55 protein-coding genes (1 of these 55 running past the window's edge) are annotated in these 55,004 nt (G+C 64.4%); 23 read left to right on the top strand and 32 right to left on the bottom strand.

Annotation, left to right across the window (positions count from 1 at the left end):
* The first annotated feature begins 196 nt into the window (after positions 1-196).
* Positions 197-844 (top strand): glutathione S-transferase family protein, encoded by a 648-nt coding sequence (locus I6F20_RS10075; RefSeq protein WP_225126028.1) that lies wholly within the window; start codon positions 197-199, stop codon positions 842-844.
* Positions 845-859: 15 nt separating this feature from the next.
* Here the strand turns inward: I6F20_RS10075 and I6F20_RS10080 are convergent, their stop codons facing one another.
* Positions 860-1,405: an HD domain-containing protein gene (locus I6F20_RS10080; RefSeq protein WP_225126029.1), complete on the bottom strand. Its 546-nt coding sequence runs from the start codon at positions 1,403-1,405 to the stop codon at positions 860-862.
* Positions 1,406-1,653: 248 nt separating this feature from the next.
* Between I6F20_RS10080 and I6F20_RS10085 the strand changes: the two genes are divergently transcribed.
* The gene (locus I6F20_RS10085; RefSeq protein WP_225126030.1) at positions 1,654-2,349 is read left to right on the top strand and encodes a glutathione S-transferase family protein; all 696 of its coding nucleotides are present in this window, start codon (positions 1,654-1,656) and stop codon (positions 2,347-2,349) included.
* Between the two features lie 144 nt (positions 2,350-2,493).
* Here I6F20_RS10085 and I6F20_RS10090 read toward each other — a convergent pair whose 3' ends face one another.
* A complete protein-coding gene (locus I6F20_RS10090) occupies positions 2,494-2,928 on the bottom strand; it encodes a hypothetical protein (protein WP_036013234.1) in 435 nt (144 codons plus the stop codon).
* A 519-nt stretch (positions 2,929-3,447) separates the two neighbouring features.
* On the opposite strand from I6F20_RS10090, the gene I6F20_RS10095 reads away from it, so the two are divergent.
* The 3 genes from I6F20_RS10095 (at position 3,448) to I6F20_RS10105 (ending at position 4,749) form a co-directional block, all read left to right on the top strand.
* Complete coding sequence (locus I6F20_RS10095; protein WP_225126031.1) at positions 3,448-3,828, top strand: RidA family protein; 381 nt, start codon at positions 3,448-3,450, stop codon at positions 3,826-3,828.
* A gap of 171 nt (positions 3,829-3,999) precedes the next feature.
* On the top strand, positions 4,000-4,260 hold the full coding sequence (locus I6F20_RS10100; protein ID WP_036013227.1) for a hypothetical protein: 261 nt from the start codon (positions 4,000-4,002) through the stop codon (positions 4,258-4,260).
* 237 nt (positions 4,261-4,497) lie between these two features.
* Entirely contained in the window at positions 4,498-4,749 is a 252-nt protein-coding gene (locus tag I6F20_RS10105) for a hypothetical protein (protein ID WP_225126032.1), read from the top strand.
* A 79-nt stretch (positions 4,750-4,828) separates the two neighbouring features.
* Here I6F20_RS10105 and I6F20_RS10110 read toward each other — a convergent pair whose 3' ends face one another.
* Positions 4,829-5,314 carry a J domain-containing protein gene (locus tag I6F20_RS10110; protein ID WP_225126034.1) on the bottom strand — a complete coding sequence of 162 codons (486 nt, stop codon included), beginning with the start codon at positions 5,312-5,314 and terminating at the stop codon, positions 4,829-4,831.
* Between the two features lie 111 nt (positions 5,315-5,425).
* Here I6F20_RS10110 and I6F20_RS10115 point away from each other — a divergent pair, with 111 nt between their 5' ends.
* The 3 genes from I6F20_RS10115 to I6F20_RS10125 all read left to right on the top strand — a co-directional run bounded on the left by I6F20_RS10115 (position 5,426) and on the right by I6F20_RS10125 (position 7,318).
* Positions 5,426-6,193, top strand: coding sequence for an SDR family NAD(P)-dependent oxidoreductase (locus I6F20_RS10115; RefSeq protein WP_225126035.1), 768 nt, complete (start codon positions 5,426-5,428; stop codon positions 6,191-6,193).
* A gap of 181 nt (positions 6,194-6,374) precedes the next feature.
* Positions 6,375-6,623, top strand: coding sequence for a helix-turn-helix domain-containing protein (locus tag I6F20_RS10120; protein WP_036013218.1), 249 nt, complete (start codon positions 6,375-6,377; stop codon positions 6,621-6,623).
* Between the two features lie 170 nt (positions 6,624-6,793).
* The gene (locus I6F20_RS10125) at positions 6,794-7,318 is read left to right on the top strand and encodes a collagen-like triple helix repeat-containing protein (protein ID WP_036013214.1); all 525 of its coding nucleotides are present in this window, start codon (positions 6,794-6,796) and stop codon (positions 7,316-7,318) included.
* Here the strand turns inward: I6F20_RS10125 and I6F20_RS10130 are convergent.
* On the bottom strand, positions 7,315-7,530 hold the full coding sequence (locus tag I6F20_RS10130; RefSeq protein WP_036013212.1) for a hypothetical protein: 216 nt from the start codon (positions 7,528-7,530) through the stop codon (positions 7,315-7,317). The genes I6F20_RS10125 and I6F20_RS10130 overlap by 4 nt on opposite strands.
* 93 nt (positions 7,531-7,623) lie before the next feature.
* Positions 7,624-7,893, bottom strand: a complete 270-nt coding sequence (locus I6F20_RS10135) for a DUF2277 domain-containing protein (RefSeq protein ID WP_036013210.1) — start codon at positions 7,891-7,893, stop codon at positions 7,624-7,626.
* A 258-nt stretch (positions 7,894-8,151) separates the two neighbouring features.
* On the opposite strand from I6F20_RS10135, the gene I6F20_RS10140 reads away from it, so the two are divergent.
* Positions 8,152-8,505 carry a hypothetical protein gene (locus I6F20_RS10140; RefSeq protein WP_036028558.1) on the top strand — a complete coding sequence of 118 codons (354 nt, stop codon included), beginning with the start codon at positions 8,152-8,154 and terminating at the stop codon, positions 8,503-8,505.
* 77 nt (positions 8,506-8,582) lie between these two features.
* Entirely contained in the window at positions 8,583-9,185 is a 603-nt protein-coding gene (locus tag I6F20_RS10145; protein ID WP_036013208.1) for an MSMEG_1061 family FMN-dependent PPOX-type flavoprotein, read from the top strand.
* Positions 9,186-9,279: 94 nt separating this feature from the next.
* On the opposite strand, the gene bfr is transcribed toward I6F20_RS10145, so the two are convergent.
* The 3 genes from bfr to I6F20_RS10160 all read right to left on the bottom strand — a co-directional run bounded on the left by bfr (position 9,280) and on the right by I6F20_RS10160 (position 10,649).
* Positions 9,280-9,768, bottom strand: a complete 489-nt coding sequence (bfr, locus tag I6F20_RS10150) for a bacterioferritin (protein ID WP_036013205.1) — start codon at positions 9,766-9,768, stop codon at positions 9,280-9,282.
* 133 nt (positions 9,769-9,901) lie between these two features.
* Positions 9,902-10,174 (bottom strand): (2Fe-2S)-binding protein, encoded by a 273-nt coding sequence (locus I6F20_RS10155; protein ID WP_036013202.1) that lies wholly within the window; start codon positions 10,172-10,174, stop codon positions 9,902-9,904.
* Positions 10,175-10,334: 160 nt separating this feature from the next.
* Positions 10,335-10,649: a hypothetical protein gene (locus I6F20_RS10160; protein WP_225126036.1), complete on the bottom strand. Its 315-nt coding sequence runs from the start codon at positions 10,647-10,649 to the stop codon at positions 10,335-10,337.
* A gap of 125 nt (positions 10,650-10,774) precedes the next feature.
* Between I6F20_RS10160 and I6F20_RS10165 the strand changes: the two genes are divergently transcribed.
* A complete protein-coding gene (locus tag I6F20_RS10165) occupies positions 10,775-11,095 on the top strand; it encodes a hypothetical protein (protein WP_057026972.1) in 321 nt (106 codons plus the stop codon).
* A gap of 211 nt (positions 11,096-11,306) precedes the next feature.
* On the top strand, positions 11,307-11,588 hold the full coding sequence (locus tag I6F20_RS10170; protein WP_036013199.1) for a hypothetical protein: 282 nt from the start codon (positions 11,307-11,309) through the stop codon (positions 11,586-11,588).
* Between the two features lie 178 nt (positions 11,589-11,766).
* On the opposite strand, the gene I6F20_RS10175 is transcribed toward I6F20_RS10170, so the two are convergent.
* Both I6F20_RS10175 and ettA read right to left on the bottom strand, forming a co-directional pair.
* Entirely contained in the window at positions 11,767-12,993 is a 1,227-nt protein-coding gene (locus tag I6F20_RS10175; protein WP_225126037.1) for a lytic murein transglycosylase, read from the bottom strand.
* Positions 12,994-13,000: 7 nt separating this feature from the next.
* The gene (gene ettA / locus I6F20_RS10180) at positions 13,001-14,650 is read right to left on the bottom strand and encodes an energy-dependent translational throttle protein EttA (RefSeq protein ID WP_225126038.1); all 1,650 of its coding nucleotides are present in this window, start codon (positions 14,648-14,650) and stop codon (positions 13,001-13,003) included.
* Between the two features lie 235 nt (positions 14,651-14,885).
* On the opposite strand from ettA, the gene I6F20_RS10185 reads away from it, so the two are divergent.
* The gene (locus I6F20_RS10185; protein ID WP_225126039.1) at positions 14,886-15,101 is read left to right on the top strand and encodes a hypothetical protein; all 216 of its coding nucleotides are present in this window, start codon (positions 14,886-14,888) and stop codon (positions 15,099-15,101) included.
* A gap of 130 nt (positions 15,102-15,231) precedes the next feature.
* Positions 15,232-16,194, top strand: a complete 963-nt coding sequence (locus I6F20_RS10190; RefSeq protein ID WP_225126040.1) for a D-2-hydroxyacid dehydrogenase family protein — start codon at positions 15,232-15,234, stop codon at positions 16,192-16,194.
* 55 nt (positions 16,195-16,249) lie between these two features.
* Here I6F20_RS10190 and I6F20_RS10195 read toward each other — a convergent pair whose 3' ends face one another.
* Positions 16,250-17,446 carry a L,D-transpeptidase family protein gene (locus I6F20_RS10195; RefSeq protein WP_225126648.1) on the bottom strand — a complete coding sequence of 399 codons (1,197 nt, stop codon included), beginning with the start codon at positions 17,444-17,446 and terminating at the stop codon, positions 16,250-16,252.
* A 368-nt stretch (positions 17,447-17,814) separates the two neighbouring features.
* Between I6F20_RS10195 and I6F20_RS10200 the strand changes: the two genes are divergently transcribed.
* The gene (locus I6F20_RS10200; protein WP_109144721.1) at positions 17,815-18,585 is read left to right on the top strand and encodes a hypothetical protein; all 771 of its coding nucleotides are present in this window, start codon (positions 17,815-17,817) and stop codon (positions 18,583-18,585) included.
* A gap of 179 nt (positions 18,586-18,764) precedes the next feature.
* Here the strand turns inward: I6F20_RS10200 and sseA are convergent, their stop codons facing one another.
* From sseA to I6F20_RS10215, 3 genes are all read right to left on the bottom strand, one after another.
* Complete coding sequence (sseA, locus tag I6F20_RS10205) at positions 18,765-19,622, bottom strand: 3-mercaptopyruvate sulfurtransferase (RefSeq protein WP_036028518.1); 858 nt, start codon at positions 19,620-19,622, stop codon at positions 18,765-18,767.
* A 138-nt stretch (positions 19,623-19,760) separates the two neighbouring features.
* Complete coding sequence (locus I6F20_RS10210; protein WP_028179894.1) at positions 19,761-20,174, bottom strand: rhodanese-like domain-containing protein; 414 nt, start codon at positions 20,172-20,174, stop codon at positions 19,761-19,763.
* Between the two features lie 130 nt (positions 20,175-20,304).
* A complete protein-coding gene (locus tag I6F20_RS10215; protein WP_036042143.1) occupies positions 20,305-21,480 on the bottom strand; it encodes a vWA domain-containing protein in 1,176 nt (391 codons plus the stop codon).
* A gap of 123 nt (positions 21,481-21,603) precedes the next feature.
* Here I6F20_RS10215 and I6F20_RS10220 point away from each other — a divergent pair, with 123 nt between their 5' ends.
* Both I6F20_RS10220 and I6F20_RS10225 read left to right on the top strand, forming a co-directional pair.
* Positions 21,604-21,849, top strand: coding sequence for a GlsB/YeaQ/YmgE family stress response membrane protein (locus tag I6F20_RS10220; protein ID WP_036028526.1), 246 nt, complete (start codon positions 21,604-21,606; stop codon positions 21,847-21,849).
* Between the two features lie 105 nt (positions 21,850-21,954).
* Positions 21,955-22,797: an AAA family ATPase gene (locus I6F20_RS10225; protein WP_036013181.1), complete on the top strand. Its 843-nt coding sequence runs from the start codon at positions 21,955-21,957 to the stop codon at positions 22,795-22,797.
* 1,351 nt (positions 22,798-24,148) lie between these two features.
* On the opposite strand, the gene I6F20_RS10230 is transcribed toward I6F20_RS10225, so the two are convergent.
* The 4 genes from I6F20_RS10230 to I6F20_RS10245 all read right to left on the bottom strand — a co-directional run bounded on the left by I6F20_RS10230 (position 24,149) and on the right by I6F20_RS10245 (position 28,421).
* On the bottom strand, positions 24,149-25,795 hold the full coding sequence (locus I6F20_RS10230) for a GMC family oxidoreductase (protein ID WP_225126041.1): 1,647 nt from the start codon (positions 25,793-25,795) through the stop codon (positions 24,149-24,151).
* Between the two features lie 16 nt (positions 25,796-25,811).
* On the bottom strand, positions 25,812-26,405 hold the full coding sequence (locus I6F20_RS10235) for a GNAT family N-acetyltransferase (protein ID WP_225126042.1): 594 nt from the start codon (positions 26,403-26,405) through the stop codon (positions 25,812-25,814).
* Positions 26,406-26,524: 119 nt separating this feature from the next.
* The gene (locus tag I6F20_RS10240; protein ID WP_225126043.1) at positions 26,525-27,451 is read right to left on the bottom strand and encodes an SMP-30/gluconolactonase/LRE family protein; all 927 of its coding nucleotides are present in this window, start codon (positions 27,449-27,451) and stop codon (positions 26,525-26,527) included.
* Between the two features lie 136 nt (positions 27,452-27,587).
* Positions 27,588-28,421: an AraC family transcriptional regulator gene (locus I6F20_RS10245; RefSeq protein WP_225126045.1), complete on the bottom strand. Its 834-nt coding sequence runs from the start codon at positions 28,419-28,421 to the stop codon at positions 27,588-27,590.
* A gap of 172 nt (positions 28,422-28,593) precedes the next feature.
* Between I6F20_RS10245 and I6F20_RS10250 the strand changes: the two genes are divergently transcribed.
* Positions 28,594-29,697 carry a mandelate racemase/muconate lactonizing enzyme family protein gene (locus I6F20_RS10250; protein ID WP_036028533.1) on the top strand — a complete coding sequence of 368 codons (1,104 nt, stop codon included), beginning with the start codon at positions 28,594-28,596 and terminating at the stop codon, positions 29,695-29,697.
* A 9-nt stretch (positions 29,698-29,706) separates the two neighbouring features.
* Here the strand turns inward: I6F20_RS10250 and I6F20_RS10255 are convergent, their stop codons facing one another.
* Complete coding sequence (locus tag I6F20_RS10255; protein ID WP_225126047.1) at positions 29,707-30,063, bottom strand: hypothetical protein; 357 nt, start codon at positions 30,061-30,063, stop codon at positions 29,707-29,709.
* Positions 30,064-30,246: 183 nt separating this feature from the next.
* On the opposite strand from I6F20_RS10255, the gene I6F20_RS10260 reads away from it, so the two are divergent.
* Positions 30,247-30,471: a hypothetical protein gene (locus tag I6F20_RS10260; protein ID WP_036028537.1), complete on the top strand. Its 225-nt coding sequence runs from the start codon at positions 30,247-30,249 to the stop codon at positions 30,469-30,471.
* A 279-nt stretch (positions 30,472-30,750) separates the two neighbouring features.
* Here I6F20_RS10260 and I6F20_RS10265 read toward each other — a convergent pair whose 3' ends face one another.
* A complete protein-coding gene (locus I6F20_RS10265) occupies positions 30,751-31,407 on the bottom strand; it encodes a glutathione S-transferase family protein (protein ID WP_036013147.1) in 657 nt (218 codons plus the stop codon).
* A gap of 164 nt (positions 31,408-31,571) precedes the next feature.
* On the opposite strand from I6F20_RS10265, the gene I6F20_RS10270 reads away from it, so the two are divergent.
* A complete protein-coding gene (locus I6F20_RS10270) occupies positions 31,572-32,795 on the top strand; it encodes a polyhydroxyalkanoate depolymerase (protein WP_085969180.1) in 1,224 nt (407 codons plus the stop codon).
* Positions 32,796-32,826: 31 nt separating this feature from the next.
* On the opposite strand, the gene I6F20_RS10275 is transcribed toward I6F20_RS10270, so the two are convergent.
* From I6F20_RS10275 to I6F20_RS10325, 11 genes are all read right to left on the bottom strand, one after another.
* Positions 32,827-34,731 carry a diguanylate cyclase domain-containing protein gene (locus I6F20_RS10275; RefSeq protein ID WP_225126050.1) on the bottom strand — a complete coding sequence of 635 codons (1,905 nt, stop codon included), beginning with the start codon at positions 34,729-34,731 and terminating at the stop codon, positions 32,827-32,829.
* A gap of 172 nt (positions 34,732-34,903) precedes the next feature.
* Complete coding sequence (locus I6F20_RS10280; protein WP_225126052.1) at positions 34,904-37,096, bottom strand: glycosyltransferase; 2,193 nt, start codon at positions 37,094-37,096, stop codon at positions 34,904-34,906.
* Positions 37,097-37,108: 12 nt separating this feature from the next.
* Entirely contained in the window at positions 37,109-38,389 is a 1,281-nt protein-coding gene (locus tag I6F20_RS10285; protein ID WP_225112145.1) for an HlyD family secretion protein, read from the bottom strand.
* Positions 38,390-38,705: 316 nt separating this feature from the next.
* On the bottom strand, positions 38,706-42,035 hold the full coding sequence (locus I6F20_RS10290) for an adenylate/guanylate cyclase domain-containing protein (protein ID WP_225126054.1): 3,330 nt from the start codon (positions 42,033-42,035) through the stop codon (positions 38,706-38,708).
* A gap of 302 nt (positions 42,036-42,337) precedes the next feature.
* The gene (locus I6F20_RS10295) at positions 42,338-42,856 is read right to left on the bottom strand and encodes a hypothetical protein (RefSeq protein ID WP_225126056.1); all 519 of its coding nucleotides are present in this window, start codon (positions 42,854-42,856) and stop codon (positions 42,338-42,340) included.
* A gap of 442 nt (positions 42,857-43,298) precedes the next feature.
* Positions 43,299-45,167 (bottom strand): ABC transporter ATP-binding protein, encoded by a 1,869-nt coding sequence (locus I6F20_RS10300; protein WP_225126058.1) that lies wholly within the window; start codon positions 45,165-45,167, stop codon positions 43,299-43,301.
* A gap of 9 nt (positions 45,168-45,176) precedes the next feature.
* On the bottom strand, positions 45,177-46,103 hold the full coding sequence (locus I6F20_RS10305) for a 2-hydroxyacid dehydrogenase (protein ID WP_225112141.1): 927 nt from the start codon (positions 46,101-46,103) through the stop codon (positions 45,177-45,179).
* A gap of 7 nt (positions 46,104-46,110) precedes the next feature.
* Entirely contained in the window at positions 46,111-47,439 is a 1,329-nt protein-coding gene (locus I6F20_RS10310) for an NAD(P)/FAD-dependent oxidoreductase (RefSeq protein ID WP_225126059.1), read from the bottom strand.
* 52 nt (positions 47,440-47,491) lie between these two features.
* The gene (locus I6F20_RS10315) at positions 47,492-48,367 is read right to left on the bottom strand and encodes an ABC transporter permease (RefSeq protein WP_225112139.1); all 876 of its coding nucleotides are present in this window, start codon (positions 48,365-48,367) and stop codon (positions 47,492-47,494) included.
* Between the two features lie 4 nt (positions 48,368-48,371).
* The gene (locus I6F20_RS10320; RefSeq protein WP_036013130.1) at positions 48,372-49,322 is read right to left on the bottom strand and encodes an ABC transporter permease; all 951 of its coding nucleotides are present in this window, start codon (positions 49,320-49,322) and stop codon (positions 48,372-48,374) included.
* 27 nt (positions 49,323-49,349) lie between these two features.
* Entirely contained in the window at positions 49,350-51,038 is a 1,689-nt protein-coding gene (locus tag I6F20_RS10325; protein WP_225126061.1) for a peptide ABC transporter substrate-binding protein, read from the bottom strand.
* A 219-nt stretch (positions 51,039-51,257) separates the two neighbouring features.
* On the opposite strand from I6F20_RS10325, the gene I6F20_RS10330 reads away from it, so the two are divergent.
* On the top strand, positions 51,258-51,890 hold the full coding sequence (locus I6F20_RS10330) for a cupin domain-containing protein (protein ID WP_225126063.1): 633 nt from the start codon (positions 51,258-51,260) through the stop codon (positions 51,888-51,890).
* Between the two features lie 29 nt (positions 51,891-51,919).
* Here the strand turns inward: I6F20_RS10330 and I6F20_RS10335 are convergent, their stop codons facing one another.
* Positions 51,920-52,945, bottom strand: a complete 1,026-nt coding sequence (locus I6F20_RS10335) for an AraC family transcriptional regulator (protein WP_050996011.1) — start codon at positions 52,943-52,945, stop codon at positions 51,920-51,922.
* Between the two features lie 188 nt (positions 52,946-53,133).
* Between I6F20_RS10335 and I6F20_RS10340 the strand changes: the two genes are divergently transcribed.
* Together I6F20_RS10340 and I6F20_RS10345 are read left to right on the top strand one after the other, a co-directional pair.
* Positions 53,134-53,583, top strand: a complete 450-nt coding sequence (locus I6F20_RS10340; RefSeq protein WP_036042217.1) for a cupin domain-containing protein — start codon at positions 53,134-53,136, stop codon at positions 53,581-53,583.
* 97 nt (positions 53,584-53,680) lie between these two features.
* Positions 53,681-55,004, top strand: partial view of a flavin-containing monooxygenase gene (locus I6F20_RS10345; RefSeq protein ID WP_225126065.1) — the 5' portion only. Its footprint extends 167 nt past the window's final position; 1,324 of the gene's 1,491 nt are visible here — the first part of the coding sequence; its start codon is at positions 53,681-53,683; its stop codon lies beyond the right edge, outside the window.

Consider the following 55,004-nt stretch of genomic DNA (forward strand, 5'->3'; position numbering starts at 1 on the left):
GCCGCAGGAAAAGCGCACAGCGTCGCCCTGATCGCTTGCGCCAGGAAGCTCCTTATCTACGCCAACACCGTTGTTGCCCGAGGTACGCCCTGGCGTGAAAATACCGCCGCAACTTAATGGTTGCTACAAGACGAGTGTCGGAATCCGTCTCCGCCAATCGTCCTCCGGACCAAGCGCGACGCACATGGAGCCCCCCATGCCCACCATCACCGCCTTCGAATCCTCCCCCGACCGCGGCAAGGGCCACGCGCGCGACATGCGGGTGCGCTGGGCGCTGGAAGAGGTCGGGCAGCCCTACGACGTCCGCCTCGTCTCGTTCGCCGCGATGAAACAGCCGGCGCATCGCGCGCTGCATCCGTTCGGACAGATCCCGACCTATGAGGATGGCGACCTCGCCCTGTTCGAATCCGGCGCGATCGTGCTCCATATCGCCGAACGCCATGATGGCTTGCTGCCAATGGATGCCAACGCGCGCAGCCGCGCCATCGCATGGATGTTCGCCGCGCTGAGCACAATGGAGCCGCCGATCGTCGAGCTCACCATGGCCATGCTGTTCGAGCGCGACAGGAGCTGGCACGCCGAGCGCCTGCCGAGCTTGCAGGAGCGCGTGCGCATCAGGCTCAGTGAACTGTCCCGCCGCCTTGGCAAAGCCGACTGGCTCGATGGCGCCTTCAGCGCCGGCGATCTCATGATGGTGACGGTGCTGCGGCGGCTGAATACGTCAGGCCTGCTCGATGAATTTCCTGAGATCGCCGCCTATGTCGCCCGCGGCGAGGCGCGGCCGGCATTCAGGCGGGCGTTCGAGGCGCAGCTGGCTGTGTTCACGGCCGCGCCGGGTTCGTAGGCGGGTCAGCCCGCTTCAGCTCAGCTGGGCCAGCTCGCGGGCGAGGTTCGCGCGGGCTTGGCGATCGAAAGTTGCGGCGAAGACCGGGTCGGGAAAGATGACCTCGCGTGCCGCGAAACGGCGCAGCACGCGGGCGCGGCCGGCGCGATAGTCCTCCTCGGCGACATGGCTGAACTCCCGGCGGATCGCGGCGGCATAGGCGTCGTAGCGGGCGGGATCGGCGCCGAGAATGCTGAGGTCGATCGAGATCAGGATCGCCCCGAGACGATCGCCGGGGAGAACGTCGTGCGTTCTAGTCAGACGGATCAGGCGGCCGACCTCCTGGCGAAGCTCGGCGCGAACGTGCTGCTCGGCAAGCTCCGCGCTGCGCTCCTCGTTGTCCGTCCGCGTCGGATCGTAGACCGCATCGTGCCACCAGATCGCTTCCGACAGCGTCTCGCGCTCGGCGGCCGAAAGACCCTCGACGCGCGCGAGCGCCGCCAGGCAATCCTCGATATGCGCGAGATTGTGATAGTGGCGGCCGGGCGCCGCATAGGCAGCGACCAATTCGTCGCGGGTCATGGGCGAAGTCTCACATCGTCGATCTTGTCCTTGTTGATGGCCATCGTGATCTCCCGGACCAGAGGATTGCGGTCATCCTATTGCGCAAAAGGCAATTCGCAAATGGCGCTCTGACGTAGCCCGGATGAGCGCAAGCGATATCCGGGGAGCCCATTCCCGCATGTCGCTGCGCTCATGCGGGCTACGAGGATTGCATCCGTTTCTACTCCCTAGCATGCTGGCCTCCGCCACCCCGGAGGCGCCCGCCCATGCTGACCCTCTACTCCTACCCAGAACTCTTCGGTGTCGCCGACAACAACGGCTACGGCCTCAAGGTCTATGCGTTTCTCAAGCTCGCGGGCGCGCCGTTCGTGCATGAGCACGTCTTCGATGCCTCGGCCGCGCCGCGCGGGCAGCTGCCTTACATCGTTGACGACGGCGAGATCATCGGCGACAGCGAGGCTATCATCGCGCACGCGACTAAGAAATTCCGCCTCACGATCGACGCCGACTTGTCAGCGGAGCAGCGCCGCACCGACCATCTCGTCACGCGCATGCTGGACGATCTCTACTGGGTGATGTCCTATTCGCGCTGGAAGGACGAGCGCTTCTATCCGGCGTTCCGCGACGCCTTCATCGCGCAGCATCCGCAGATCGACCCTACCGGCTTCGAGAAGGCCAAGGCCTACAACGCGCAGCGCTATCACTTCCAGGGCATCGGTCGCTACACGCCCGAGCAGGCCTACGCGCGGGGGCTCGCTGACTTGCAGGTGCTGGCGGACATCGCGCCGGCGCAAGGCTTCGTACACGGCGCGGCGCCGACGAGCGTTGATGCCGGCATCTACGGCTTCATCGCCAACATCTATTACTTTCCGATCCCGACGCCGCTGAAGGCCTTCGTCGATGCGCACGCTAACCTCGTCGCACATTGCGAGCGGGTGCATGCGAGGGTCGAGAAATCGTAGGGTGGGTTAGCTTCGGGCGGCGCGAAGCGCTGTCCGAAGCGTAACCCACCACTGTTCGTCTCCGGAGACGCCAAAGAGGTGGGTTACGCCCCGCGGATTCGCTGCGCGGATCCGCAGGGCTAACCCACCCTACGGCACCGCCTTCTACCGCATCGTGATCGCAAGCCCGCTGAGATCCGCATTCGCCATCAACCCCACCTGCGTGCCCGACAGCTCCAGCACTGCGCCCTTCTGGTTGGTCAGCACGATGGCGCGGGCGCCGGAGCCGACGGCGATGCCGGCACCGGCGGCGCCGTAGACGCCGGCAACGTCGGAGGGACGGTTGATGTTGGAGACGCGGCCGCGCAGCACGGTCTTGGATCCCCCGAACACCAGGCCGTAGTCGAGGCCGCCGGTGGAGAGCCCGTACGAGCGGCCGCGGAAGTTGAGCACGCCCGAGCCGCCGGAGCCGCCGATGATCCAGCCCGCCTTGTAGATCGTCAGCGTCACGAAGCCGCTGTCGGCCTGCGCGGTCGTCGAGAGGCCAGCCAGGGCGACGATGGCGACGCACGCGGCGCGGAGGGTGGATGCGAGCTTCATGGGGGTCTCCGGGGGCTGTTTTTTTAAAGGAGGGTTCGAATCAGACGGAGCGAATGTACCTGATCGATCGGGGCGGCAACATGATCGGCGGGCGTTTCCGCAAGCAAGGCGGCGGCGAGACTCGCGGAAGGTCCTCATGCTCCGTCATTGCGAGCCAACGGGTCCGCGCGAAGCGCGGCCCGATGACAGGCTCCGCGAAGCAATCCAGAATCGCTCCGCGGCGGCAGTCTGGATTGCTTCGTCGCAAGGGCTCCTCGCAATGACGGGTGAATGGCCTGCTCTCTCGCCACGCGCAGGCCGCACGCGGGGAGAGGCGAAGACCACCATCGCCATCGTGCCATAATGCCCCTGTTTTGCCCGACGGAGCAAGCGGATGCTTCGCGTTTGGCGAATTCTGGAAAACATCAATGGTTTCCGTGCGGCGCCTACTGTGCATGGGGTTGTTTTCGCACTTTTGTTTTGAGCATCCCCGCGCCAGCCGCTACGCTCCTGCGTCCGCCCCCGTCCTGAGGTGATCCCATGCCGATCCAGCATTTCGCGCCCCCGCCGCACGTCAAGGCGCCGCCGCTGTCCTTTGCGACGCGGGTTGGCGACCTCCTGTTCGTCTCCGGCATTCCCGGCTTCGATGCCAATGGTGCGCTGCCCGACGGCTTCGAGACGCAGTTCGCCAATGTCGTCGTCAACATCAAGCGCGTGCTGGGCGAGGCCGGCGCCGGCATGCATCTCGTCAAGGTCAACGTGCTCCTGACCCGCGCCTCGGACGTCGCCGCGATGAACGCGCTCTATGCCGGCGCCTTCGGCCCGCCGCCGTACCCGGCGCGCACCACCTGCGTGGTGCAGGCGCTGCCCGATCCGAAGATGCTGATCGAGATCGAGGCTGTCGCTTCGCTGGCCAAGTAGGAGCGGATTAAGCTGCGTGTGACCTATCGGGCACGCGTCCAAACCAAATGCTCATGGCACGGCTGACATGTCCGTGAATGGCGGCTCACCGGCTTGCAAAGGACCTGCTTTTACCGCACGAATTTTTTCGGTCCCATGTCCCACCACCCATGTCCCACCAGGAGATACTTCATGCGTCGCCTTCTCGCGCTCAGTGCCGTTGCCGGCATCGCTAGTTCCGTGTTCGCCGTGCCCGCCTCCGCGAAGGTCGGCTATTACGTGATCCGCTGGGACAACACCGGCATCTGCCAGGTCTGGAACGAGGACCTGCAGTACAAGCCGTTCCAGTTCGGGGTCTCTACCTACAAGGTCGTCAGCAAGCCGTTCCCGACCTTCCAGCAGGCCTCGGACTTGCAGATCAAGATGCGCACCGAGCGGAAGTGCACGCTCTGAGCCGGACGCGAGAGTAGCGCTTGAAGGGCGGGTCGCGCGGGCGATCCGCCCTTTTGCTTTGCGTGGCCTGAGGCGTTTCCCGGCCGCCATCAGACCTGTCCCGCGCACATTCTTTGAACCTCGGCGGCGGGTGGAACTACTCACATCTTGTCCGGGGCGCATGCCAAGCGCGTCCCGCACCACCCCTCCCCGTCATTGTCGGGAGGCGCATCACATCATTCATTTGAGGAGCTGATCATGCGTCGTATTTCCATGCTGTGCGCTGCCGCCGGTCTTGCCATCACCGCGTTCGTCGCCGCGAGCCCGGCCGAAGCCAGCTATCATCTGATCCGCTGGCAGGACACCGGCTTCTGCCAGATCTGGGACGAGAGCATCCCGACCACGCCGTGGCCGGCCGGCTATCACCGCGCCAGCGCCAGCGTGCCGACCTTCGTCGATGCACTCATGGTCAAGGACGCCGCGCTCAAGAGCGGCAGCTGCAAGTGGTAAGATAATCGATCGGCGGACGAAGAACCGGGCAAGGACGAGGGCGTCCTTGCCCGGTTTGCTTTTCGAAGGCCTGAGACGCTCACGCGTCCTTGTACGCGCCGGGATGGATCAGGATGTCGCGCGCGGCGGCGAGGTCGATGAAGGCTTCGGCGCTGCCGCCCTGGTCGGGATGCAGGCCCTTGGCGGCGCGGCGATAGGCCTGGTTGATGTCCTCGCAAGTGAGCTGCACCGCGAGCGGCAGGCCGAGCACCTTGCGCGCGCGGTCCTCGCTGGAGAGCTTCTTCGGCGCGGCGTTACGGCGGCCGAAGCGCGGCGCGGTCAGATCGTGCACGACCTCGAGCACCACACTGATACGGCGCTGGGCCGCCAGCGTCACGCTGTGATCGTCGTTGTCGACGGCCTGGCGCAGCACCGGCAGCGCCTGCTCGGCAGCCTGGCGCAGCGTGACGTCGCTGCTCATCCGCGCGATCTCGGCCACCAGCCGGCCGGCCTCGGCCCAATCCGGCGCTTGCGCGGACCGCAGGCGTTCCAGAGCGAGTTTCCAGGTTTCGAGCCGTTCCATCATGCGCGCAACGTTTAGCAATCAGGATCAGTATGCCAAGGCCGCCGTTTCCGACCCCTTAATTTCGCGTTAGCGTTTCGTGAAACTTCGAAACGAAAACGGGAGGAATATGCCATGGCGCTGCTCGCAAACCACATTGCCGTCGTCACCGGCGCCGGTTCCGGAATCGGCCGGGCGATCGCCGCCGGCTATGCGCGCGAGGGCGCGCAGGTCGTGCTGCTCGACGTCAACGCCGAGACGGCGGCGGAGGCCGCGCAGGAGATCCGGACAGCGGGCGGCAAGGCCGAGAGCTTTGCGCTCGACGTCGTCAGGCGCGAGGATTGCTTCGCGCTCGCCAGGCAGATCGCGGACAAAATCGGGCAGGTCTCGATCCTCGTCAACAATGCCGGCATCACCCGCCGCAACGCCTTCACCGCGGAGACCGAGACGGTGGCGAAGGACTGGAACGACATCATCTCGCTCAACCTCAACGGCGTGTTCAACGTGACGCAGGCGTTCCTCGCGCCCTTGCGCGCCAGCAAAGGCCGCATCGTCAACATCGGCTCGATCCAGTCCTTCGTGCATCTGCGCACGCCGAGCTCGGCGGCCTACACCACCTCGAAACACGGCGTGCTCGGCTTCACCAAGGCGCTCGCGGTCGAGCTCGGCAAGGAAGGCGTGCGCGTCAATGCGATCGGCCCCGGCTTCATCGAGACCAACCTCAACGCCAATGCGCGCGCGACCAATCCGGCGCTGGTGCAGGCTTTCATCGATCACACCCCGCTGGCGCGCACCGGCAAGCCCGAGGACATCGTCGGTCCCGCGGTGTTCCTCGCCTCCGACCTGTCGGCCTATGTCACCGGAACCATCGTGATGGTGGACGGCGGCTATCGCACGGTGTGAGGGATGCGAGGCTCGCACCAATCGCGGCGGCATCTGGGCATTCTCAAGATCAATTCGGTGCAGCCCCTCCAATTAACCTTTCATTAACCAAACCGGACCACCGTAGATTCACGGCTTGGGGGTCGTTGGTTCTCGATCCGCTTCCGACGGTGGAAGCGGGCGTTGATCGGGAGGTGTGTTGATGACCACTGTTCATGTCGCCGCGTCCGGGCCGGACGCACAATTCCTTGCCCCGAACCAGATCGTTCCGCTTCTGATCGGTGCCACCGTCGACGAGGTCGAGCGTGAGCTCGTGATCCAGACGCTGGCGCGCTGTGACGGCAACCGCACGCGCGCCTCGCGCGTGCTCGGCCTTTCCGTACGCACGCTGCGCAACAAGATCAGGCTCTATGCCGCCTCCGGCATCGACGTGCCCGCCTGTCAGGATTAGCGCACGACATCAATCGGCCAGCGACGACGCGCTGCGCAGCCGCGCGATCGATGAGGCGGCCGCTCGCGCCGCCGATTGATGTTGATCAAGCCTGGCACGATGCGCGGGCAGAATTGCTGCTGTCGTCAAACGCCGCTAAGTAGCTTGCTCCAGGTGAAGGGAGCGGTGGCGTGGCAGACGACCAGGGACGACGGCCGGGGCCTCAGGGGCCTCGCGGGCGGCAAGGCGAGCCGGGACGGCCGGGGCCACAGGGGCATCCGGGCCGGCGCGGCCCCGACGGCGCACGCGGCAAGCCCGGGCCGCAGGGCAAGCCGGGCCCGGTCGGAAAGGCCGGGCCGCCCGGCAAGCCCGGTCCGCAAGGCAAACAGGGCGAAGCCGGTCCGCGTGGGCCAGCCGGCGCACCGGGACCTGCCGGGCCGCAGGGACCGGCGGGGCCGCAAGGCCCGCGCGGCGAGCCGGGTCCGCCCGGCCAATTGCCGTCGATCGAGCAGGTGCTGCCCTGGCTCGACCAGCTCTTCGATGCCTGGGACGAACGCCGCCGCCAACGCGAGCGCGAAGCCGCCGAGCGCGAAGCGCTCGAAGCCGCCGTCCAGGAGACCGACGAGGCAATCGTCGATGACGAGGGCGATGACGTCGACGATCACAGGAAGAAAAAGAAAAAGAAGAAGCAGGGCAAGGATAGCCGACGGGTCTAGTCGGGCCGATCCTCGCGCCGCGGCAGCATGCCCATGCGCTCGAATTGCCAGCGCATGGCGCGATACCAGAAATAGCCGACCGCCGCGCCGCACAGGGCGAGGATGATCACGTTCGCGCTCGAGAACGAGCCGCTCCACCACATCATCCACGCGGTCCACAGCAGCGTGAAGACGATGGCACCTGCTTTCAAAGGAAGAAGGGGGTGGCTCATGTCGTGCTCCGGGCGATCAAAACCCCGGCCGCCACCATCGCAAGCCGAGGCAGCAGATACCGTGAGCCAGATCACGGAGCACGCTGCCTGACCTCACGTACCGAAGCGCAGCCGCGAACGCTCTTTCGCCTTCTCCGCCTCAACCTCGCGGTCGCGCGCCGGCGCGTTCGTATGCAGCGAGGTCAGGAGTTTTCGCGCCGCCTCGGAGACCTCGGCCACCGCACGATCGAACGCCGCCTCGTTGGCCTGCGACGGCTTGTTGAAACCCGACAGCTTTCGCACGAATTGCAGCGCGCTGGCGTGGATCTCATCCTCCGTCGCCGGCGGCTCGAAGTTGAACAGCGTCTTGATGTTGCGGCACATGCACTTTCTCCCGGCGTTTTCCTTAAGACGAAGGTCCGAGCCGAAATCCTACATCCGCCTTCTCGCTTCTGCGACCAACTTGGTGGATGCGCATCGCCACAAGCTGATCTCGCAGCGCATCATAAGCGGGGCGCCGGCATCGCATATTATTTGAGCATGCATTGCAGTGACGGCTCAGGCTTAATCCGTGCCAACGATAGGGAAAGACGCGCAGGACAATCGCGCGCCCATGGCACGATACGCGACGAGGAGGATCGCATGCACAGGCTCGCACTGTGCGTTTGGTTGGTTGCGGCGACAGCGCTGGCAAACGTTGCGTTCGCGCGCGACAATGGCCAATACGACCACGTTCCGCCCGACATCCGCGCCTGGTTCAAGAGCGTGATCGCGCCGAACGGGGTTCCCTGCTGCGACATCTCCGATGGCCATCGCACCGAGTATGACGTGCGCAATGGCGCTTATTGGGTGCCGATCGAGGGACAATGGATCGAGGTGCCCGGACGCGCCATCATCCGCGACCAGGGCAATCCGATCGGCCAGGCCGTGGTGTGGTACGTCCACCACCGCGGCTCCATCATCATCAGCTGCTTCGTGCCGGCGGATGCGGTGTAACGCGCCTTGGTGATTTCCATTGGCTGGCTACGGCCCGATCGGGTAGCTTGAAGCCCAGCTGAAGCGGAGGCACGCCGTTGACCGATCTTAGCGCCGAAGACCTCGCCACCATCTATGCCAAGCCGAGCCCGCGCGTGATCGCGAAGGCACGGCCCGCGATCGATGCGCATGCGAAGAAATTCATCGAGATGTCGCCATTCTGCGTGCTCGCGACATCGGGAGCGGACGGCAGCGTCGACGCTTCGCCGCGCGGCGGCGGCATCGGCTTCGTCCGCGTCGCCGGCCCCAACCAGCTGCTGATGCCCGACCGCTCCGGCAACAACCGCATCGACAGTTTCCGCAACGTCGTCGAAGGCTCAGGCTTCGTGCATTTGCTGTTCTTCGTGCCGGGCATCGAGGAGACGCTGCGCGTCGGCGGCCGCGGCACGCTGTCGGCCGACCCGGATCTGCTCGCCTCGATGGTGGAATTCGGCAAGCCGCCGCGCGCGGTGCTGAACGTCGCGGTCAGCGAGGTCTATTTCCATTGCGGCAAGGCGCTGATGCGCTCGAAGCTGTGGGGGTCGGAGAAGGTGCAGCGCTCGGTGATGCCGAGCATCGTCACGGTCATTCACGAGCAGACCGGCCTCGGCGAACCGGCGAGCCAGGAGGCCGTGGAAGAGCTCTACAAGACGCAGCTGTAGCCAAGAGCGTTCCGCAAAACGAAGCGTCGTGCGGCAACACGTGGATGGCCGGGGTCAAGCCCGGCCATGACGATGGAGGGAGCCAGGCCCGAGTTTAGTGCCCCTCGCCCTCGAGCCCGCCGACATGCTTCTGGGTGTAGAGCTCAAGGCCGATGCGGCCGATCAGATCGAGCTGGGTCTCGAGGAAGTCGATGTGGTGCTCCTCGTCGCTCATCAGCTTCTCGAACAGGTCGCGTGTGACATAGTCCTTGGCGCTGTGACAGTAGGTCGCCGCTTCCTGATAGAGCGCCCGCGCGCTCATCTCGGCGGCGAGATCGCACTCGATGATCTCCTTGACGTTCTGGCCGATGCGCAGGGGATCGAGCACCTGCATGTTCGGAAAGCCGTCGAAGAACAGGATCCGCTCGGTGAGCTTGTCGGCGTGCTCCATCTCCTCGATGGATTCCTTGCGCCAGACCTTGGCCATGTCCAGCAGGCCCCAATTGTCGAGGAAGCGGTAATGCAGCCAGTACTGATTGATCGCAGTCAGCTCATGACGCAGCGCCTTGTTGAGATAGTCGATGACTTTTGCGTCGCCCTGCATGGTTCACTCCAGCTCTTGCAGTCCAAATCGGTCCCAAACCGAGTTTAGAACGCTTCTAAATCACTTTGCGAGCGAGAGCAACCGGCTACGGGAACCCAGCCGGGGAAAAGCTCAGCCGGAGTTGCGGAAGTTTTCAACAGGCCGCGAGGGCGAACTCGGCGGGTTCGGCGGTCTCGTCGTTGGCGGCCACGGTGTGGCTATGCGGGCAGCCGGCGCAGCAGGACTGCGCACAGGGGCCGAGCGCTTCGTCGATGATACTCTTGATCGTCCGGGCGCAGCGCCCGCATTCGGCGCTGCAGCCGAGACAGCCATAGACCTGCTTGGCATGCCGCACGGCGTCGTCGGACTCGGCGACGGCGGCGCGGATATCATCATCGCTCAGCACATTACAGGAACAAACGATCATGGAAGCGGCAGGCCCTTCGGTGATGCGCCATCATCGATATTTAACAGGCCGGCCGGATGCAAAAGGAAAAACAGGTATTTGAAGCTATTCCAAACTGGCCTGATCAAAGCCTAGAACGGCTCTAAATCAAGCTCTTGCGCTGGATCAAGATTGTAGCCCACTAGTCGCCGCCACCGCCGCCTCCTCCTCCGCCGTCGCCACCGCCTCCGCAGTCGCCGCCGCTACTGCTGCTATCGCTGCTGGAACAGCTTGCGCCGTCGCCAGAGCTCCCCGAACTGCCGCCGGAAAACCAGCTTCCCAGCGAGAAGCCGTCATTCGTCCCGGAATAGGTGCTCTCCCCGCTACTCCCTCCGTGGCTGCCGGCGGTAGCGCGGGAGCGCCGTGCGCGGTTCTGGAGATGTGCGATCCAGCCGTAGCCGACCGCGAAAACGATCCCGGCCGCAATCAAAGCATTAATCATCGCGTTGCCCATCATCGTCTCCCGGTGGGACCCATACCAATTGGTCGTCTCCGGCAAAGGTGCCGTTCATTGATCATTCAAGCGGAATATGGAACCTTGCGGCCCAAAGGTTCCCGCGTGTTCGTCTGAAAGGTCAAGCAATGAAGAAGTCGCTCCTGGCGGTCGCTGCCGTCGCCATTCTGGCCCTGACGGCCGGAACACCGGCCCATGCCCAGCGCGGTGTCGCGGCAGGCGTGGCCGCCGGGATCATCGGCGGCGCCATTGTCGGCGGCGCGCTGGCTTCTCCGTATTATTACGGGCCTAGCTATGGCTACTATGGGCCGGGCTACTACCCGCCGCGCTACTACGCCCCGGGTCCAGGCTATGTTGCCGACGACTATTACGGCGGCTGCGTCTGGCAGAAGCAGCGCTTCTGGGATGGCTATGCCTGGCGCGTCCGTCGCGTCCGAGTCTGCGGCTGAGGCGCGCCAAGCCGGTTCACTACGGATGCGCCGTTCATCTCAGGGCCTGAAAAAGACCGCTTTTTCTCGTCACAGCTCCGTGTGCGTTTACCGTGGATTGACCATTTGCGCGCTTCCTAGCTGCAAGGCCAATTCCATCAGAGTGTGCGTGAACCTTTGAAACCCGGGCGCCTCTAACAGGAGGAACCCATCTCCCAGGAGAGCCAAGAGCATGAACAAGACTTTAGTTGCCGCGCTCACGGTCGCGACGGTCGCCGGTTCGCTGGTGACCGCCGCTCCGTCCGCGAAGGCCCATGACGGCGTCGGCGCCGGTATCGCAGCCGGCCTGATCGGTGGCGCCATCGTCGGCGGCGCCATCGCCTCCAGCCGTCCCGCCTATGGCGGCCCCGTTTACATCGCCGAGCCCCCGCCGCCCGCGCCCTGCTACTGGCGCCGCGAGCGCTATTGGGACGGCTACGGCTGGGTCAGCCGTCCGGTTCGCGTTTGCTACTGATCTGATTGCCTGGCGCATGCGCGCCGCGATCGGAAAGCCCGGCCGAGAGCATTGGCCGGGCTTTTTGTTTGCGCACGCTAAAGCGCGATGCGGTTAGGATGAAGCGTCATCGCGCTTTAGGTTATTGTTTGAGCATGATCTTTTCGGAAAACCGCTTCACACTTTTCCGGATCATGCTCTATCGCGCCGCCTGGATCGAACGCAGCACCTCTTCGCTCGGCCAGCAATCGACCTTGAGGCCCGCCGACTTCTGATAGGCGCCAAGCGCCGCACGGGTCTGCATGCCGGCCTTGCCGTCGATCTTGTCCTTGTAGAGCCCGATCCGCGTCAGCTCGCGCTGCATGGTCTCGACGTCCTTGGTGCGCAATTGCTTCGAGGCGGACCAGGGCGTTGCGAACGGCAGCGGGCTCGTCATGCGGTCGCTGAGATGGCCGACGAACAGCACGTAGAGATCGGAGAAATTGTATTCCTTGATGACGAAGTAATTCTTCGTGGTCAGGAATGACGGGCCGTAGATGCCTTCGGGCTGGAGCAGCGAGGCCGGCTGCGCCTGCTCGGCGGCGCTGAGCTTTTGGCCGCGTACCGGGACAAAACCCTCGCGCAGCCATTGGCCGATCGGCTTCGTCACCTCCGGCACGCCCGTCGTGCAATCGACCTTCGCCGGCGCCTGCACCTCGTAAGCCCAGCGCACGCCGCTCTGCCAGCCCTTGTTGACGAGCTGCTGCGCAGCCGAGGCCAGCGCATCCGGCACCGAGTGCCAGATGTCGATGCGGCCGTCGCCGTCGAAATCGACGCCATGCTTGTAATATTCGGACGGCAGGAACTGGGTGAGGCCGGTCGCGCCGGCCCAGGACGAGCGCATGTCCTTGCGCGTGACGACGCCTTCATCGAGGATCTTGAGCGCGGCAATGAACTCGTTGCGATACTGATCCTTTCGGCGTCCGACATAGGCCTGCGTCGCCAGTACGCGCACCAGATCGTAGGGCAACGTGTGCCGGCCATAGTCTGTCTCGCGGCCCCAGATGGCGAGCATGACGGTCGCCGGCACCCCGGACTTCTTCTCGATCTCGTTCAGCGAGGTACGATGCTTTTGGAGCAGCCGCTGCCCCTCGCCTGCAAGCCGCGCGATCGAGGCTTCCTTGACGTAGTCGGCCGGCACCTGCACGAACTCGGCCTGCGACGGCGCACCCGTTGCCGGCCGCCCGGGCAAGAGCAGATCGGGCAGCTTGTAATCGGGCTCCAGCCCGCGCGTTTGCGCATCGAACGTTGCGCGCGAAACGCCGGCCTGTTGGGCCTCCGGCCACAACGAGGCGATGAACTGGGTGAAAGCGGCGTCGGCAGCACGGACGGGCGACCAGCTGCAGGCGATGACGATCCCCGCAGCGATGAGCGCCCGTCGCATCATGCCGCCATCACCGCGTCAGCTTCTTGTACTTCACGCGGTGCGGGATGATGCTGTCCTGGCCGAGCCGGCGCATCTTGTCCTTCTCGTAGTCCTGGAAATTGCCTTCGAACCATTCGACGTGGCTATCGCCCTCGAAGGCGAGGATGTGCGTCGCGATGCGGTCGAGGAACCAGCGATCGTGGCTGATGATGACCGCGCAGCCGGCAAAATCCTCCAGCGCCTCTTCGAGCGCGCGCAGCGTATCGACGTCGAGGTCGTTGGTCGGCTCGTCGAGCAGCAGGACGTTGGCGCCGGACTTCAGCATTTTCGCCAGATGCACGCGGTTGCGTTCACCGCCCGAGAGCGCGCCGACCTTCTTCTGCTGGTCCGCGCCCTTGAAGTTGAACGACGAGCAATAGCCGCGCGAGTTGACTTCCTTCTTGCCGAGCAGGATCAGTTCGTTGCCGCCAGAGATCTCCTCCCACACGGTCTTCTTGCCGTCGAGCGCGTCGCGCGACTGGTCGACGTAACCGAGATGCACGGTCTCGCCGACCGTGATCGTGCCGGAGTCCGGCTTCTCCTGAGCGGTGATCATTCTGAACAACGTGGTCTTGCCGGCGCCGTTGGGACCGATCACGCCGACGATGCCGCCGGGCGGCAGCTTGAAGGTGAGATCATCGATCAGGAGACGATCGCCAAAGCCTTTGCTGAGCCCCTCGAAATCGACCACGTTGGCGCCGAGCCGCTCGGCCACCGGGATGATGATCTGCGCGGTCTGGGTCTGCTTCTCGCTCGCCTTCTTGAGCAGCTCCTCATAGCGCTGATAGCGCGCCTTCGACTTGGCCTGGCGTGCCTTGGGCGAGGACGCCACCCATTCCTGCTCGCGCGCGAGCGTCTTCTGGTGCGCCGCATCCTCGCGGCCCTCCTGCTCCAGACGCTTCTGCTTCTGCACCAGCCAGGACGAGTAATTGCCCTCGTACGGGATGCCGCGGCCGCGATCGAGCTCGAGGATCCAGCCCGTGACGTTGTCGAGGAAGTAGCGGTCGTGGGTGACGATCAGGATCGCACCGGGATAGTTGCGCAAATGGCCTTCCAGCCACGACACGGATTCCGCGTCGAGATGGTTGGTCGGCTCGTCCAGCAGCAAGAGCTCGGGCTGGTCGAGCAGCAGGCGGCACAGCGCGACGCGGCGGCGCTCACCGCCCGAGAGTTTCGTCACGTCGGCATCGTCGGGCGGACAGCGCAACGCGTCCATGGCCTGGTCGACCTTGCTGTCGAGATCCCACAGGCCCTGGGCCTCGATCTCGTCCTGCAGCTTGGTCATCTCGTCGGCGGTCTCGTCGGAATAATTGACCGCGAGCTCGTTGTAACGGTCCAGGATCGCCTTCTGCTTGGCGACGCCCTGCATGACGTTTTCGCGCACGGTCAGCTTGGAATCGAGCTGCGGCTCCTGCTCGAGATAGCCGACGCGGGCGCCCTCGGCGACCCAGGCCTCGCCGGTGTATTCCTTGTCGAGACCGGCCATGATCTTGAGCAGGGTCGACTTACCCGAGCCGTTGACGCCGAGCACGCCGATCTTGGCGTCCGGGTAGAAGCTCAGATGGATGTTATCGAGCACCTTCCGGGTCGGGTAGCTCTTGGTCAGGCCCTGCATGAAATAGATGAACTGGCGCGCCATCGGTCCCGTGAAACCTTCGATTTGAGGAAATTTGCTTCGCCAGCGATGTAGCGATCCCGCCCCCAAAGGGCAATGTTTTCCGTCCGTTCACCACGGATGAATACGGTCAGGAAACCATCCGGCCACCGATCCGGACAATTGAAACCATCTTTTAATAAATCAGGCCAAAGCTCGGTTTCGCGCGGAAACAGCGCCACCCGCTCAGAACGAACGGGGAGCACAGCGAGGCCGCATCATGGCTCTGATCGAGACCAATTCGCTTCCCATTCCGGCAGGAGCCGGGCGCACTTTCGGGTTCGCCTCGGAGATCAAGGCCTTCTGGAAGCGCTTCTTCGTCACCGCCTTCAATCCCTACCGGCCCGAACTGCATTACATGCGCGGCCCCGGCCCCGCCTGGCGCGCCAAGCACGGCATGGATGCACCGTTCCGCCTGAAGCCCCGCGACGTCTGAGCGACGATCCCTATCGGACTTTTGAAGACGCAGGCTGCTTGCGCGCCGGCGCGATTGCGCGCAAACCATGGCCAGGTTCCGATGACGGCGCCCGCCTGGCGCCTTCACCTCTCGCCATGGATGAACGCTGATGAGCCGGCTGCGCTGCGCAATCCTCGACGACTATTTCAATCTCGCCCTCGACGTCGCCGATTGGCCGAAATTGTCGGATCGCGTCGACGTCACCGTGTTCAGCCATCCCTTCGCCTCCGAGCAGGCCGCAGCCAGTGCGCTCACCGACTTCGAAATCATCTGCGCGATGCGCGAGCGCACGGCGTTTCCCAAGAGCCTGTTCGATCGCCTGCCGAAGCTTAAGCTGCTGCTGACCTCGGGCATGCGCAACGCTGCGATCGACATCGAGGCCGCGAAAGCGCGCGGCATCGCCATCGGCGGCACGCAATATTCCCGCGATCCGACGGCGCCGCTCACGATGGGCCTGATCCTGGAATTGACCCGCGGCATCGGCCGAGAGAACGCGCGCATGCATGCGGGCGAGTCCTGGCAGACATTTGCCGGAGTCGAGATCGAAGGGCTGACGCTCGGCGTCGTCGGGCTCGGCAAGCTCGGCAGCAAGATGGCGGGCATTGCGAAGGCGTTCGGCATGAACGTGATCGCCTGGAGCCCGAACCTGACGCCGGAAAAGTGCGCTTCTGTTGGCGTCGGCTACGCCTCCAAGGAGGAGCTGTTCGCCAAGGCCGACATCGTCACCATCCACGTGGTGCTGAGCGAGCGCTCGCGTGGCCTCGTCAGCCGCGCGGATCTTGCGCGGATGAAACCGACGGCCTTCCTGGTCAACACCGCGCGCGGGCCGATCGTGGATGAGCAGGCGCTGCTGGACGCCTTGCAGCAGCGCAAGATCGCAGGTGCAGGATTGGACGTGTTCTCGGTCGAGCCGCTGCCGGTCGACCATCCCTTCCGCAAGCTCGACAATCTCGTGCTGACGCCGCATCTGGGCTACGCCACCACGGATGGTCTGCGCATCCATTACGGCCAGATGGTCGAGGCGATCGACGCCTTCACCAAAGGCGGCGAGCTGCCGCGGAAGCTGGCCTGAAACGAAAAGGGCGTGCCGACGGCACGCCCTTCGCAATCTCATCGAGTTGAGGCCCTCAGCGCACGGTGACCGGCGCGGGCAGCGGCGGCACAACGGTGGGCTGCGTCCCCGGGACCGGGCCCGCCTGGGCGGACATCGGAGCCGGCCCGGCAGCGCTCTGCGTCGGCGCAGCGGAGGCCGTCGCCGTTCCCGGCGGCGGACCACCCGGCATCACGACAACGCGGGTGCCGACCTTGACGCGCTCGAACAGGTCGGAGACGTCCTCGTTCAGCATGCCGATGCAGCCGGAGGAGACGAACTTGCCGATCGTCGAGGGCTGGTTGGTGCCGTGGATGCGGTAGACGGTCGAACCTAGATACATCGCGCGGGCGCCGAGCGGATTACCCGGGCCGCCGGCCATGAAGCGCGGCAGATAGGGCTGACGCTCGATCATCTCGGTCGGCGGATGCCAATCCGGCCACTCGGCCTTGCGGGTGATCTTCTGCACGCCCGTCCAGGTGAAGCCGTCGCGGCCGACTCGGACGCCGTAGCGGATCGCACGGCCGCCTCCGAGCACGTAATAGAGGTAGGTGTTGGGCGTATCGACCACGAGCGTGCCGGCCGGCTCCTTGGTCTGGAACGCGACCTCCTGACGGCGCAGGTTCGGCGGCAGCTGCACCGGCGCGGCATCGGGCTGCTCCTCGGGCGGCAGCGCGGCCAGGGTCACCGGGCGGCCATCCGTGCCCACGGGCGGCTGTCCGGCCTGGACCGTCCCAGTCGCGGAGGGACCGCCCACAGACTCGGGCGGACGCAGGCCATCGTTGGCGGGCGATTGCTGAGGCGGACGGTCGGCGTAGATCACCGCCGGCGGACCGGCGGGGCGGCCGTAGCGGGGATCGTCGGGCGACATCACGGGGCCCTGCGGCGCGGCCGAATAGACCGGCGGGGCGCCAGCCGGGCGCCCATAGCGCGGATCATCCGGCGACATCACCGGACCTTGGGGTGGGGCGGCCGAATAGACCGGAGGCGCGCCCATCGGACGACCGTAGCGCGGATCGTCGGCCGGACCGGGCGGGGGCAGCGAGGCATGCGGCATCGCGTCGTCGTCTTCATCCAGCGCGTCGAAATTCGGCATGCGGTCACCGGGCCGATATTCGGCAGGCGCGCCATAGCTTGGTACCTGCTGGATCGGATAGCTCTGAGCCTGAGCGAGCGAGGTTCCCGCCGCAGCGACTGTTGCGGCAGCGCATATCGTCAGAAAGTGTTTGATCATCATCGCTCTTGTATAGTCCCCAAGCCCGACCGGACCGTTAACGGCCAGATGACGGAAGATAGCGGCACATTCAAGACATATCAGGCTTATTTGCGCCGGACTTGCCGATTTGTGATCCGCAAGACTACCGTTGCCCCGTTGCATCACGGGGCTGAAATCGTATCGCGCCTTCGATTGGCGCGATGGTCGGCCGCGATTTTAACGGAACGATGCGGAGACGTTGCGATATGGTCGAATCAGCCTGATTCGCCACCTTTTTGAGCTCCGATCCCGCGTGGCGAACGCGGCAAGCAGTACCGTCACCGCGTTCAGATGGCTCTTGAGCCCCGGCTACTTCCGCCGCCGGGGCGGAAATTCGCAATCGCTCAATGCTTCCCGGCTTTCGCTTCCTGTTTGCCGCGATCCTGCTGTCAACCTCCATCCTGGTGTTCGGCCTAGGGGCCGCCGCTCTGCTCCGGGCGACCCATCAGCAATATGTCAACAACCCCGGCTGGCGGAACGGGCCGCAGGAGCAAATGTTTGCGCAGGCGCCCGAGCCGGCCCAGCCGGTGCTCGCGGTGCTGCGGACCGAGCCGGAGCCACCTGCCGAGACCACGCCATCGCTGCGCGACCAGGTGCCGACCATCGCTCTGCCCCTGAGCGAGCCCGAACAGGTTGCTGCACTGACGACCGAGACCGACGTCCAGCCCGAGGCCGCCGCGCCCCTGGCTGAAGTGCCGGCCATCGAAGCAGCCAAGCCCGAACCGACCGTGACGGCCGCAGCGCCGGCTTCCATCGATACGCTGACCCCCGCCGACACCACGGCCGGGATTCCCGAGGCCCAGCCTGCCGCAATCGCCAGCGAGCCGGAACCAGCTGACCCGGCCCTCGCCGCCGCGGCGCTCGATGTCGCCTCCGCAAGGCTCGCTGCGCTGAACGCCGCCACAGCGGCGACGGACGCGCCGGCGAAGGTCAAGGCCGAGAGCAGCAAGGCCGAGAGCACCAAGTCGGACAGCAAGGCGACCAAGCGCAAGGCGAAAGCCAAGAAGCGAGCCCGCGTGGTGCGGCGCCCACCGCCTCAGCAGTTGCAGCAGCAGCTCGATCCGTTCGGTCAGCAGCAGCCGGCCTTCGCGACAACGACGACCGCACGCACGCGGTGATCTTACTTCTTCACCTCTCCCCGCTTGCGGGGAGAGGTCGGAATACGCGCGTCGCGCGGATTCCGGGTGAGGGGGTACAGGTCCGTCGATAGTCTCATCGTGTGGAGAGAGGCCCCTCACCCCAACCCTCTCCCCGTAAGAACGGGGCGAGGGAGCGTACCGTCATCGTGGCTGCAACCTCAAGCCGGGCCGGTCGCGATGGCCGGGCCGCCGGCCTGGCCCCATTCCGACCACGAGCCGTCATAGAGCGCGGTGTCGGTGATGCCGAGGCGGTAGAGCGCGAGCGTCAGCACGCCGGCCGAGACGCCGGAGCCGCAGCTCGTCACGATCGGCGCATCCAGCTCGACGCCGGCATTGGTGAAGGCGGCGCGGAGCTCGTCGAGCGGCTTCATCTCGCCGGTCGCGGCGTCGAACAGCAGATTGTAGGGCACGTTGCGGGCGCCGGGGATGTGACCGGAGCGGATGCCCGGGCGCGGCTCGGGCGCGCGGCCTTCGAAGCGATCGGCGGCGCGCGCGTCGATCACCTGCTCGTTGCGGCTTTCGACATTGGCGATCAGTTGCTGCATGCTGCGCACGCGGTTTGCGTCATAGCTCGCCGTGAAGGTCGTCGGCTTCGGCTTGACCTCGCCGCTCTCGGTCGCGCGTCCCTCAGTGCGCCACTTCTTCAGACCGCCATTGAGAATGCGCACGTTGCTGTGGCCATAGGACAGGAACATCCACCACGCACGCGGCGCCGCGACCCAGCCGCCGGCATCATAGAGCACGACGGTGTCCGCGTTGGAGATGCCGAGATTGCCGACGTCGCGGCCGAACTGCTCGGCGCTCGGAAACATGTGCGGCAGCGGGTTGGAATGATCCGACACCGCATCGACGTCGAAGAACACGGCGCCCGGCAGATGCGCGGCGAGATAGTCGTCCTTCGGCAGCGGCAGCACGCCCGGCAGCTTGAAGCTGGCGTCGAGGATCTTGACGTTGGCATCGCCGATGTGAGCGGCGAGCCATTCGGTGGAGACGAGGGGGTCGGTGGCGGTGGTCATTGAAGCATTCTCCGTTGGTCATTCCGGGGCGTGCGAAGCACGAGCCCGGAATCCATCGTGCCTCAGACTCTGTGGATCAATGGATTCCGGGCTCACGCTTCGCGTGCCCCGGAATGACGGGTGGAGAGGGCAAGGCCCTCACCCCTTCTTCTTCGGCTCCCACTTCTCCGTGGGCCCGCCGGCATCGCGCCAGGCGGCGTAGCCGCCGGCGATATGGGCGACGGGCTTGAGGCCCATGTCCTGCGCGGTCTTGGCCGCGAGCGCAGAGCGTAAGCCCCCCGCGCAGTGGAACACGAACTTCTTGTCTTCCTGGAAGATCGGTTTTGCGTACGGGCTCTGCGGGTCGATCCAAAATTCGAGCATGCCGCGGGTGCAGGCGAAGGCGCCGGGGATGCGGCCGTCGCGCTCGATCTCGCGGGGATCGCGGATGTCGACGATGACGACGTCGCCGTTCTTGGAGATCTCGATCGCGTCCTTGGCGGTGAGCGTCTCGATCTCGGCATTGGCCTCGTCGATCAGCGCCTTGATGCCGCGGGTGATGGTCTGGGGCACGTGCTTCTCCCTCTTGTTGTCATTCCGGGGCGCGCGTAGCGCGAGCCCGGAATCTATTCCTCTACATGCACTGCGGCCCGATGGATTCCGGGTTCGCCCTTCGGGCGCCCCGGAATGACGACGGGAGGCATCAATGCGTCAATTCCTTCATCGCAGCTTCCAGCCCCTCGATCGTGATCGGATACATACGATTGGCGAAGATGCGCTTGATGATGGTGGTGGATTCCGAATAGTCCCAGTGCTTCTGCTGCACCGGGTTCAGCCACACCGTATGCGGATAGGTGCGGATGATGCGGTCGAGCCAGACCGAGCCGGGCTCCTCGTTGACATGCTCCACCGAGCCGCCGGGCACCATGATCTCGTAAGGCGACATCGAGGCATCGCCGACGAACACGACCTTGTAGTCGTGCGGGTATTTGTGCAGCACGTCCCAGGTCGGCGTGCGGTCGGTGAAGCGGCGCTTGTTCTGCTTCCACACGCCTTCATAGAGGCAATTGTGGAAGTAGAAATACTCCATGTGCTTGAACTCGCTCTTCGCCGCCGAGAACAGCTCCTCGACCTGCTCAATATGCGCATCCATCGAGCCGCCAATGTCGAAGAACACCAAGAGCTTCACTGCATTGCGCCGCTCGGGGCGCATGTGCACGTCGAGATAGCCGTGATTGGCGGTCTCGCGGATGGTGGTGTCGAGATCGAGCTCGTCGGGCGCGCCGGTGCGCGCGAATTTGCGCAGGCGGCGCAGCGCCACCTTGATGTTGCGGATGCCGAGCTCGACATTGCCGTCGAGATCCTTGAACTCGCGCTTGTCCCACACCTTCACGGCGCGGTTGTTGCGGTTCTTCTCCTGGCCGATGCGCACGCCCTCGGGATTGTAGCCGTGCGCGCCGAACGGGGAGGTGCCGGCGGTGCCGATCCATTTGGAGCCGCCCTGGTGACGGCCCTTCTGCTCCTCGAGCCGCTTCTTCAGGGTCTCCATGAGCTTGTCCCAGCCCATGGCCTCGATCTGCTTCTTCTCTTCTTCCGTCAGATACTTCTCGGCGAGCTTCTTCAGCCACTCCTCGGGGATCTCCGCCTTGTCCATGGCCTCGAGCAGGCTTTCCAGCCCCTTGAACACCGTGCCGAAGACGCGATCGAACTTGTCGAGGTTGCGCTCGTCCTTCACCAGCGAGGCGCGCGACAGGTAATAGAAATTCTCGACCGTATAGTCCGCAAGGTCAGCGTCGAGCGCCTCCATCAGCGTGAGGTATTCGCGCAGCGTCACGGGGACCTGCGCATCGCGCAGAGAGGTGAAGAATTGCAGGAACATGGGTAACAGATTGCCCGTCGGGTGGCGAACGTCAAGGGGCGCAGACCGTCGCGGGACGCTGGACCGGCAGGCTTTTTGCTCTAGAATTGGCGACAATGAGGGGTTGTTTGGGGGACGTTTGCAATGGGAATTCTCGCAGCGCTGATCATCGGTGCCATCGCCGGCTGGCTTGCGGGCAAGATTGTCCATGGGGCGGGATTTGGGCTGATCGGCAACATCGTCGTCGGCATCATCGGCGCGCTGGTGGCGAGCTGGGTTCTGCCACAGCTGCACATCCAGCTGGCAACGGGCACAATCGGCGCCATCGTCGATGCCACGATCGGCGCGGTGATTGTGCTCGTCATCCTTTCGCTGATAAAACGGGTCTGAAAGCCTGACCGAACCAGGAACGGCCGCCTCGAGCGGCCGTTCGCTTGTCGTGACCAGGGCATGAAATTGGCGATGCCCGGCGACGACGACCAACAAGGACGAGCAATGAAGTTTACCGGCACCAAGGACTATGTTGCGACCGACGATCTCAAGGTCGCCGTGAATGCGTCGATCGTGCTCGAGCGTCCGCTCCTGGTGAAGGGCGAGCCCGGCACCGGCAAGACGGTGCTGGCGGAGGAAGTGGCGAAGGCGCTGAACGCGCCGCTTCTGACCTGGCACATCAAGTCCACCACCAAGGCGCAGCAGGGCCTCTACGAATACGACGCGGTGTCGCGCCTGCGCGACAGCCAGCTCGGCGATGCGCGCGTATCCGACATCCGGAACTACATCAAGCGCGGCAAGCTGTGGGACGCCTTCACCAGCGAGCAGCGCCCGGTGCTCCTGATCGACGAGATCGACAAGGCCGACATCGAATTCCCCAACGATCTGCTGCTCGAGCTCGACCGCATGGAATTCCATGTCTACGAGACCGGCGAGACGATCAAGGCGAAGCAGCGCCCGATCATGATGATCACCTCCAACAACGAGAAGGAGCTGCCCGACGCGTTCCTGCGCCGCTGCTTCTTCCACTACATCAAGTTCCCCGACGCCGACACGATGGGCCGCATCATCGACGTGCACTTCCCCGGCATCAAGAAGCGCCTGGTCGAGGAAGCGCTGCGCATCTTCTTTGAGGTGCGCGAGGTCCCGGGCCTGAAGAAGAAGCCGTCGACCTCGGAGCTGCTCGACTGGCTCAAGCTGCTGCTCAACGAGGACATGAGCGCCGAGCAGCTGCGCGAACGCGACCCGCGCAAGCTGATTCCACCGCTGCACGGCGCGCTGCTCAAGAACGAGCAGGACGTGCATCTGTTCGAGCGGCTGGCGTTTTTGAGCCGACGGGAAGTGTAGGCTGGGGCTCACTCACGATAACGCTCCGCTGTCGCTCAAAACATTGGTGTCATTCCCCGCGAAGGCGGGGAATCCAGTACGCCGCAGCCTTTCGATTCCATCCCAGCCGCCTCTGGAATACTGGATCGCCCGGTCAAGCCGGGCGATGACAGTGAGAATGTGGCACGCACCTGCTTCCACATCGTCATTGCGAGCGCAGCGAAGCAACCAGAATCCCTCCGCGGAAACAGTCTGGATTGCTTCGCTGCGCTCGCAATGACGGAGCAAGGAGCAACGGCGTCGTTCTCCGCTGGCAATTCAATTTGCAGACACACCTTCGCAGCCTCGCGGCTCATCTCGCCCGAGCTTTGCTTCATTCCGTCGCCCCAAAAGAAAGAGGGCGCAGGGAAGACCGGGTGCCGACGGGCACCCGCGGTCCGCTGCGCGAAAAGCACACGCAGAGAAACCGCACAGCAGCATACAGGTGTCGCCGATCACTCGGCCTTCCCTGCGCGATGGTCGGACGGCTTATGCCGTGCTCTCCCGGGAGCCGAATTCCTTCTGGCCTCCCTCGCCCCGCGAATTGACGATGCCGTCCGCCCGGTTGGGCTCGCGCGCATCTCCGCGGCCAGCTTGACCGTAGCAACGACGGCCAGGACCACACGGTTTTGCCGTACGCAGCTCATCCGGCTTCGCCAAGAGGCTTCGCCGGACTTCAGCGCCGTTCGTCTGCACGCGGCCTCGGGCTCACAGGGACTACCCGCCCTGCCCGCACCCATCGTGCCGACGCTGCCGCGTCCACCGCAACCCGGCCCGCGTTTCGAACGACTCGCGAACCGCCCCTCTTTCGTGAGCCGGGCTGGTTCGATCTATGCCGCAATTCCGAATTTCGGTAAAGCGGAATATTTTATGGAGAGGGGTTGACGGGGTGACGGGGTGTTTTGCCCGACGGGCTACGGGCCGTGAAGCGTCGCCGCCCACTCCAGCGCCGGCAGCACCGTGCCTACGAGCAGACCATATGAGAAGGCCTTTTGAACTGGTGTGGGCCGAGGAAACCATCCTATTCCGCCCATGAAGTACATTATCGCCCAGAGGCCGGCAAGGAGGGTCCAATCGCGCCAGCCCACGCGGAGCAGCAGACCGAGCGGAATAGCGGTGCAGAGAAAGACGATGCCGCAGATGGCAATCTGGCCAACGGATTGCCGCTCAGCGCCGGATTGGGGCATTTGGCGTTTTGCCTATCGGTGAAGCGCGTAGGGCGGATTGGCCGAAGGCGTAACCGCCACGGCTCGTTTTCACATCGAAAGAAACGGTGGGTTACGCCTACGGCCGCGCTTCGCGCCGCCGCTGGCTAACCCACCCTACGAAGATATCACGCCACCGCTGCGTCCGGAATCCTTGCGGCTTCCAGCGGCTGCTTGCCGCGGATGAGGTCGGAGGCGCGGTCGGCGATCATCATCGTCGACGCATTCAAATTCGCCGAGATCATGCGCGGCATCACGGAGGCGTCAATGACGCGGAGGCCTTCGAGGCCGTGGACGCGGAGGTGGTCGTCGACGACGGCCCAGGTGGAATCCGCCGGGCCCATGCGGCAGGTGCAGCCGGGGTGGAAGGTGGTGGTGCCGCGTTGGGTGGCGGCGGCTAGGAATTCGTCGTCGGTGTTGACGTTGGGGCCGGGGAAATCCTCGTAGGCGTAATAGGGCGACAGCGGCGCACTCTTCAAGAGGCGCCGCGCCAGCTTCATGCCGCCGACGATGACGCGGCGGTCGAGCTCGGCGTCGAGATAATTGGTCTGGATGATCGGCGGCGCGAACGGATCGCTGGAGCGGATCCGGACATAGCCGCGGCTCTCGGGACGCTGCTGCCAGGACGCCACGGTCATGCCGGGCTCGTCCTCGAGCTGGCCCTGCACGCCTTCTTTGTAAGAAGCCGGCGTGAAGGTGAGCTGCAGGTCGGAGCTCTCGGCGCTCTCGCCGGAATGCCAGAAGCAATAGACCATGGTCGGCGACAGCGACAGCAGGCCCTTGCGCTGGGTCGCCCATTTCAACGCCTCGATCCACAGCGAGAAGCCGCGGCGGAGCTCGTTGATGGTCTTGATGTCCTTGACGCGCGCCACCGTGCGCGGGGCGTAATGGTCCTGCAGGCCTTCGCCGACCGGTAGCGCGTGACGCACGGCAATGCCGTGCTGCTGCAATAGGTCCGGCGAGCCGATGCCGGAGAGCTGCAGCAGCTGCGGCGAATTATAGCTGCCGCCGGACAGGATCACCTCCTTGTTGGCGCGCACTTCGACCGGCTGGCCGCCGCGGCCGCCCTTCATGTAGCGCACGCCGACGGCGCGCTTGCCCTCGAAGATGATCTCGGTCGCGTGCGCATGGGTGTGCACATGCACGTTGGGCCGCTTCATCGCCGGCTTGAGGAATGCGGTGGCGCCGGAGACGCGCAGGCCGTTGTTGATGGTGCGCTGGCAGTAGGAGACGCCTTCCTGGGTCTTGCCGTTGTAATCGGGGTTGCGGGGAATGCCGAGCGAGACCGCCCCTTCCATGAAGGCCTCGCAGAGCGGATCGCGCCAGTTCATGGTGGTGACGATGAGGTTGCCGTCGCGGCCGCGATAGGTGTCCTCGCCCTCGCCGATCCGCTTCTCCAGTCGGCGGAAATAGGGCAGCACGTCGGCATAGCCCCAGCCGCGATTGCCCATCTGCGCCCAGGTGTCGAAATCCATGCGCTGGCCGCGATTGTAGATGTGGCCGTTGATCGAGGACGAGCCGCCCAGCGTCTTGCCGCGCGGCGCATAGATGCTGCGCCCGCCGGTCCACGGACCGGGCTCCTGCTGATAGGCCCAGTTGATGCTCTTCATGTGGAAGGTCTTGATGAAGCCGGCCGGCAGATGAATGTAGGGATGCCAGTCGGACGGGCCCGCCTCGAGCACGCAAACGGAGGTGTTGGGATCCTCGCTGAGCCGGCTGGTGAGCACGCAACCGGCGGAGCCCGCGCCCACGATCACATAATCAAATCTATCCATGGTCCCTCGGCCGCCCCTAGCGCGGCTTGTCGTTGAGTTGAAATTCGAGATGCGCCTGCACCGTCGGCCATTCGGCGGCGGTGATGCTGTAAACGACAGTATCGCGCAGCGTGCCGTTCGGCGCGATCTGATGGCTGCGCAGGATACCGTCCTGCTTGGCGCCCAGGCGCTCGATGGCGCGGCGGCTCTGGTGGTTGAAGAAATGCGTGCGGAACTCGACCGCGATGCAGTTCAGCGTCTCGAAGGCATGGCGCAGCAGCAGCAGCTTGCACTGCGTGTTGAGCGGGCCGCGCTGCGCGCTCTTGCCATACCAGGTCGAGCCGATCTCGACGCGGCGGTTGGTGGCATCGATGTTCATGTAGGTGGTCATGCCGACGATCTTGCCGCCGGCATCGAACACGGTGAAGGGCAGCATCGAGCCCGCGGCCTGCAGGCCTAAGCGGCGGTCGATCTCCTTGCCCATGTCCTCCGGCAGCGGGATTGCGGTGTACCACAGCTTCGACAGCTCGCCGTCCTTGACCGCCTCGACCAGCCCTTCGCGATGGTCATGCGACAGCGGCTCGAGACGGGCATGCTGTCCGCGCAGGGTGACGGGATCGGGCCAGGGCATTCTGTCGTTCCTTATGATTGTCATTCCGGGGCGGCTTGAAGAGCCGAACCCGGAATCTCGAGATCCCGGGTTCTATGCTCCGCATAGCCCCGGGATGACAATCGCGTTTTACGCGATTGTCACTTGTTCAGAAAATTCAACGGCAATCCGGCGCGCGGCCAGTCCATGGCGATCAGCTCGCCCTTGCCCGACAGCGTGATGTAGGCGGTCTTCAGCTCGGGGCCGCCGAAGGCGATGTTGGTGGTGACGCGGTCGCCGGTCGGAACCTGTTCCACCAGGGTGCCGTCGGGCGCGATCACCGAGATGCAGCCGGAGACGAGCGTGGCGACACAGACATTGCCGTTCGCTTCCACCGCGAGCGAGTCGAACATCTGGTAGCCGCCAAGGCCGCAGATCGGCTGGCCGCGCTCGCCGCGATAGATCGGATCGCGCGGCTTGAGCGTGCCCGGCGCCGAGAGCTCATAGGCCCAAAGCCGCCCGGTCGGCGTCTCCGCGATGTAGACCGTATTCTCGTCCGGCGACAGGCCGATGCCGTTCGCCGGCAATACGCCATGCACGATTTCGACGATCTCGCTCATGCCGGGCTTGAGGTAATACATGCCGCCGACATCCATCTCGCGCGCGCGCCGCTTGCCGAGGTCGGAGAACCAGAGGCCGCCGTGCTTGTCGAAGACGAGGTCGTTCGGCCCGCGCAGATCGTGCGCGCCACATTTGGTCACGACGGTCTCGACCTTGCCGGATTGCAGATCGACGCGCTGGATCGCGCCGCCGAGATAATCGTCCGGCTGCGGACCCGGCATGATCATCTTGCCGGCCGGAATCCAGGAGAAGCCGCCATTGTTGCAGACGTAGATCTTGCCGTCGGGTCCGAGCGCGGCGCCATTCGGGCCGCCGGGAATCTTCGCCACGATCTCCTTGCGGCCGTCGGGATAGACGCGCGTCAGGCGCTGGCCGCGGATCTCCACCAGCACCACCGAGCCGTCCGGCATCACGACCGGCCCTTCGGGAAATTCGAGGTCGGTGGCGAGAACGCGGACGCTGGACATTGGAGACCCTCCCGGCGGCTTGTTATGGCTTGCACGGGATGTCCGGCTCGGGCCCCCGCAGGCAAGATTTGCCTGCGGTTATGGCAAAGTCGCCGGGGCTTGCCAAGCAAGCGGGACGGTATGCCAGCGTTGCGTGTTACTCTCGCACCGGTATCCAGATTTCGAAGCCGCCATGGCCGGTCGCGGGATCGAATTTTTCGTCATAGCGCTCGAAGTTCGGCGCATCCGCGGCTTTCAGGCCGGACGCCGGCAGCCATTGATTCCAGATCGTGTTGACGGTGCGCCGGATCGAGGCGACGTGATCCTTGTGCGTGAACACCGCATAGCGCTGCTCCGGAATGCGGATGCAACCGAAGCGGCGCGGCAGGTCGGAGAAATCGGCGACCTCGACGCCGGCAATGTAGTCGAAATTGCCGGCATCATCGCCGTTGCAGCAGACGCCGTAGGCGACGTGACCGACCCGCGCGGGGATGTCGGCGACCTCCTGATTGAAGCGCTGCCACAGACCAGGGATCATGGCACCGTTGTCGCAGGAGATGCGCTCGGCGCAACCGGCGACGAGGAAGGCCCTTGCGGTCTCGAAACGCGGTGGGGCAAGATGGTCGAGCATGGTGGAATCCATGAGGATCGGCTCCTGTAGCCTGAGCTGGTTGACGCACGCTGCCGCCCTCACCGCTTCGGGCGTGGTGCCGAATTGGTCGCGGAACGCGCGGGTGAAAGCTTCGTGCGAGCCGTAATCCGCCTCCAGTGCCAGCGACAGGATGTCAGGTGCGCCCTTTGCCAGACTGCGCGCCGCCTCCGTCAGCCGCCGCGCGCGCACGTAGCGCATCACCGGCAGACCGACGGCTGCGGCAAACGCACGCACAATGTGGAACCGCGACACGCCCGAGATCGCAGCGATCTCGTCGAGCGTCATCGGCTCGGCCAGATGGCTCTCGATATACCAGAGCGCGCGCTGGGCTGGATTCATGGCGGTTCAGGCTCTCGTTCGAAGCGCGGTGATGATGCGCCGGTCGGCATCACTTTGCTTGATCGGCATTGCTGTCGTTTGCATGAGGATAGCCGGTCAATGGAAGCTGGCAACGCCCCGGTGTTCGTGGCTACACTCGCCGAAACCGCTCACGAGAAAGAGGAACCGGGTCATGGAAATCACCGATGTGCGGGCGCACCATATCCGCATCCCCTATGATGCCGGTGTCGCGAGCTTCCGCCAGGGCGCGTCCGCCATCACCGCACTCGACATGGTCCTCGTCGAGGTCACGACCGATGCCGGGCTGACCGGCTGGGGCGATGCTTTCGCCTATGTCTGCCCGCGCACGACGCGCAGCGCGGTCGAGGAGATGATCGCACCGCAGGCCCGCGGGCTGGAGGTGCCCGATGCCGCCGGCATCCCCGCCGTGATGGAGCAGATCCAGCGCAATTTGCATCTGTTCGGCCGCTACGGCATCACCATGTTCGCGATCTCCGGGCTCGATATCGCATTGTGGGACCTCGCCGCGAAGGTCGCGGGCGTGCCGCTGCACCGCCTGCTGGGCGAGATCAGGCGCACGGCGATCCCGGCTTACGCGAGCCTGCTCCGGATCGGCTCGCCCGACAACATCGCCGCCGAATGCAGGAAGGCGCTCGCGCTCGGCTATGGCGCGATCAAGCTGCACGAGACCACGACGCCTGCGGTGCTTGCCGCGCGCGAAGCGATCGGTCCGAGGATTCCACTGATGGTCGACATGAACTGCCCGCTGACCGGGGACCAGGCGATCGCGTTCGCGGCGACATGCCGCGACGCGCAGCCGATGTTCCTGGAAGAGCCGGTCTGGCCGCCGGAAGACTTCGCCACGCTTGCCGAGGTGCGCAGCAAGAGCGGGCTCGGAATTGCCGCCGGCGAGAATGCCTGCACCGAATATCAATTCCGCCAGATGATGGAAGCGGGCGCGGTCAGCCACGCCCAGCCGTCAGTCATCAAGGTCGGCGGCATCACGGAATTCCTGAAGGTCGCAGGCTTGGCCGATCGGCTCGGCATCAGGATCGTGCCGCACTCGCCTTACTTTGGCCCGGGCCTGCTGGCGACGCTGCATCTGCTCGCGACGCGCGACGACGGGCTGGTCGAGATGTTCTATTTAAAGCGCGAAGCCTGCCTCTGGGGCGGCCGCGCCGATGTCGATGCAAGCGGCCATGTCGCGGTGCCGGCGGGTCCCGGGCTCGGCTACGAGCCCGATCGTGGCGTGATGGAGCGATATCGCGTCGCGTGATCGACGCGCCTATTTCGCAGCATCCTTCGCCGGCGGCGCGTCCTGCTTCTTCTTCAGATCCTCAGGGGTCTTCGCCTGCGCGGCCTGGAGATCGAGAAGCGTCTTCTGCAGGCCGGCGATGGCTGTCTTCAGCGCATCGATCTGGCGATTGGCAACATCCAGCTTTTGCTGATGGTCGAGGCTGAGCTTGGTGATCGTCTTCTGCAGGAAGTCGACATTGCTCTGGAGGCAGCTGGTGCGGCGCTCCATGGTTTTCTCGACCGTGCAGATCTCGATGCCGGGCACGTCCTGCGCGAGCACCGGCAGAGGCGCCAGCGTGGCGAGCAGCAACATTGCGAAACAAATTCCGGCGTTTCGAAGCAGCATGAAAGTTCCTCGGCCAGTCGATCACATCAATGTGCGCTGTTTGCGCGCTGCAGCGTGAGGCTACCACACTCGCACCGCATTCTCGCGTTGAGCTTGGGCCCGTTCCCCTGGGACGGGGAGCAGTGAACCGCATGCGGGAGAAGTGGGCGCTCTCCGCGGCTTTGTTTAGGGGAGATTTTCGGAATGGCAACGCGCGATAGACGTTTGGCGGAATTCGACGGCGCCGGAGAACCACCGCCGGGCCTGCCACTTGAAGTGCTGTGCGAGGATCACAGCGGGACGTATCAACTGCCGTTCGCCTGCCGCTATGTCGAAGGACGCTGGCAAAACCACGAGGCCGGGATTGCGGTGGAAGCAACCGTGATCGGCTGGCGCCTGCCGCGCCTGAAGCAGCGCGGGGCCGCCTGAAGGCGGTGTCTGTTTCAAAATGCGACGGGGCCGCGCTGCGCTTTAACCTTCGGAACGCGGCCCGAACGAATCACGTCCGAATCAGCCGAAGCGCCTTGTACGCACCTGTTCACGGCTAGATCTCGCTGCGGTCCGGCAGGGGCGCACAATATCTGCGCAGCCGGCCGGATCGCAGGCGCCTGTCACCGGGTCCAAAGGTTAATTGTTGCAAAGGCATAGCGCTGCGGTCCGCAGCGGACGGCCGCCGCCCTCGAAACAGGCAGGCCGTGCAACGCCTGCCTAATACTCGACCTCGAGCTCCTCGATCTCGGCCGGCTCCTCCTTCGCCGCCGCGACCCATTCCTGCATCTCGGGCATGGCCATGATGGTGTCGGCATAGGCCTTGAGCGGCGGTGCGAGCTTGACGTCATAGGTCACGAAGCGCGTTACGACGGGAGCGTACATCGCATCCGCCATGGTGCGCTTCTCGCCAAACAGGAAGGGACCGCCCGATTTCTCCAGGCAGTCGCGCCAGATGAACCAGACCCGGTCGATATCGGCCTGCGCCCGCGACCAGATCTTGAAGCCGGGAAAGTGCCCCTTCAGGTTGACCGGCAGCGAGGCGCGCAGCGTGGTGAAGCCGGAATGGATTTCGCCCGAGATCGAGCGGCAATGGGCGCGCTGGATGCGGTCGGCCGGCAACAGGCCGGCGTCCGGCATGACCTCGTTGAGATATTCGGCAATCGCCAGCGTGTCCCAGACCACGGCGCTCTCGTGCCGCAGGCACGGCACCAGGATCGAGGACGACAGCAGCAGGATCTCCGCACGCGCCGACGGATCGTCCGGCGCGGTGACGATCTCCTCGAAATCGAGCCCGGAGAATTTCGTCAGCAGCCAGCCACGCAGCGACCAGGACGAGTAGTTCTTGCTGCTGATGGTCAGTGTCGCCTTCGCCATAGAGCCCTTCCCTCACGCCTGGGCAACGCACCGCCGCGCGTGCGTGCCCGTGATCTGTGCCTACCCGACGGGGCGCAGCAAGCGACATGCCAATTTTCCGGGCGGTCCGGCTCCCGTCTGGCTTCGATATTGCATCACGACAGGAGGCAAGTGGGCGCTTCAGTATGATGTCGATGTATTATCAGGCTTTTCAGAACCACATGGACCTGACGGCGCCATGGCGCGCGGGGGCTTCGTCCGCACTCAAATTCCTCAATCTGGTGCCTCAGGGCTCATCGGACCAAGTGGTCGGCCGGCTTTCGGCCGCGCTGGAGCTGATCTCGCGCTCCACCCTCACCTATGACCGTCCCGCCTACGGCATCGACAGCGTCATGGTGGGCAACCGCGAGGTCGCGGTCAGCGAGGAGATCGCCTACGCGACGCCGTTCGGCTCGCTGCTGCACTTCAGGAAACACGGCGTGGCCGAGCAGCCGCGCATGCTGCTGGTTGCGCCGATGTCCGGACACTTCGCCACGCTCCTGCGCGGCACCGTGAAGACGCTGCTGCAGGACCACGACGTCTACATCACCGACTGGCACAATCCGCGCGACATCCCGCGCAGCGAGGGCCGCTTCGGGCTCGACGACTACACCGAGCACCTCATCGACTTCCTCGGGCAGCTCGGGCCGCGCCCGCACATGGTGGCGATCTGCCAACCGTCCGTCTCCGCGCTCGCGGCCGCCGCGATCATGTGCGAGGACAACCATCCCTCGCGCCCGGCGACGCTGACACTGATGGCCGGCCCGATCGACACGCGGATCCAGCCGACCAGGGTCAACGAATTCGCCAAGAGCAAGCCGATCGAATGGTTCGAGCGCAATCTGATCAACTACGTGCCGGTGCAGTGCCGCGGCGCTCTGCGCAAGGTCTATCCCGGCTTCGTGCAGCTCACCGCCTTCGTCTCGATGAATCTCGAGCGCCACATCAAGCAGCATCTCGACCTCGCCAACCACATCGCCAAGGGCGAGAAGGAGAAGGCCGCGACCATCAAGACCTTCTACGACGAATATTTCGCCGTGATGGATCTGCCGGCCGAATTCTACATCGAGACCGTGCGCGACGTGTTCCAGGAGCATCTCCTGCCGCAAGGCAAGCTGATGCATCGCGGCCGTCCCGTGAACACCAGGGCGGTCAGCCGCATGGGGCTGATGACGGTCGAGGGCGAGAAGGACGACATCTGCTCGATCGGCCAGACGCTGGCCGCCCAGGACCTCTGCACCGGCGTACGCGCCTATCGCCGCGTCCACCACATGCAGGCCGGCGTCGGCCATTACGGCGTGTTCTCCGGCAAGCGCTGGAACAACGAGATCTATCCGCTGCTGCGGGATTTCGTGCACGTGAATTCGTGAGGCGCACGCCGGGGCGCACGAGAGCTACTCTTCAAGCTCGTATCGCGCTGGGCCACGCGATGATTTGCCCTGACATCACAAGGCGGTTGCGCCCGCTCTCCTTGGCGGCGTAGAGCGCCTTATCCGCGGCCGCTATCAACGACGTGAAATCAGCATTATCGCCGAACGACATATGTGTGGCGCCACCAATACTGAGGGTGACCTGCTTGGATGGCGGGTTGAGCGCGTGCAGGATGCCGAGGTCTTGAATCGCTTGCCGGATTCGCTCGCCGACCTGCTCGCACCCTCCCGTGTCCGTATTTGGTAGCAGCAAGGCGAATTCCTCACCACCATACCGAGCGGCCAAGTCTGCTGGCCGCCGCGCCTGTTCTGCCAGGACCCCGGCGACCGAGCGGAGACATGCATCGCCCGCCTGATGCCCGTACTGATCATTGAAACTCTTGAAATGATCGACATCCATCAGCAACAGTGACAGAGGCCTTCCTTCGCGCCTGGCTCGGTCCCATTCCGCCTCTAGCCGCTCGTCGAAGTGTCTGCGGTTTGCCAAGTCCGTCAGGCCATCCGAACTGGCGAGAGCCGCCAGCTTATCTTCCAGGTCCTTACGTTCGGTCATGTCGCGCGAGATCGCCACCACGCCGTTGATGTCTCCACTCTGCGCACTCCTGGCGACGCGCAGCGCGGTTTCGATCCAGACCTCGCCTTTCTCGCGATGCCGAGTGCGATAAGTGATTCTCGCCTCCTCGGCTTCGCCGTTCATCAACGCGGAGATCGTCTCCTCAACCCGCGCCAGATCCGCCGGATTTATGCCGGCGAGGGCCGACGTATCCACCAATTCGTTCGGAGCCCAGCCGAGGACTCGCGCGCTGGACGGCGACGTATAGAGAATCCGTCCATCGACCGCTATACGCATGACCATGTCTCCCGACTGCTCCGCGAGGAGACGAAAATCCGCCTCCTTGGCGATCAGAGCAGCGGCCATCTTCTGCCGCATGTGCAACTGGCGCACCAGCCAAACCCCCGCAACAGCGAGCCCTCCTATCAGTCCCAGCACCGCAACCACGCGCGTCAGCGCCGCTTTGCGCCAGGGGGCCAAGACGTCGTCTTCCGATTCCGTCGCAACCACGACAACAGGGTAGCGACTGCTGAGTTGATAAAAGCTCAGACGCCGAACGCCGTCGAGAGGCGACGTGAAGTAGTAGACGTCCGCACTTGGCCGCTCGCGGAAATTCCTAAAAAGCGGTGCATTCGACAGATCGCGACCCGTATATCCGTTGTCCGGGCTACGCGCGAGGACAACGCCCTTCGCGGTCGCCAGTGCAATTGAGCCGTTCTGGCCAACGTCGAATCCGCGATAGAATTGCAAAAAATAGTCGACATCGATCGTGGTAAGAGCCACTCCGGCAAAACTGCCGTCAGGATGATCGAAGCGCCTTGACGCAGTGATGATCCATTGCCCCCCCGATCTGCTCCTCACTGGACCCCCAATGAAGGTTCCTCGCTCAGCCACGGCGCGATGATGCTGGAAATACTCGCGGTCGCTGTTGTTGAGGCCGGCGAAATCCACGGGCTCGCTGGTTGCGAGCCAGCGGCCGGTCTCGTCATAGACGAACACAGCTCGAATCCGGTTCGCGGCTTTGCGCCGGGAAAGAAAGGTCTGAATCTTCGCGATCGCCGTCGGGCTGGTCCCCTCGAGTTCGAGTTGGCCGACCACCACATTGAGAACGGTGTCCGCGAGTTCGAACGTATCGTCCGCGTGTTGCGTCACCGACCGGGCCAGATTGGCCACGTCTGTTTCGGAGCCCTTCAGCAGCGTCTGTCGCTGGGACCACTCCCGCCAGCCGCTGAGCGCGACAATCGCCAAGCAAGCGACCGCCACGAATGCGGAGGCCCAGAGCGTCAGACGCCCCTTCCGAAGATCGCTGCGGTGATCGATCAAGAGATGCTCCCTGCACCCTCAACCCCGTAAACGCCTTGGGCTAAAGGATGGTTGCTCGTTCCGCTTGTGATTTTTTGGGAGAACACCGGAAGGAGATTGACGGCATCGATGAGCGGCTTGACCGTCGATCGATAGCGCATGGACTGGTCCGGCGAGAAGGACAACACAGCAATCAACTCGGCGCGACGGCTTCGATTACTGTGCCGGCCACTCGGCCAAAGCCAGGTTCAGTAAAACTCGTCGGATGCAGGCTTCGAGCTCCGGCAAGAAGTGCAAAATCGTCTGTCCGCGGTTGAGGCCGAATGACCATGCTCTCTGCCGGCAGACGCTCGGTCGGCGAGACCGACGCGGGCTTCGCGCCGCCTGCAACAATGTGGGGCAACGGTGCGGCCATCAACCAGATGTTCTTAAGCATCGCCCTATTCACCGAGCACGCGACGACACCTTTCCGCTTCAGACGGGCGACGGTAAAGAGCTTGCGGATCAGCAGGTCTCGTTCAAGCGACTGCGGCAATTTGAACTGCACCCCGATGAGCCGGCCCCTTTGTTGCGCAATCACCGCATCGACCCATCCGACCTGCATGATGTGCACGCGCAGCGGTTCTCCGGCGCGAGGACAGTCAATACCGGAGCCAAGCAGAACGCCGGCGCCAGAGAGGGAGATGTTGCTCACGCGTCCAGAAAGCTGCTCGCCGGTCGCGGTCTGGATCAAGATAGTTTCGTCGATGTCGAAACGCTCCTCGGTACGTCCCATCCGCGCCTGCAGCGAGGTCATGCAGACGAAGAAAAGCACGACGATGTTCACGACCGACCAGAAGGCGACCATCGGTAGAGCGGCCGGATGATCGATGATGCGCCATTCCGGGATCGTGTTCAGAACCACACCGACAACCGTCAACGCCATCAAGACCGCCGACGGCCAGAATATCTCCGCAGCGTAACTTGCGCGCCGCGCGGCAGCGCCCTTCGGCGTCACCCTGAACGCATGTCCCGCCGGCTTGACGAGAGTCCCCAGCACCGTCGGCAATATCTTGAAGCTCTGGATCGTCGCCGACACCTGAGCGGCGAGCGGAAAATGCACGTGCGGCGCGAACCAGGAGATGCCGCCGTTGAGCGCCAGGATCGCGGGGAACAAGTAGTAGAACACCGATTCGGGGGTGACATCGACGACAGGCGCCAAGCCGGTCCACATGAACACGATCGGAACCACCACGACCATGAGCGCCCGCAAGCCCAATGAGAGCCAATGCGTCGGAAAGAAGAGGAGCCGATGCATCAAGCCCAGTCCGGGGCCGAGCGGACCGGCGGCGAGGTACAGCGTCTGAATCGCGCCACGCGCCCAGCGTTGCCGCTGCACGAAAAAGGCATCAAGGCTTTCCGGCGCCAGTCCAATCGCCAGCGGTTCGCAGAGATAGCGGGTGACGTATCCCTTGCGCAGCAGGACGAGCGTCAGCAGGATGTCTTCCGTAATGGACTGGGTCGGCAAGGCATCGCCTACCGCGCGGAGTGCTGCGCGACGCGTAACGGAGTTGGACCCACAACAAAAGGCACCATCCCAGCCGTCGCGCGCGGGCATGATGGAATCGAAGAAGAACCGTTGCTCGTCCGGCAGTCCCCTGTGCAGGCCGAGATTCGCCTGCATCGGGTCCTCATTGTAGAAGGCGTGCGGGATCTGAACGATTCCGACCTTTGGATCAGCGAAGAAGCCCATCGTGCGCATCAGGAAATTGCGCTGCGGCACGAAATCCGCATCAAAGATCGCGAAGAGCTCGCCGCTCGTCTTGGTCAGGGCATGATTGATATTGCCGGCCTTGGCATTCAAATTGTCGGCGCGCGTGAGATAGCCGGCGCCCTTTTGCGTGCAGAGTGCCCTGAGCCAAGGCCTGCGACCATCATCCAAGACCCACACCTGGACGTTCGGATAGTCCAGGCACAGCGCGCCGGTGATCGTCTTTTCCAGCACCTCGAATGGCTCGTCGTAGGTCGGAATAAAGACGTCGACCGAGGGCAGCTCATCATCCGGCAGGCTGCGAAGCCGACGCTCGTGCTGATCTGCTTCGCTTCGGCGATCGGTCCTGCGAAGGAACGTCAGATAGAGAATGAACTGATCTGTGAAAGTCAGAAGCTCGACGAACAGACAGAACCAGATCCAGCCGACCTGATACCAGGTCCCGCTTGCCGGCAGCACTGTGGTGAAAATACGCCATTCGAGATAGTGGGCCACCACAAGCCAAACCACAACAAAGACCGCAAGACGCGCCCAAGGGCGCGCGACCGGAAAGGTCGGCGCCAACAGATACATCGCAGCAAAGATGCCCAGCATCGGCGCGAACAGCTGAGAGAGAGGCAGAGTCATGGCTTGCATGGAACATCTCGCTCACAGGAGCGATTGGTCGAGTTCCAGGCGAGCGGTCAGCCATTTCAACTTCGAGCTGACCAATCGTAGCAGGCCGTCGGCTCTGCGCTCGAAGCGCACCTCAGCCAATCGTCCGATATCGCAGGAGCCGTTGCGGTCGGCCGACGTCTCATTGGGCGGAAGCGATATCTCAATGGTAATGTTGCCCGGATCAGGCCGCGGCACCCGAGCCGCAAGCAGCCGATCATCGCCGTACGCGGCCGATCCGCGGACCTGCCGGATCTGGCCGCTCTTCCATTCGCGACTCCCAATCAGACGGACGGTAGCCGCATCTCCAGCCTTGATCTTCTCGAAATCGCGCTCGGGTAGTTCAACGACGATAAACCGGCGTTTGCAATCTGCGAAATCGAAGACCGACTGCCCTTCCGTGACCATCGAGCCCGGGCTGGCCGCGACCGACCAAACCACATGGGCTGCGGGCAAGGACAGATCGTAGTGATCGAGACGATCAAGTCGAGTACGTTCCTCTGCAATTTCCGCGGCCAACTGCGCGGCACGTGAGCTGTTCTGCAACAGGTCTGTCTCGAGCTCCTGGCGGCGGAGGACAAGCCGCTCGCGCTGCTGCTGAGAATAGGGCACGTCGTTGGCATCGCCACGAAGATAAATGCCCTTGTCGGCCGCCCCCAATTCCGTCTTGAGGCGCCGCAGGCGTTCATCGGCCATCTGGCACCGCGTTGCGGTTGCCTCCTGCGAGGCCTGGGCCTCACCGGAGCGGATCTGCGAACTGATGCCGAGCTTCACGAGCCTCTCCATCCGGCCCGCGACATCGTTCCGCTGCCGCGCCTCAGCGAGACAGCCGCCTTTTTCAACTTCCGTTTCACCTATCTCGTGGCGCAGGCGCGCTACCATCCCCGAACGATAGTCCTCGCTTCGCTCGCGGAGCTTGCGATCGAGCTCGGCGATTTCCTCGAGTTGCCGGCGTGCGAGCTCGGCGCGTTTGGTGGACATGGCCAGCTGCTGATCAAGGTCCATGAGGTGCCGGCGATCCGGCGAACGCGCCTCGACCAGCGGCACCATCCGGGTGTGCTCGAAATATTCGCCCTTGCGTGGAAGATCTGACGAGAGCTGACCCGCCATCGGCGCAGTCACCCGCATGAGCTCGGCATTGACATAGGCGGAGGGGGCGATTCGGTAGGTCACATACGGCAACAGGGCCCATCCGCTGAGAGCGATGATCCCGAGCGCCAGGGACCGCCGAGCGATCCGGCTGCGAATGAAACGTTCGACATGCAGGCGAACCACGACTGGATCTCCAAATGGGCTTTGGTCGCTCCGCCTGCCCTTGCGAAGGCAAGCCTATCACCGCATGGCCCAGGTGTTGGCATGAAGCCTGCGCCTTGAGACAATGAGCAATCCGACAACAGCTGCTTGCCGAAATCAGGATTCGCCGCCGCAGCAGACTCCCCCTCGCAACCACGAGAAGCATATCTAGCTTTCACCACAGCAGGTTAAGACGTGTCAAAACCGGAGAACTACGGCTCGGGAATCGAGAACAAGATGCCGACCTATTCTGGCTTGAAGTCGGCGCGGCGCTTGTACTGATCGAATGGCGGCGCGGCTAACGCCCATTCCTAAGCAGCTCTTTCGCTTCCGCGAATTCGGGAAGACCATGCTCCGCCTCGAATTGAGCGACCACGGGCGCAAGCACTTTGGATAGCGTACGCGCTCGGCCATTTGTCTTGTACAGGCGTGCAAGTTCAAGAGCGCTGCGCAGCTCAAAGGTCTTGGTCTGCTGATGTTGTGCGATGTCCAGCGCCCGCTTGAGGGCGTCTTCGGCACTGGATTCGTCCGAAGGATTATGGCGCGATAAGAGTTTACCGCGGACACGATGCAGCTCGGCATCAAGCCAATGCTGGCCGGATTGTCCCGTCCCGGCGATCAATTCGTCCAGGATTTCCAGCCCGGTCTCGACGTCGCCTAAATCTGCAATCGCCAGGGCGACATGCATCCCCCAGAACGGTTCGCAGAGGTAGCAATCGTTCTCGTGCAGGAAGGTCCAGCCGTGACGCATGTCCGCCAGTCCGGTCATTCGGTCTCCCGCACGCCACTTGGCGAGGCCGTTCAGGTAGGTGCCGGCGGCCACGTACAGCGGCATCGTGTGGTCGCGCGCGAGACCGAGCGCCAGGATCGTCTCTGTCTGCTGCAACATGCCCCCGCATACTCCGTCGAACACCGCGCGATGAACCAGCGCATTGGCCTGGGACAGCGCCCGTTTTTCTCCCGGAGTACCCACCGCTTCCGCGGCGAGCTTGCGCGCACGAGCGATGTCGCCAAGCGGCCAGAGCACCAAAGCGAGAAATCGCATGATCACGAACGGGAGATCCAGCGCCGAAGCCCTGAAGGTCGCGGGATCCGGTTCGGCCCGATAGATCGCCAGCGCCCGCTCAAGATGCGTACGCGCGTTCAAATACTCGCCGGCGAACCAGCAGGTCACGCCCCCAGTCCAATGGGCCACGACGGCGGCCACCGGCGAGTCCGGCCGTCGCTCAGCGGCGCTCCTGATGGCATCCGCCAGCTCCCGCATCGGAGCAAGTTCGCCATGGGTCAGGCAGGCATTGAAGAGGCCGGAATGGACCGGCGCAAGTTCAACGGGATCATCGATACCGGCTGCGAATTGTCGCGCGCGCGTCCATGCGGCGACCGTTTCCGGAGCGCTGTGGCCGAGGCTGCCCCGCAAGGCACGGCCATATGCGATTTGAAGATGCAGCCTGCTCATCATCCGGTGGGGCTCGCCAGGCAATTGATCGGCGATCGCGATGGCCTTGCCGAGATGCGCGATCGCCTCGGAATAGGCCGAGCGTTTCAACGCCTGCTGGCCCGCCTTGCGCCACCATTCGAGGGCGATCTCGCTCAGCCCCGCCTCGGTGAAGTGGTGCGCGAGAACTTCCGGCTCGGTCTCGGCGACGATTGGAAACTTGTCGCGCAGGACATCGCCAATCCGTGTGTGAAGCACCTGCCGTTTGCTCTTGAGCAGGCTCTCGTAGGCCGCTTCTTGAACAAGGGCATGCTTGAAACTGTAATTTGCTTCGGGCGGTGTCCCACGACGCAGCAGCAGTTCGGCCTCTTCAAGTTGTCCCAGCGCCGCGCCCAGCGTCAGATCGTCCCGTCCCGCCACGGTTTTCAGCAGCGCGTACGAGAAGTCGCGGCCAATGGCGGCTCCTATCTGGGCCACCTCCTTGACCGGAGCGAGCCGATCAAGCCGCGCCATCAGCGAATCCTGCAGCGTCGCAGGGATAGCAAGCGGCGGCAGCGGATTATTCAGGCGGTAGCGCCCGGCATCCTCAACGAGCAGCCCGGACTCCAGCACCATCTTGGTCAATTCCTCGACGAATAGCGGAATGCCATCGGTCTTGTCGATGATCTGCTCCATCATCTCGCGTGGCAGCTGGCGACCGACGACAATCTGCTCGACGAGCGCGCGCGTGTCCTGCCGATCGAGCCGGTCGAGCCGCAACAGACTGACGTTGGCGAGGCCCGACCAGGAGGGCTCGAACTCCGGCCGGGACGTCAAGAGCACAAGTATCGGCAGTCCCCTGATCCGATCGACCGCGAGATCGAACAGTTCAAGTGTCGTGGCGTCGGCCCAATGCATATCCTCGCAGATGATCAGCAGCGGCTGGCCTCGCGCCAGTCCCTCAAGCTGATCGAGAAGGGCGGCAAAAGTCTGCCGCCGCTGCTGCGCCGGGCTCAAGCCGAGGGGCGGGCAATGGTCGCCGGTGGGAATCGAAAGCAGAGCCGCAATGAGCGGTGTTGCCCGGGCGACCTGCTGGGTTCCTATTGCGAGCATTGCCTCGAGCTTGTCGAGTTTTTGATCCGCCGTGTCGTGCGAGCGAATTCCGGCGGCGCGCTCGAGCTGCGCGACGAAGGGATGAAGCGCACTATTGGTGTGGTAAGGCGAACACTGATATCGCACGCGACGGTGCAACCCCAACGAGGGGCTTTCCGACAGCGTTGCCACAATACGGGACTTGCCGATGCCCGCTTCGCCGGAAATCAATACGAACTGGCCCCGCCCCTGCCATGCCTCCCGCTGGCGCGAGAGGATGAACTCGATCTCGTTCTTGCGGCCGACAAAACCGATCGAGCGCGCGGCACGAACTGCCTCGAAGCGACTCTCGGATGCAGTCGCGCCTTCCACCGCCCAGACCGCGATGGGGTCTGCCATTCCCTTGACCTCCCGACGGCCGAGATTGCGCAGGGAGAACAGATCGCCAAGCAGCCGGCGCGTCGATGAAGCAACGACGACGACCCCCGGCTCCGCCAGACTCTGGAGCCGGGCGGCGAGGTTTGGTGTGTCGCCGATGGTTGCGTGCTCCTCCGACGCATCTCCGCTGATGAGGTCGCCGACCACCACAAGTCCGGTCGCAATTGCGATCCGCAGTTCAGCTCGTTCGTCGGTCCCTGTCTTGAGCTGGCGTATCGCGGAGATCATGTCGAGGCCGGCGCGCACCGCGCGCTCGGCATCATCTTCGTGGGCGCGCGGATAGCCGAAATAGACGAGTATTCCATCGCCGACGAATCTGGCTATCCTGCCATCATAAGCAGCAATCACGCTCGCGCAGGCAGCGCGATAGGCCCGGATCACCTCCCACATATCCTCGGGATCGAGACGCGCCGAGAGCGCAGTCGAGCCGACCAGATCGCAAAACATGACCGTGAGATGACGCCGCTCGGCGTCCTGAGGAGGAGCGGGAGATGCGATCAACGCGGCCGGATCGAGGTCAGCGATAGCACGCAGCATCTTGCGGCGATGGCCGAGCAGGACTCCGAGCTTATCGAAGTCCTCTTCCATCAGTTCGGGAAGGACGCCTATGTCGATTCCATTTTGGGCAAAGCGCTCCGCGTATTGCGCAAGCCCCAGCTTCTCGAGCCACTCCGCAATCTGCATTGGCTCCACCGATCGTGTGGTTAGCGGTTAGCAGAAGTTTTGGACCAAGGCGCGCGGGGACAATATACCAACACCACCATGATGGCACGTCTTGTTTGTTGCGCGACAACTTAGGTTTCTCATTGCCGATATCACTTTCAAGTGGTGACGCTGCTCGATGCGAACGGCTTTGCTACCAAACATCGTCGGCACGCAGCATTGGGCGGCGGAGGTTGCGATGAGTCGTGGCGGTCATTTCGAACCGAAACCGAACCAACACTGCGGCTTGTGCCGAACGGACGTTTTCCGCGACAGCAGCTCCTTCATTGCTCGCTGATCGGCGCTTCGTAGCTGCGAGCCATCGTGCCCGCCGCAACCTGCAGCGAAGAACCAATTACCCAGCAGCCGGCAACAAAGCCGATCAGGCCGTTTGGCAGATTCTGATCAAGGACAAGGATGCTGACGGACAGAGTTGCAGCGATTGCCGCGCCGAACGTGCCGGCCGCACTCATGATCTCTATCGGCTCGGAACCGTTCCACTCTTCCGAGATGCTCGATGTCGACCTCTGCGCGGGGGCATTGCCCGACAAATCAATCCCCATGTAATAGCCAAGAGCTCCGTAGAGTATCGTTATCAGGACGATCCAGCCGCTTTCAAACAGTCCGGCCTTTTGACGTAACACGGTCGCACCAACATAGAGGCCGCCAGAGGCCCCAACCGCGGCCAGTCCGATTCTTTCAAGAAGATGGGCCGATTTGATCAAACTGGAACGGGGGATCCGAAGATTGCCGACCCGCCTTGTTGCGGAGAAGGCGTTGGAAATTGCGCTGCTTATCTTCATAGGAGCTCCTTCTGAGTAAGTAGCAGCCTACCGGCCGACCCCGAACAGAAGCTGCGTGAGTTGCGCGATGCCCTTTCATTCCAATTTCTGAAGAATCTTCGCTGAGTGATGGGACTGGTTTTGCTCGTGAGCGAGACGGAACCAATCCAAAGCTGCGAGCATGTGGCTGCGCAGGCATTGCATCTCACCCGTGTTTCAAATGATCCGGGTGCGGCAATTTTCGTTGCGAGAGTGGTAATTCAGAAAGAGAGCGAGCGCGTATGAAGCGGTTCACACACGGTCCTCCCTGTCGCTCTATTCGGTCACAATTTCCGAAGGACGCATCTCATTTCGCGATAACGGACGGCGAACATGCTGGATCTGCAACGCGCGGTTGGTCAGCACGCTGCCCGCGTCTGGCCGAAATCAAAGATACGCGCATGGTTTCGTGAAGCTCGCAGCCTCAGCCCGACCACTCCTCGCCCCAGACCTGCACGACGTGGCCGGGCGACACTTCGCGATAGTGCCGCACCGGCGGCTGATAATCCGGCGCGCGGACCGGGCTTCTGATCTCGTCGTTGGAGGCTGGTCGCTGCGTGCCGCGGCGCGACGGATCGGGCACCGGCACGGCGGCCATCAGCTTTTTGGTGTAGGGGTGCTGGGGGTTGCCGAACACCGACGCGCGCGGGCCGATCTCGACGATCTCGCCGAGAAACATCACGGCGACGCGGTGGCTCATGCGCTCGACCACGGCGATGTCGTGGGAAATGAAGAGATAGGCGAGACCCATGCTGGCCTGGAGGTCGAGCATCAAATTGACGACCTGCGCCTTGACCGAGACGTCGAGCGCGGAGACTGCTTCGTCCGCGACGATCAGTTTCGGGCCGAGTGCGAGCGCGCGCGCGATGCAGATGCGCTGGCGCTGGCCGCCGGAGAATTCGTGCGGGAAGCGCGCCGCCATGTCGGCGGAAAGACCAACACGGACGAGCAGGTCGGCGACCTTGTCGCGCGCCTGCGACCCCGTCGCGAGTCCGTTGGCAAGCAAAGGCGCAGCGATCGCCGTTCCCACCGACATGCGCGGATTGAGGCTCGCGAACGGATCCTGAAACACGATCTGCATGTGCTTGCGGACATCGCGCAAAGCCCGGCCGTTCATGGCCAGCACATCCTGGCCATCGATCAGGACCGTACCGCTGTCCGGCTGCGTCAGCTTCAGGATGGAGCGTCCGGTGGTCGACTTGCCGCAGCCGGATTCGCCGACCAGCGCCAGTGTCTCGCCGGCGCGCAAGGTGAAGGAGACGTTCTCGACCGCATGGACGCGGCCCGAGACCTTGCCGAACAGGCCCGAGCGGATCGGAAAGCGCGTCGTGAGGTTTGAGACTTCCAGCAGAGGCCGCTCGGCGGGCGAGACCGTATCGGGCGTCTCGGCCGGCTCGTCCGACGTGCCCGTCACCTTGTCGACGATCGGAAACCGCATCGGCCGCATCCGCCCGTCCATCGAGCCGAGCCGCGGCACGGCCGCGAGCAGCGCGCGCGTATAGGGATGCGCGGGCGCGGCAAAAATGCGCGCGGTGGCGTCCGTCTCCACCGCCTGCCCGCCATACATCACCACGGTGCGGTCCGCGATCTCGGCGACCACGCCCATGTCGTGGGTGATGAAGAGGATCGACATGCCCTCCTCCTGCTGAAGTTCTTTGAGCAGTTCCAGGATCTGGGCCTGGATGGTGACGTCGAGCGCGGTGGTCGGCTCGTCCGCGATCAGAAGCTTCGGCTTGCAGGCCAGCGCCATCGCGATCATCACGCGCTGGCGCATGCCGCCGGAGAAGCGATGCGGGTGCTCGTGGAAGCGCGACGCCGCCGCAGGGATGCGGACGCGATCGAGCAGGCGGACGGTCTCCGCCTCCGCCGCCGCGCGCGACAGGCCGCGATGCTGGATCAGCGCCTCCGCGATCTGGAAGCCGATGGTGAGCACCGGATTGAGGCTCGTCATCGGCTCCTGGAAGATCATGGCGACGTCATTGCCGCGGATATCCTTCATATCAGCCTCGGGCAGCGCGAGCAGATCGCGCCCCGCCAGCATGACGCGGCCCTCGACCCGGCCGATCTCGCTCGGAATGAGCCGCATGATCGACAGCGCGGTGACGCTCTTGCCCGAACCGGACTCGCCGACGATCGCGACGGTTTCGCGGGCTGCGATGTCGAACGAGACCTTGCGAACGACGGGAATCCATTGCCGCTCGAGCATGAAGGAGGTGGTGAGGCTGGAGACGGAGAGTACCGCTGCCTGTGCTTCGGCAACGGCCTGATCAGATCTTTTTGTGCCGATGCTCATGCGATTGCCCTAATAGCCCCGCCTGCGATCCACCAGACCCGGCAGCTCCTCGCCCCGACGATGCCGCGCGATCACGTCGAGCACGAAATCGACGGCCGTATCGGGCGTGGTCATGCTGGCGTTGTGCGGCGTCAGCAGGATACGCGGATGGCTCCAGAACGGGTGGCCTGCCGGCAGCGGCTCGGGATCGGTGACGTCGAGCACCGCACCTGATAGCGCGCCGCTGTCGAGGGCTGCGAGGAGATCGGCCTCGACGAGATGCGGGCCGCGTCCGACATTGACGAGCCCTGCCCCGCGCGGCAGGCGCGCGAACAGCTCGGCATTGAGAATGCCGCGCGTTTGATCCGTTAGCGGCAGCAGGCAGACGAGAATGTCGGCCTGCGCCAGAAATTCTGGCAAGGCATCGGCCCCCGCGTAACAGGTGACGCCTTCGATCTCGCGCGGCGAACGATTCCACCCAAGAAGCGGAAAGCCGAACGTCTTGAGCCGTTCCAGCACGGCCTGGCCGAGCTGGCCGAGCCCCATCACGCCGACGTGCCGGCGCCTGGCCGGCGTGATCCGGATCTCGCGCCAGACCTGCTGCCTCTGCTGGCTGATGAAATCGAGGAGATCGCGATGCAGGGCAAGCACGGCCATGGTGACGTATTCGACCATGGTCTCGGCAATGCCGGGCTCCAGCATGCGGACCAGCGGGATGTGCGCCGGGACTGTCGTGGTGTCGAACTGATCGACGCCCGCGCCCACCGAGAAGACCAGCTCGAGATTGGGAAAGGTCGTCGTGATGTCATCCGGCGGCACCCAGGCCACGAGATAACGCACCGCGGCGGGGTCGCCGATATCAGGCCAGAGCCGGAACGGCACGTCGGGCGCGCGCTCCGCGAAGAAGCGCGCCCACTCGGCGCCGCGCACCATATTGGCCTTGTAGAGAACCGTCATGCCGCCCTCAGAACGGGCTGACTGGCGCGAGCCGGCGGCCGTCGATCATGCGCTTGTGGCTGTAAGCGGCGGGATCGACCAGCGGCGTCGCGCCGGTCACGAGGTCGGCGGCGAGCTTGCCGGCGGCGGGACCGATGCCGAAACCGTGGCCGGAGAAGCCGGTCGCGAGGAAGAAACCCGGCAGCGCGTGGACCGGCGAGATCACCGGAATCGTATCGGGCGTGCAGTCGATGGTGCCGCCCCAGGCTTCGGCGATCTCGATGTCCTTCAATTCCGGATTCGACTTGATCAGCGCCGCCAGCGCCGCATTGACCAGCGACATGTCGGGCGCGGGATCGCGCACGCGCTCGGCCTCGAACGGCGATGGCTTGTCGAAACTCCAGCTGGTGCCGCGCATGAGCTGATCGAAGAACGATTTGCCGAACGAGAGCTTCAATCCGTTCTTGCGATGCTGATAGGTCGGCCAGAACGTGCGCGCGTAACGGAACAGGTCCGGCGACAGCTCGACCGTGCCGCGGTTGCGCAGCGCCAGCGTGAAGCCGCCGTCGAGGCGGCGGCGGATGCAGTAGAAATCGGTGCCAAGCGCGCCGGAGGTGATCTCCGGTCCCGGCGTGGTCCGGCACGCGGTGGCGTTGACGAGTCCGATCGGCAGCTCGATGCCGTGGCGGCGGCAGAACAGCGACGACCACGCGCCGCCCGCCAGCAGCACGGATTGCGTGCGGATGGTGCCCTTCTCGGTGACGACGGCGCTGACGCGCCCGCCAGTCGTCTCCAGCCCGCGCGCGGCGCAGCCCTGGTGGATGGTGACGCCGTGCTTGCGTGCGGCGGTGGCGAGCGCAGGGACGGCCATCGACGGCTCGGCGCGGCCATCGCTCGGCGTGTGCAGGCCGCCGACCCATGTGTCGGCGTTGCCGGGCATGCGCTCGGCGACCTCGGTCGGCGTCAGCACGGTGGAGTGAACCTGCATCTCGCGCGCGACCGCGGCCCAGCGCTCCCAGCTGGCGAGTTCGTCCTTGCTCTTGGTCAGGAACAACACCCCGGTTCGCCGGAAGCCGGCATCGACGCCGGCATCGTTCTGCATGTCCTCCCACAGAAGCAGCGCCTCGCGCGCGAGCGGGATCTCCTCGCGTGCGCGGCCTTGCTGGCGGCACCAGCCCCAATTGCGGCTCGACTGCTCGCCGCCGACATGGCCCTTCTCGACCAGCGCGACGGAGTGCCCCTTCTTCGCCAGATGATAGGCGGCCGAGACGCCGATGACGCCGCCGCCGATGACGACGACATCTACCTGCGCCGGCAGGCGTTCGTCGCTGTTGATGCGGTTGAGCGGCGGGGACATGGGGCACTCCTGGAGTTCAGTTCGAGCTCTTGCGCGTCAGAGGTCTTGCGCGTCACGGGATGTTCATTCGCGGATCGAGCGCATCGCGCAGGCCGTCACCGAGAAAGTTGAAGCTGGTCACCGCGAGCGTGATGGCGACGCCCGGCGCGATCGCGAGCCAGGGCGCGCTGGTGAGATAGATCTGCGCATTGTTGAGCATGTTGCCCCAGCTCGCCGCCGGCGGCTGGATGCCGTAGCCGAGATAGCTGACATAGGATTCGAGCAGGATCGCCTTGGCGACGTTGAGCGTCGCGGCAACCACTATCGGCGCGATCGCGTTGGGCACGAGCTCGCGGAACATGATGCGCAGGTTCGACGAGCCGAAGGCGAGCGCGGCGACCGCAAACTCACGCTCGCGCAGCGAACGCACCTGGGCTTCGACCACGCGGGCCACCGCCATCCAGGCCGTGGCGGCGATCAATATGGTGGTGGTGACGAGACCGGGCTCGGTCAGCGCTGCGAGGGCCAGCAGCAGGAAGATGGTCGGAAAGCACAGCACGGCGTCGACGAGCCGCATCAACACCGCGCCGACCGCGCCGCCATAGAACCCGGCAAAGGCGCCGACGACAATGCCAACCGCCATCGCGATCACCATCGCGACGATGCCGATCGAGAGCGAGACCCGCCCGCCCATCATCAACCGTGCCAGCACGTCGCGGCCGAGCTCGTCGGTGCCGAGAATATGCGCGCCGGAGAGCGGCGGCGCGAACCGCTTCATGATGTCGATGTAGGTGTCGTCGAACGGCAGCAGGTAGGGGCCGAACGTCGAACCGAGCACGAGCACGAGGATGATCAAGGCGCCCGCGAGCGCCAACCGATGCCGGCGAAAGCGCCGCCACGCGGCCTGGCCGGGCGCGAGCTGAACGGTGGAGAGGGCTGCGGTCGCCATCGCTTCAGCCCACCCGGATGCGCGGATCGACGACGGCATAGAGGATGTCTGCCAGCAGCGAGCCGATCAGCACCATCGTCGCCGAGAACATCAGGATGCCCATCACCACGGGATAGTCGCGGTAACCAATCGAATCCAGGAACAGGCGGCCCATGCCCGGCCAGGTGAACACGGTCTCCGCCACCAGCGCACCGCCCAGCAGCGTCGGAAACTGCAGGCCGGCGACCGTGATCATCGGCAGCAGCGCGTTGCGAAGCGCGTGCACCGTGAGAATGCGCCATTCCGGCATGCCCTTGGCGCGTGCAGTGCGGATGTAGTCCTGGTTGATGACCTCGAGCATCGAGGAGCGCATGAAACGGCCCCACATCGCGGTCTCGACCAGCGCCAGCACCATGGCCGGCGCGATCAGATGATGCAGCAGGTCGAGGAAGGAGCCGTCGCCAATGGTGTGCCGGTTGCCCGCCGGCAACCAGCCGAGCTTGACCGAGAAGACGTAGATGGTGACGAGGCCGAACCAGAAGGTCGGGATCGACAGCGCGATCATGGCGCCGACGGTGGCAAGCGTATCGAACAGCGAGTAGCGGCGTAGCGCGCCAAGGATGCCGATCCAGCAGCCGAGCAGCACGGCGATGATGGTCGCCGTCGCCATCAGCTCCAGCGTGGCGCCGAGATGCGAGGAGATCACCGACAGCACCGCCTCGCCGTCGCGATACGACTTGCCCCAATCACCCCGCACCATGCGGCCGAACCAGTCGAGATATTGGACCAGCAGCGGACGATCGAGGCCGAGCTGCCTGGTGACGCGGTCGAGATCCTCCTGCGTCATCTGGCTTGAGACGGCAAACTGCGACAGCGGCCCGCCGGGCGCCAGATGCAGGATGGCGAAGCCGATCCCCGAGACGATCACCAGCAGCATGATCGCCTGCGCCAGGCGATTGACGACGTAGCGGGCCATCTCAGGCGATCCGACCAGCCCGAGACATCAGGCCCAATACCATTCGCGGATGTTCCAGCAATTGATGGAGGTGTTGATGTTGGGACGGAAGCCTTGCAGCCCCTCCTTCACCCCCTCCGCAATGAAGCCCTGGAACAGCGGCAGGATCGCAAAATCGTTGCGGATCAGCTTCTGCAGATCGCCGTAGGTGGTCTTGCGCTGGGCGAGTTCGAACTGCTTGGCGCCTTCAGCGAGCAGACGATCCGCCTCCGGGCTTCTGTACTGATAGGTGTTGAAGCCGCGGCCGCCTTTGGCGGGAATGGCGCCGGAGCCGAAGCGCGGCGTCACGTCGGGGTCGCTGCCGAGCATGAAGTTCACCGACACCAGCACCGAGTTGAACTTCGACTGCTGCCAGAACTCGCCCCAGATCACCGCCGCCGGCATGTTGTTGACGCGCATCGCAGCGCCGATCGCACGCCAGTCCTGGATCAGGAGCTGCTGCGTCTGCTCGCGCACCGCATTGCCCGACGTCGTCGAGTTGGTGAATTCGAGCTTGGCGCCGCCCTTCTCGCGAATGCCGCCGGAGCCGCGAACCCAGCCCGCGGCGTCGAGCAGCGCGTTGGCCTTGGCAGGATCGTATTTGTGCTGCGGCAGACCCTGCTGGAACGACCAGGCCTGCTGCGGCACGAAGCTCTCGGTCGGCGTCGGCAGACCGTAATTCAGCGCGTCGATGATCGCCTGCTTGTTGATGGCGAGATAGAGCGCCTCGCGCACGGCACGATCAGTGAAAGGACCAAAATCCAGGTTCGGCGCGATATGCTCTACCGAGGAGGTCGAAGAGACGAAGATCTTGCGGCCCTTCAGCGTCTTTGCCTCCTGCACGAAGTTCGGCAGGATGCCTTGCAGGCCGGTGTAGTCGACCTGACCGGTGCGGAACTGGGTGTAGAGAACGGCCAGGTCCGGAATGTATTTGAAAACGACGCGTTCGACGTAAGGTCCTTTGCCATGATAACCGGTATGGGCATTCAGCTGGATGTGGTCGCCCGGCACGCGCTCGGCCCAGCGGAACGGCCCGGTACCGATGGGTGCGTTGTGGAACGGCGAGGAATTAGGATCGGACACCTTCTCGAGGATGTGCTTGGGCACGATGAAGGTGAGCGAGAGAATTGACATATATGGCGAATAGGGAGCCTCCATTCGCCAGTGGATCTCGTCGGGCGCGACGACCTTGATGTCCTTGACGAGGCTGTGGCCGACGCGGTTGCGGACGCGGAAATCGGGATTGTTGATCAGCTCGAGCGAGAACTTGACATCCTCGGCCGTGAACGGCGTGCCGTCGTGCCATTTCACGTCGCTGCGCAGCTTGATCTTCCACGTCAGGCCGTCGGCCGAGAGGCCGCCATTCTCGATGGTCGGGACTTCGCGGGCGAGGTCGGGAACGAATTTCCCGTCGGGCTCGATGTACCAGAGCGGCGAGAACACCTGCCACCAGATGCCCTGATCGACCTCGATGCCCGGCATCAAGGGATGAAAGACGGTCGGCTCCTGCGACAGCGCCGCGATCACCTGGCCGCGCGGCTTGTCCGGGGGATTGGTAGGACGTTCGGTCTGTGCGAAGGCGTTCCCTGAAAGCGTCCAGCCTGCGGCTGCGCCCGCGCCGAGCTGGAAGAATTGACGGCGATTCGGAATGCCGAGATGTCCTGCCCCAACGCCGAACTTGCCGGTGTCGTCCGCCATGACCCACTCTCCGTTTCCGCACGCGGCACCGTCTCCCGCGCCCCCGAGACCCCGGCAAAGGGACAGGAGTGGGCTTTAGTGCTTCTAAATTTTTCTCCCAAAAGTTCATCACGACTAAATACAGCTGTCAATCGCATTGCTAGAATGCGCCAGCTTTTCACTCTGACTGAAGGCGCGGGGCTCGATCCCCGACGCTGAGATGATGCATGGGAGAGCGACATGGATGGTCGCGGCGACACGAACAGTCTGAAGGACGCTCCGACGACCGAGGCCGAAGATGCGGTCGACCAGCGCCTGGGTGAAACAGTGCGGCTGCTGCGTCAGCGCGCCGGCCTCTCGATCCAGGACGTCGCCAACAAGACCGGCCTGTCGACCGGCATGATCAGCCAGCTCGAACGTGCGCGCGCGATGCCGTCGATCCGCACGCTGCGCCTGCTCAGCATCGCGCTCGACGTTCCCATCTCCTATTTCTTCGAGAGCAGCGATCCTGCCGAAGCGCCGCGCTACACCGTGCGCAAGAACGCCAGGCGGCTGCTGCGGCTCACCGCCAGCGGCGTCGTCAAGGAAGCGCTGACGCCGGAAGGCAAAGGCCAGCTCGAGCTCTACGAGCTCACGCTCAACCCCGGCGCCTCCTCCGGCACCGACTTCCTGCAGCACACCGGCGAGAAGGCGGGCTACATCCTCTCGGGCAGCCTGCGGCTGTGGCTCGACAACCAGGCCCATGTGCTGGAAGCCGGCGACAGCTTTCGTTTTCCGAGCATCGTGCCGCACATGTTCGACAACCCGACCCAGCAGGTGGCGCGCGTGATCTGGGTGACGACGCTGCGCCAGACCGACTCGCCGGAGGGTTGAGTCCGGCATCAAGGTCTGGCGAGACGGATCTAGCTCATCCTTCGCCGCAGCGTGGCTGACGGCGTCTCGCCGAATTTCTCGCGGTAGGCGCCGGCCATGCGGCCGAGATGGGTGAAGCCGAGATCGAAGGCCATCTCGGTGATGGAAACATCGGGTGCGGCTTGCGCGAGGCGCGCATTGAGGCCGGCGAGGCGAATGTCGAGCAGCATCTGCGAGATCGACACGCCGAAGTGACGGCGGAAGCCGAGCTGCAGCGCGCGGATGCCGATGCCGGAGGCGCAGGCGAGCTGCGCGAGGTCGAGCGGCTCGCCGGCATGGTCGGCAAGGTGATCGCGCGCGGCGCGCAAGGCGCGCGGCAAACGCTCGGCCTGCCCCGAAAACGTCTGAATCGCATCCGACAGGCCATGCCGCTGCCGGTTGAGCAGATGATCGAGCAGCGCTTCGCGCCAATCGGCCATCGCGGCCGGCGAGAGCCGGCCTGATGGCCCGAGGCGCTCGGCGAGCGTCATCAGCTCGGCGAGCCTCGTCTGCAGGGCCCGCCCGGACGGCGCATCCAGCTCGATCACCGGATCGAACTCGACCACCCCGGTCGCCCTGCCCGACAAGGCCGCGGCGCGCTGCTCGACCATGCGGCGATCGAGCAGCAGGATCGCCTGCGCACAATCGCTCCACATCATCCGGGTCGGAATCGTCGGCGACAGCAGCGACGCGATCCGGTCCGGGGCCGCATCGAGCTCACGACGACCGGCACGAATGCGGGCGCTGCCAGCAAGCGGGACCTGCACCAGGAAGAAGCGCTCGAGGCAGCCCGGATCGATGCTGACCGCTCCGCCATAGGCGACGTAGTTGATGGAGAAACCGTCGAACGCCGCGCAATTGTGCCGGGCAGAGAAGCCGGCCGCGCGCGCCTGTGTCGGCTTCAGATCGTGCGGACAGAAGATGCGCCCGATCTGCTCGGCCGCCTCGTCGACGTCATCAGTGGTGACACGGGCGAACGCCGCAAGCCGTTCGGCTGCAGAGGCTGTTGCGCTCATTTCCAGCTCGGCTGCGGACATCGTCGACCATGCTTCGCGCCCGGAATTCCTTTAAGCCTATAATAGTTCCGCGGGGGCGAAAAGGGCCGGAGCTCGCAAATTCGTCGTGCTGCATGGCAATAGGTTCATCCGGATTCGTTTAGCGGATAGACAGGCTGCCCGTCCTCGGCCGATGCTCCGTCCCCGCCGGAATCCATGAGGAGCAAGCCATGACTGCACTCGAAAAAGGCATCACCGCGAACGGCACAGGCTACGGCGGAAAGAGCTGGAACATCCTTGGCCAGGTCTATTTCCCCAAGGCCGTCACCGACTCCACTTTCGCGTTCGAGACCAACAGCGATCCCGGCCAGTTCGTGCCGGTGCATATCCATCCGACCCAGGACGAGTTCATCCTGGTGCAGGAAGGCACGCTCGATCTCAAGCTCGACGGTCAATGGGTCAAGGCCAATGCCGGCGACCTCGTGCGCATGCCACGCGGCATCCCGCACGGCTATTTCAACAAGTCCGACAAGCCGTGCCGCGCGCTGTTCTGGGTCTCACCGATGCAGAAGCTGGAGGCGCTGTTCAACCAGCTGCACAATCTGACCGACCCGGCCGAGGTCGTGCGCATCTCGGCGCTGCATGAGGTCGACTTCCTGCCGCCCGAGGCCAACGACTAGCCGTCGCCGCTTCCTCCGCTTCCATCGGCTTGCAGTCCGGCCGGCCGCGCCTTGCGGCCGAACGCGGCCGCTTGCGCGCAACACATCGAGCAAACCCATGGTCAGCCCAAAACATGTCTGCGTGATCGGCGCCGGCGTCTCCGGCCTTGCCGCCGCGAAAGCATTCTCCACCCGAGGCCACCGCGTCACGATCGTCGAGCGCAGCTCGGATCTCGGCGGCGTCTGGGAGCCCGCGCGCTCCTACCCCGAGGTGCAGACCCAGAGCCCGAAGGAGCTCTACCGCTACACCGACCGTGCCATGCCGGATGCCTATCCGGAATGGCCGACCGGGCCGCAGGTCCACGCCTACCTCGCCGACTATGCCAAGAGTTTTGGCCTCGAGCGCATGCTGCGGCTCAACACCGAAGTCGCCGGCATGGCGCGCCGTGGCGACGGCAGGTCGGGATGGACGCTTGCCTTGAAGGACAGGAACGGCACGACCACGAGCGAGGATTTCGATTTCGTCGCGGTCTGCACCGGGCAATTCAACGAGCCACGCGAGCTGCATTGCCCCGGCGAGGACGCCTTTCTGGCGCAGGGCGGCCAGATCCTGCACTCGTCGAAATACGGCGATCCGACCCTGGCGAAGGAACGCCGCGTCGTCGTGCTCGGCGGCTCGAAGTCCGCAACTGACATCGCCGTGAATGCGGTGAAGTCAGGCGCGCGCGAGGTCACCATCGTGATGCGTGAGCCGGTCTGGCGCATTCCCTATTTCATCGGCGGTCTCGTGAACTTCAAGCGCATCCTCTACATCCGCGCGCAGGAGGAGATGTTTCCGGGTTGGGGCATCAGCACGATGGGACGGCTCGCGCACCGCCTCGCCGCGCCGCTGGTCTGGGCCAATTGGCGCGGGCTGGAGAGCCTGTTGAAGGCGCAGCTCAAGCTCGGCCGCTGCAACATGGTGCCGAAGGAGCGCATCGAGGACGGCGTCAACTGCTCGGTGCCCATCGCAACGCCGGGCTTCTACCCGATGGTCGCCGACGGCCGCATCAAGGCCGTGTTCGGCACGTTCGACCATTATGAGGGCGACAGCATCGTGATGAGTGGTGGCGAGCGCGTGGGCGCCGACGTCGCCGTGCTCGCGATCGGCTACAAGCTCGGCGTGCCGTTCCTGCCCGAGGCCTACCGGCAGAAACTGGTCGATGCCGACGGGCAGTACCGGCTCTATCGCCTGATCGCCAATCCGGATCTGCCCGAGCTCGGCTTCGTCGGCTTCAACTCCTCGTTCTGCACCGTGCTCTGCGCCGACCTCGCGGCGAACTGGCTGGTGCGTTATGCCGACGGCCAGCTCGCGAACCAGCCGACGGCACAGGCGATGCGCGACAACATCGAGATGATGCTGCACTTCAAGCGCGTCGAGCGGCCGGCCGCGGGCGTCTATG

This window comes from Bradyrhizobium sp. IC3123 (assembly GCF_020193625.1).
Classification (GTDB): domain Bacteria; phylum Pseudomonadota; class Alphaproteobacteria; order Rhizobiales; family Xanthobacteraceae; genus Bradyrhizobium; species Bradyrhizobium yuanmingense.

Excerpts from the sequence above, each read along its gene's own strand:
- I6F20_RS10075 (WP_225126028.1), top strand. The coding sequence starts at position 197 with ATGCCCACCATCACCGCCTTCGAATCCTCCCCCGACCGCGGCAAGGGC.
- I6F20_RS10080 (WP_225126029.1), bottom strand. The coding sequence starts at position 1,405 with ATGACCCGCGACGAATTGGTCGCTGCCTATGCGGCGCCCGGCCGCCAC.
- I6F20_RS10085 (WP_225126030.1), top strand. The coding sequence starts at position 1,654 with ATGCTGACCCTCTACTCCTACCCAGAACTCTTCGGTGTCGCCGACAAC.
- I6F20_RS10090 (WP_036013234.1), bottom strand. The coding sequence starts at position 2,928 with ATGAAGCTCGCATCCACCCTCCGCGCCGCGTGCGTCGCCATCGTCGCC.
- I6F20_RS10095 (WP_225126031.1), top strand. The coding sequence starts at position 3,448 with ATGCCGATCCAGCATTTCGCGCCCCCGCCGCACGTCAAGGCGCCGCCG.
- I6F20_RS10100 (WP_036013227.1), top strand. The coding sequence starts at position 4,000 with ATGCGTCGCCTTCTCGCGCTCAGTGCCGTTGCCGGCATCGCTAGTTCC.
- I6F20_RS10105 (WP_225126032.1), top strand. The coding sequence starts at position 4,498 with ATGCGTCGTATTTCCATGCTGTGCGCTGCCGCCGGTCTTGCCATCACC.
- I6F20_RS10110 (WP_225126034.1), bottom strand. The coding sequence starts at position 5,314 with ATGATGGAACGGCTCGAAACCTGGAAACTCGCTCTGGAACGCCTGCGG.
- I6F20_RS10115 (WP_225126035.1), top strand. The coding sequence starts at position 5,426 with ATGGCGCTGCTCGCAAACCACATTGCCGTCGTCACCGGCGCCGGTTCC.
- I6F20_RS10120 (WP_036013218.1), top strand. The coding sequence starts at position 6,375 with ATGACCACTGTTCATGTCGCCGCGTCCGGGCCGGACGCACAATTCCTT.
- I6F20_RS10130 (WP_036013212.1), bottom strand. The coding sequence starts at position 7,530 with ATGAGCCACCCCCTTCTTCCTTTGAAAGCAGGTGCCATCGTCTTCACG.
- I6F20_RS10135 (WP_036013210.1), bottom strand. The coding sequence starts at position 7,893 with ATGTGCCGCAACATCAAGACGCTGTTCAACTTCGAGCCGCCGGCGACG.
- I6F20_RS10140 (WP_036028558.1), top strand. The coding sequence starts at position 8,152 with ATGCACAGGCTCGCACTGTGCGTTTGGTTGGTTGCGGCGACAGCGCTG.
- bfr (WP_036013205.1), bottom strand. The coding sequence starts at position 9,768 with ATGCAGGGCGACGCAAAAGTCATCGACTATCTCAACAAGGCGCTGCGT.
- I6F20_RS10155 (WP_036013202.1), bottom strand. The coding sequence starts at position 10,174 with ATGATCGTTTGTTCCTGTAATGTGCTGAGCGATGATGATATCCGCGCC.
- I6F20_RS10160 (WP_225126036.1), bottom strand. The coding sequence starts at position 10,649 with ATGATGGGCAACGCGATGATTAATGCTTTGATTGCGGCCGGGATCGTT.
- I6F20_RS10165 (WP_057026972.1), top strand. The coding sequence starts at position 10,775 with ATGAAGAAGTCGCTCCTGGCGGTCGCTGCCGTCGCCATTCTGGCCCTG.
- I6F20_RS10170 (WP_036013199.1), top strand. The coding sequence starts at position 11,307 with ATGAACAAGACTTTAGTTGCCGCGCTCACGGTCGCGACGGTCGCCGGT.
- I6F20_RS10175 (WP_225126037.1), bottom strand. The coding sequence starts at position 12,993 with ATGATGCGACGGGCGCTCATCGCTGCGGGGATCGTCATCGCCTGCAGC.
- ettA (WP_225126038.1), bottom strand. The coding sequence starts at position 14,650 with ATGGCGCGCCAGTTCATCTATTTCATGCAGGGCCTGACCAAGAGCTAC.
- I6F20_RS10185 (WP_225126039.1), top strand. The coding sequence starts at position 14,886 with ATGGCTCTGATCGAGACCAATTCGCTTCCCATTCCGGCAGGAGCCGGG.
- I6F20_RS10190 (WP_225126040.1), top strand. The coding sequence starts at position 15,232 with ATGAGCCGGCTGCGCTGCGCAATCCTCGACGACTATTTCAATCTCGCC.
- I6F20_RS10195 (WP_225126648.1), bottom strand. The coding sequence starts at position 17,446 with ATGATCAAACACTTTCTGACGATATGCGCTGCCGCAACAGTCGCTGCG.
- I6F20_RS10200 (WP_109144721.1), top strand. The coding sequence starts at position 17,815 with ATGCTTCCCGGCTTTCGCTTCCTGTTTGCCGCGATCCTGCTGTCAACC.
- sseA (WP_036028518.1), bottom strand. The coding sequence starts at position 19,622 with ATGACCACCGCCACCGACCCCCTCGTCTCCACCGAATGGCTCGCCGCT.
- I6F20_RS10215 (WP_036042143.1), bottom strand. The coding sequence starts at position 21,480 with ATGTTCCTGCAATTCTTCACCTCTCTGCGCGATGCGCAGGTCCCCGTG.
- I6F20_RS10220 (WP_036028526.1), top strand. The coding sequence starts at position 21,604 with ATGGGAATTCTCGCAGCGCTGATCATCGGTGCCATCGCCGGCTGGCTT.
- I6F20_RS10225 (WP_036013181.1), top strand. The coding sequence starts at position 21,955 with ATGAAGTTTACCGGCACCAAGGACTATGTTGCGACCGACGATCTCAAG.
- I6F20_RS10230 (WP_225126041.1), bottom strand. The coding sequence starts at position 25,795 with ATGGATAGATTTGATTATGTGATCGTGGGCGCGGGCTCCGCCGGTTGC.
- I6F20_RS10235 (WP_225126042.1), bottom strand. The coding sequence starts at position 26,405 with ATGCCCTGGCCCGATCCCGTCACCCTGCGCGGACAGCATGCCCGTCTC.
- I6F20_RS10240 (WP_225126043.1), bottom strand. The coding sequence starts at position 27,451 with ATGTCCAGCGTCCGCGTTCTCGCCACCGACCTCGAATTTCCCGAAGGG.
- I6F20_RS10245 (WP_225126045.1), bottom strand. The coding sequence starts at position 28,421 with ATGAATCCAGCCCAGCGCGCGCTCTGGTATATCGAGAGCCATCTGGCC.
- I6F20_RS10250 (WP_036028533.1), top strand. The coding sequence starts at position 28,594 with ATGGAAATCACCGATGTGCGGGCGCACCATATCCGCATCCCCTATGAT.
- I6F20_RS10255 (WP_225126047.1), bottom strand. The coding sequence starts at position 30,063 with ATGCTGCTTCGAAACGCCGGAATTTGTTTCGCAATGTTGCTGCTCGCC.
- I6F20_RS10260 (WP_036028537.1), top strand. The coding sequence starts at position 30,247 with ATGGCAACGCGCGATAGACGTTTGGCGGAATTCGACGGCGCCGGAGAA.
- I6F20_RS10265 (WP_036013147.1), bottom strand. The coding sequence starts at position 31,407 with ATGGCGAAGGCGACACTGACCATCAGCAGCAAGAACTACTCGTCCTGG.
- I6F20_RS10270 (WP_085969180.1), top strand. The coding sequence starts at position 31,572 with ATGATGTCGATGTATTATCAGGCTTTTCAGAACCACATGGACCTGACG.
- I6F20_RS10280 (WP_225126052.1), bottom strand. The coding sequence starts at position 37,096 with ATGCAAGCCATGACTCTGCCTCTCTCTCAGCTGTTCGCGCCGATGCTG.
- I6F20_RS10290 (WP_225126054.1), bottom strand. The coding sequence starts at position 42,035 with ATGCAGATTGCGGAGTGGCTCGAGAAGCTGGGGCTTGCGCAATACGCG.
- I6F20_RS10295 (WP_225126056.1), bottom strand. The coding sequence starts at position 42,856 with ATGAAGATAAGCAGCGCAATTTCCAACGCCTTCTCCGCAACAAGGCGG.
- I6F20_RS10300 (WP_225126058.1), bottom strand. The coding sequence starts at position 45,167 with ATGAGCATCGGCACAAAAAGATCTGATCAGGCCGTTGCCGAAGCACAG.
- I6F20_RS10305 (WP_225112141.1), bottom strand. The coding sequence starts at position 46,103 with ATGACGGTTCTCTACAAGGCCAATATGGTGCGCGGCGCCGAGTGGGCG.
- I6F20_RS10310 (WP_225126059.1), bottom strand. The coding sequence starts at position 47,439 with ATGTCCCCGCCGCTCAACCGCATCAACAGCGACGAACGCCTGCCGGCG.
- I6F20_RS10315 (WP_225112139.1), bottom strand. The coding sequence starts at position 48,367 with ATGGCGACCGCAGCCCTCTCCACCGTTCAGCTCGCGCCCGGCCAGGCC.
- I6F20_RS10320 (WP_036013130.1), bottom strand. The coding sequence starts at position 49,322 with ATGGCCCGCTACGTCGTCAATCGCCTGGCGCAGGCGATCATGCTGCTG.
- I6F20_RS10325 (WP_225126061.1), bottom strand. The coding sequence starts at position 51,038 with ATGGCGGACGACACCGGCAAGTTCGGCGTTGGGGCAGGACATCTCGGC.
- I6F20_RS10330 (WP_225126063.1), top strand. The coding sequence starts at position 51,258 with ATGGATGGTCGCGGCGACACGAACAGTCTGAAGGACGCTCCGACGACC.
- I6F20_RS10335 (WP_050996011.1), bottom strand. The coding sequence starts at position 52,945 with ATGTCCGCAGCCGAGCTGGAAATGAGCGCAACAGCCTCTGCAGCCGAA.
- I6F20_RS10340 (WP_036042217.1), top strand. The coding sequence starts at position 53,134 with ATGACTGCACTCGAAAAAGGCATCACCGCGAACGGCACAGGCTACGGC.